The organism is Rodentibacter heidelbergensis (assembly GCF_002000125.1).
Taxonomy (GTDB): Bacteria; Pseudomonadota; Gammaproteobacteria; order Enterobacterales; family Pasteurellaceae; genus Rodentibacter; species Rodentibacter heidelbergensis.
In genome coordinates this window covers 1-57,671 of record NZ_MLHH01000023.1, presented here as the reverse complement: position 1 = coordinate 57,671, position 57,671 = coordinate 1, and the positions used below count along the sequence as shown (strand labels likewise).

Annotated in this window: 56 protein-coding genes (1 of these 56 running past the window's edge); 21 read left to right on the top strand and 35 right to left on the bottom strand. The window is 41.6% G+C overall.

Going from position 1 to position 57,671, the window contains the following annotated elements; translation table 11 throughout:
• The 7 genes from holA to polA form a co-directional block, all read right to left on the bottom strand.
• Positions 1-277 carry the beginning of a DNA polymerase III subunit delta gene (holA, locus tag BKK48_RS08715; RefSeq protein WP_077427901.1) on the bottom strand. It extends 758 nt beyond the left edge of the window, so only the first 277 of its 1,035 coding nucleotides appear in the window; the start codon lies at positions 275-277; its stop codon lies beyond the left edge, outside the window.
• Positions 277-768 carry an LPS-assembly lipoprotein LptE gene (locus BKK48_RS08710; RefSeq protein WP_077427899.1) on the bottom strand — a complete coding sequence of 164 codons (492 nt, stop codon included), beginning with the start codon at positions 766-768 and terminating at the stop codon, positions 277-279. The genes holA and BKK48_RS08710 overlap by 1 nt, the downstream gene beginning before the upstream one ends.
• 80 nt (positions 769-848) lie before the next feature.
• Positions 849-1,160 carry a nucleotidyltransferase domain-containing protein gene (locus BKK48_RS08705; RefSeq protein ID WP_077427897.1) on the bottom strand — a complete coding sequence of 104 codons (312 nt, stop codon included), beginning with the start codon at positions 1,158-1,160 and terminating at the stop codon, positions 849-851.
• A complete protein-coding gene (locus BKK48_RS08700) occupies positions 1,142-1,555 on the bottom strand; it encodes a nucleotidyltransferase substrate binding protein (protein WP_077427895.1) in 414 nt (137 codons plus the stop codon). The genes BKK48_RS08705 and BKK48_RS08700 overlap by 19 nt, the downstream gene beginning before the upstream one ends.
• A gap of 50 nt (positions 1,556-1,605) precedes the next feature.
• Positions 1,606-4,194 carry a leucine--tRNA ligase gene (leuS, locus tag BKK48_RS08695; RefSeq protein WP_077427893.1) on the bottom strand — a complete coding sequence of 863 codons (2,589 nt, stop codon included), beginning with the start codon at positions 4,192-4,194 and terminating at the stop codon, positions 1,606-1,608.
• A 195-nt stretch (positions 4,195-4,389) separates the two neighbouring features.
• On the bottom strand, positions 4,390-5,694 hold the full coding sequence (locus BKK48_RS08690; RefSeq protein WP_077427891.1) for an L-cysteine desulfidase family protein: 1,305 nt from the start codon (positions 5,692-5,694) through the stop codon (positions 4,390-4,392).
• Between the two features lie 36 nt (positions 5,695-5,730).
• Positions 5,731-8,529 carry a DNA polymerase I gene (gene polA / locus BKK48_RS08685; protein WP_077427889.1) on the bottom strand — a complete coding sequence of 933 codons (2,799 nt, stop codon included), beginning with the start codon at positions 8,527-8,529 and terminating at the stop codon, positions 5,731-5,733.
• A 158-nt stretch (positions 8,530-8,687) separates the two neighbouring features.
• Here polA and BKK48_RS08680 point away from each other — a divergent pair, with 158 nt between their 5' ends.
• Positions 8,688-8,984 (top strand): cell division protein ZapA, encoded by a 297-nt coding sequence (locus BKK48_RS08680; RefSeq protein WP_077427887.1) that lies wholly within the window; start codon positions 8,688-8,690, stop codon positions 8,982-8,984.
• A 22-nt stretch (positions 8,985-9,006) separates the two neighbouring features.
• On the opposite strand, the gene folB is transcribed toward BKK48_RS08680, so the two are convergent.
• Positions 9,007-9,360 carry a dihydroneopterin aldolase gene (gene folB / locus BKK48_RS08675; RefSeq protein ID WP_077427885.1) on the bottom strand — a complete coding sequence of 118 codons (354 nt, stop codon included), beginning with the start codon at positions 9,358-9,360 and terminating at the stop codon, positions 9,007-9,009.
• Between the two features lie 84 nt (positions 9,361-9,444).
• Between folB and plsY the strand changes: the two genes are divergently transcribed.
• Positions 9,445-10,044, top strand: a complete 600-nt coding sequence (gene plsY, locus BKK48_RS08670; protein WP_077427883.1) for a glycerol-3-phosphate 1-O-acyltransferase PlsY — start codon at positions 9,445-9,447, stop codon at positions 10,042-10,044.
• A 36-nt stretch (positions 10,045-10,080) separates the two neighbouring features.
• Here plsY and rpoH read toward each other — a convergent pair whose 3' ends face one another.
• From rpoH to rpmE, 7 genes are all read right to left on the bottom strand, one after another.
• Positions 10,081-10,926, bottom strand: coding sequence for an RNA polymerase sigma factor RpoH (gene rpoH / locus BKK48_RS08665; protein WP_077427881.1), 846 nt, complete (start codon positions 10,924-10,926; stop codon positions 10,081-10,083).
• 124 nt (positions 10,927-11,050) lie between these two features.
• Positions 11,051-11,365: a DUF2322 family protein gene (locus tag BKK48_RS08660; RefSeq protein WP_077427879.1), complete on the bottom strand. Its 315-nt coding sequence runs from the start codon at positions 11,363-11,365 to the stop codon at positions 11,051-11,053.
• Between the two features lie 23 nt (positions 11,366-11,388).
• Positions 11,389-12,480, bottom strand: a complete 1,092-nt coding sequence (locus BKK48_RS08655; protein ID WP_244154889.1) for a glycosyltransferase family 4 protein — start codon at positions 12,478-12,480, stop codon at positions 11,389-11,391.
• A gap of 10 nt (positions 12,481-12,490) precedes the next feature.
• Entirely contained in the window at positions 12,491-13,486 is a 996-nt protein-coding gene (locus BKK48_RS08650; protein WP_077427877.1) for a capsular polysaccharide synthesis protein, read from the bottom strand.
• A complete protein-coding gene (locus BKK48_RS08645) occupies positions 13,480-14,367 on the bottom strand; it encodes a WlaTC/HtrL family glycosyltransferase (protein WP_077427875.1) in 888 nt (295 codons plus the stop codon). Before BKK48_RS08645 ends, BKK48_RS08650 begins: the two co-directional genes overlap by 7 nt.
• Positions 14,368-14,377: 10 nt before the next feature.
• Positions 14,378-15,178 carry a glycosyltransferase family 25 protein gene (locus BKK48_RS08640; protein ID WP_077427873.1) on the bottom strand — a complete coding sequence of 267 codons (801 nt, stop codon included), beginning with the start codon at positions 15,176-15,178 and terminating at the stop codon, positions 14,378-14,380.
• 94 nt (positions 15,179-15,272) lie between these two features.
• On the bottom strand, positions 15,273-15,485 hold the full coding sequence (gene rpmE / locus BKK48_RS08635) for a 50S ribosomal protein L31 (protein WP_005625828.1): 213 nt from the start codon (positions 15,483-15,485) through the stop codon (positions 15,273-15,275).
• A gap of 189 nt (positions 15,486-15,674) precedes the next feature.
• Between rpmE and mutY the strand changes: the two genes are divergently transcribed.
• From mutY to mltC, 3 genes are read left to right on the top strand one after another with little or no spacing between them, the layout of a single operon-like run.
• Positions 15,675-16,808 (top strand): A/G-specific adenine glycosylase, encoded by a 1,134-nt coding sequence (gene mutY / locus BKK48_RS08630; RefSeq protein WP_077427871.1) that lies wholly within the window; start codon positions 15,675-15,677, stop codon positions 16,806-16,808.
• Complete coding sequence (locus BKK48_RS08625) at positions 16,786-17,058, top strand: oxidative damage protection protein (RefSeq protein WP_077427869.1); 273 nt, start codon at positions 16,786-16,788, stop codon at positions 17,056-17,058. The genes mutY and BKK48_RS08625 overlap by 23 nt, the downstream gene beginning before the upstream one ends.
• A 13-nt stretch (positions 17,059-17,071) precedes the next feature.
• The gene (mltC, locus tag BKK48_RS08620) at positions 17,072-18,148 is read left to right on the top strand and encodes a membrane-bound lytic murein transglycosylase MltC (protein ID WP_077427867.1); all 1,077 of its coding nucleotides are present in this window, start codon (positions 17,072-17,074) and stop codon (positions 18,146-18,148) included.
• Between the two features lie 195 nt (positions 18,149-18,343).
• Here mltC and ligA read toward each other — a convergent pair whose 3' ends face one another.
• Positions 18,344-20,356 carry an NAD-dependent DNA ligase LigA gene (ligA, locus tag BKK48_RS08615; protein WP_077427865.1) on the bottom strand — a complete coding sequence of 671 codons (2,013 nt, stop codon included), beginning with the start codon at positions 20,354-20,356 and terminating at the stop codon, positions 18,344-18,346.
• Between the two features lie 102 nt (positions 20,357-20,458).
• Positions 20,459-21,409, bottom strand: a complete 951-nt coding sequence (gene zipA, locus BKK48_RS08610; protein WP_077427863.1) for a cell division protein ZipA — start codon at positions 21,407-21,409, stop codon at positions 20,459-20,461.
• A gap of 139 nt (positions 21,410-21,548) precedes the next feature.
• On the opposite strand from zipA, the gene cysZ reads away from it, so the two are divergent.
• On the top strand, positions 21,549-22,397 hold the full coding sequence (cysZ, locus tag BKK48_RS08605) for a sulfate transporter CysZ (RefSeq protein ID WP_077427861.1): 849 nt from the start codon (positions 21,549-21,551) through the stop codon (positions 22,395-22,397).
• A 102-nt stretch (positions 22,398-22,499) separates the two neighbouring features.
• Positions 22,500-23,447 (top strand): cysteine synthase A, encoded by a 948-nt coding sequence (cysK, locus tag BKK48_RS08600; protein ID WP_077427859.1) that lies wholly within the window; start codon positions 22,500-22,502, stop codon positions 23,445-23,447.
• A 269-nt stretch (positions 23,448-23,716) separates the two neighbouring features.
• Here cysK and BKK48_RS08595 read toward each other — a convergent pair whose 3' ends face one another.
• From BKK48_RS08595 to BKK48_RS08580, 4 genes are all read right to left on the bottom strand, one after another.
• Positions 23,717-24,184, bottom strand: coding sequence for a redoxin domain-containing protein (locus BKK48_RS08595; protein WP_077427857.1), 468 nt, complete (start codon positions 24,182-24,184; stop codon positions 23,717-23,719).
• Positions 24,185-24,224: 40 nt separating this feature from the next.
• Positions 24,225-24,866 carry a cytochrome c biogenesis protein CcdA gene (locus BKK48_RS08590; protein ID WP_077427855.1) on the bottom strand — a complete coding sequence of 214 codons (642 nt, stop codon included), beginning with the start codon at positions 24,864-24,866 and terminating at the stop codon, positions 24,225-24,227.
• A 58-nt stretch (positions 24,867-24,924) separates the two neighbouring features.
• Entirely contained in the window at positions 24,925-25,992 is a 1,068-nt protein-coding gene (gene msrAB, locus BKK48_RS08585) for a bifunctional peptide-methionine (S)-S-oxide reductase MsrA/peptide-methionine (R)-S-oxide reductase MsrB (RefSeq protein ID WP_077427853.1), read from the bottom strand.
• A gap of 213 nt (positions 25,993-26,205) precedes the next feature.
• A complete protein-coding gene (locus BKK48_RS08580) occupies positions 26,206-27,087 on the bottom strand; it encodes a pirin family protein (RefSeq protein WP_077427851.1) in 882 nt (293 codons plus the stop codon).
• 261 nt (positions 27,088-27,348) lie between these two features.
• Between BKK48_RS08580 and BKK48_RS08575 the strand changes: the two genes are divergently transcribed.
• From BKK48_RS08575 to murB, 12 genes are all read left to right on the top strand, one after another.
• Complete coding sequence (locus BKK48_RS08575; RefSeq protein WP_077427849.1) at positions 27,349-28,122, top strand: amino acid ABC transporter substrate-binding protein; 774 nt, start codon at positions 27,349-27,351, stop codon at positions 28,120-28,122.
• Positions 28,106-28,822, top strand: coding sequence for an amino acid ABC transporter permease (locus tag BKK48_RS08570; protein WP_077427847.1), 717 nt, complete (start codon positions 28,106-28,108; stop codon positions 28,820-28,822). The genes BKK48_RS08575 and BKK48_RS08570 overlap by 17 nt, the downstream gene beginning before the upstream one ends.
• 9 nt (positions 28,823-28,831) lie before the next feature.
• Positions 28,832-29,599 carry an amino acid ABC transporter ATP-binding protein gene (locus BKK48_RS08565; protein ID WP_077427845.1) on the top strand — a complete coding sequence of 256 codons (768 nt, stop codon included), beginning with the start codon at positions 28,832-28,834 and terminating at the stop codon, positions 29,597-29,599.
• 80 nt (positions 29,600-29,679) lie between these two features.
• Positions 29,680-30,480 (top strand): NAD(+) diphosphatase, encoded by an 801-nt coding sequence (gene nudC, locus BKK48_RS08560; RefSeq protein ID WP_077427843.1) that lies wholly within the window; start codon positions 29,680-29,682, stop codon positions 30,478-30,480.
• Complete coding sequence (gene hemE / locus BKK48_RS08555; RefSeq protein ID WP_077427841.1) at positions 30,481-31,545, top strand: uroporphyrinogen decarboxylase; 1,065 nt, start codon at positions 30,481-30,483, stop codon at positions 31,543-31,545.
• 21 nt (positions 31,546-31,566) lie between these two features.
• Positions 31,567-32,157 (top strand): YjaG family protein, encoded by a 591-nt coding sequence (locus BKK48_RS08550; protein WP_077427948.1) that lies wholly within the window; start codon positions 31,567-31,569, stop codon positions 32,155-32,157.
• Positions 32,158-32,303: 146 nt separating this feature from the next.
• Positions 32,304-32,576, top strand: a complete 273-nt coding sequence (locus BKK48_RS08545) for an HU family DNA-binding protein (protein ID WP_077427839.1) — start codon at positions 32,304-32,306, stop codon at positions 32,574-32,576.
• A 127-nt stretch (positions 32,577-32,703) separates the two neighbouring features.
• Positions 32,704-33,477 carry a DeoR/GlpR family DNA-binding transcription regulator gene (locus BKK48_RS08540; RefSeq protein WP_077427837.1) on the top strand — a complete coding sequence of 258 codons (774 nt, stop codon included), beginning with the start codon at positions 32,704-32,706 and terminating at the stop codon, positions 33,475-33,477.
• A 54-nt stretch (positions 33,478-33,531) separates the two neighbouring features.
• Entirely contained in the window at positions 33,532-35,364 is a 1,833-nt protein-coding gene (glmS, locus tag BKK48_RS08535) for a glutamine--fructose-6-phosphate transaminase (isomerizing) (protein ID WP_077427835.1), read from the top strand.
• A 177-nt stretch (positions 35,365-35,541) separates the two neighbouring features.
• Complete coding sequence (locus tag BKK48_RS08530; protein ID WP_077427833.1) at positions 35,542-36,759, top strand: MFS transporter; 1,218 nt, start codon at positions 35,542-35,544, stop codon at positions 36,757-36,759.
• A 212-nt stretch (positions 36,760-36,971) separates the two neighbouring features.
• A complete protein-coding gene (gene narQ / locus BKK48_RS08525; protein WP_077427831.1) occupies positions 36,972-38,675 on the top strand; it encodes a nitrate/nitrite two-component system sensor histidine kinase NarQ in 1,704 nt (567 codons plus the stop codon).
• A gap of 8 nt (positions 38,676-38,683) precedes the next feature.
• Positions 38,684-39,709, top strand: coding sequence for a UDP-N-acetylmuramate dehydrogenase (gene murB / locus BKK48_RS08520; protein ID WP_077427829.1), 1,026 nt, complete (start codon positions 38,684-38,686; stop codon positions 39,707-39,709).
• Between the two features lie 97 nt (positions 39,710-39,806).
• Here the strand turns inward: murB and mscL are convergent, their stop codons facing one another.
• The 12 genes from mscL to oppB all read right to left on the bottom strand — a co-directional run bounded on the left by mscL (position 39,807) and on the right by oppB (position 54,958).
• Positions 39,807-40,196, bottom strand: coding sequence for a large-conductance mechanosensitive channel protein MscL (gene mscL, locus BKK48_RS08515; protein WP_077427827.1), 390 nt, complete (start codon positions 40,194-40,196; stop codon positions 39,807-39,809).
• Positions 40,197-40,265: 69 nt separating this feature from the next.
• Complete coding sequence (trkA, locus tag BKK48_RS08510) at positions 40,266-41,642, bottom strand: Trk system potassium transporter TrkA (protein WP_077427825.1); 1,377 nt, start codon at positions 41,640-41,642, stop codon at positions 40,266-40,268.
• The gene (locus tag BKK48_RS08505; protein ID WP_077427823.1) at positions 41,639-42,445 is read right to left on the bottom strand and encodes a glycosyltransferase family 2 protein; all 807 of its coding nucleotides are present in this window, start codon (positions 42,443-42,445) and stop codon (positions 41,639-41,641) included. The genes trkA and BKK48_RS08505 overlap by 4 nt, the downstream gene beginning before the upstream one ends.
• Before the next feature lie 15 nt (positions 42,446-42,460).
• Positions 42,461-43,798 carry a 16S rRNA (cytosine(967)-C(5))-methyltransferase RsmB gene (rsmB, locus tag BKK48_RS08500; RefSeq protein ID WP_425271818.1) on the bottom strand — a complete coding sequence of 446 codons (1,338 nt, stop codon included), beginning with the start codon at positions 43,796-43,798 and terminating at the stop codon, positions 42,461-42,463.
• A 44-nt stretch (positions 43,799-43,842) separates the two neighbouring features.
• Positions 43,843-44,817, bottom strand: a complete 975-nt coding sequence (gene fmt / locus BKK48_RS08495; protein ID WP_077427819.1) for a methionyl-tRNA formyltransferase — start codon at positions 44,815-44,817, stop codon at positions 43,843-43,845.
• 229 nt (positions 44,818-45,046) lie between these two features.
• On the bottom strand, positions 45,047-45,556 hold the full coding sequence (gene def / locus BKK48_RS08490) for a peptide deformylase (RefSeq protein ID WP_077427817.1): 510 nt from the start codon (positions 45,554-45,556) through the stop codon (positions 45,047-45,049).
• Positions 45,557-45,634: 78 nt separating this feature from the next.
• On the bottom strand, positions 45,635-49,111 hold the full coding sequence (dnaE, locus tag BKK48_RS08485; RefSeq protein WP_077427815.1) for a DNA polymerase III subunit alpha: 3,477 nt from the start codon (positions 49,109-49,111) through the stop codon (positions 45,635-45,637).
• 164 nt (positions 49,112-49,275) lie between these two features.
• Positions 49,276-50,919: an ABC transporter substrate-binding protein gene (locus tag BKK48_RS08480; RefSeq protein ID WP_077427813.1), complete on the bottom strand. Its 1,644-nt coding sequence runs from the start codon at positions 50,917-50,919 to the stop codon at positions 49,276-49,278.
• A gap of 188 nt (positions 50,920-51,107) precedes the next feature.
• The gene (gene oppF, locus BKK48_RS08475; protein WP_077427811.1) at positions 51,108-52,097 is read right to left on the bottom strand and encodes a murein tripeptide/oligopeptide ABC transporter ATP binding protein OppF; all 990 of its coding nucleotides are present in this window, start codon (positions 52,095-52,097) and stop codon (positions 51,108-51,110) included.
• On the bottom strand, positions 52,094-53,095 hold the full coding sequence (gene oppD, locus BKK48_RS08470; protein ID WP_077427809.1) for an ABC transporter ATP-binding protein: 1,002 nt from the start codon (positions 53,093-53,095) through the stop codon (positions 52,094-52,096). The genes oppF and oppD overlap by 4 nt, the downstream gene beginning before the upstream one ends.
• A gap of 9 nt (positions 53,096-53,104) precedes the next feature.
• Positions 53,105-54,028, bottom strand: a complete 924-nt coding sequence (gene oppC, locus BKK48_RS08465) for an oligopeptide ABC transporter permease OppC (protein WP_077427807.1) — start codon at positions 54,026-54,028, stop codon at positions 53,105-53,107.
• A 9-nt stretch (positions 54,029-54,037) separates the two neighbouring features.
• Complete coding sequence (oppB, locus tag BKK48_RS08460; protein ID WP_077427805.1) at positions 54,038-54,958, bottom strand: oligopeptide ABC transporter permease OppB; 921 nt, start codon at positions 54,956-54,958, stop codon at positions 54,038-54,040.
• Positions 54,959-55,137: 179 nt separating this feature from the next.
• Between oppB and BKK48_RS08455 the strand changes: the two genes are divergently transcribed.
• On the top strand, positions 55,138-55,653 hold the full coding sequence (locus BKK48_RS08455; protein WP_077427803.1) for a hypothetical protein: 516 nt from the start codon (positions 55,138-55,140) through the stop codon (positions 55,651-55,653).
• Positions 55,654-55,674: 21 nt separating this feature from the next.
• On the opposite strand, the gene BKK48_RS08450 is transcribed toward BKK48_RS08455, so the two are convergent.
• On the bottom strand, positions 55,675-56,097 hold the full coding sequence (locus BKK48_RS08450; RefSeq protein ID WP_077427801.1) for a hypothetical protein: 423 nt from the start codon (positions 56,095-56,097) through the stop codon (positions 55,675-55,677).
• 2 nt (positions 56,098-56,099) lie between these two features.
• Positions 56,100-57,137: an IS1595 family transposase gene (locus tag BKK48_RS08445; protein ID WP_077427799.1), complete on the bottom strand. Its 1,038-nt coding sequence runs from the start codon at positions 57,135-57,137 to the stop codon at positions 56,100-56,102.
• A 141-nt stretch (positions 57,138-57,278) separates the two neighbouring features.
• On the opposite strand from BKK48_RS08445, the gene BKK48_RS08440 reads away from it, so the two are divergent.
• Positions 57,279-57,611 (top strand): helix-turn-helix domain-containing protein, encoded by a 333-nt coding sequence (locus BKK48_RS08440; RefSeq protein ID WP_077427797.1) that lies wholly within the window; start codon positions 57,279-57,281, stop codon positions 57,609-57,611.
• Positions 57,612-57,671 lie beyond the last annotated feature (60 nt).

Genomic DNA, 57,671 nt, shown 5'->3' with positions numbered 1-57,671 from the left:
GCAAAAGTGCGGTCAAATTTTCCGGTAAATTGAGCACAAGCACTTGTTTGTTAAAAAACAAGCCCATTGATTGGGTGGATTCAATTAATGCAGCCCAATCGGTCTGGCTGTCAATTTGTACCGTATTTTTTTCATCAAAGTTTTGTTGGAATGCCGCTTGATAAATATGCGCTTCAGTTTCACTGAGCAACAGCGGATCTTGCCCGACCAAGCAATAAACCTTGGCTAGCCCTTGGGCAAGATGATGAGGCAGTTGTTCAGGAAAAATGCGGTTCATTATTTCTCTTTTAATTGATGTTGTAATGCCACCATTTTCGTGATGAGCTGACGAGCCGCTTGTTCACGCATATCATTCCAAATCACGTCACGTTCTGCAGCTTTAGCCAATGCCGCTCGAGAGTTATCAAAGAAAGTACGATTAACTTTTGCATTGATTGGATAACTTTGACCATTGGCCAAACGCACGGTGGCTTCCACTTCTAACATCAGGGTTTTCTCAGCCTCACGTCCACGTTTGAAAATAGAAGACACTTCATCATTCGTGATTTGTTTGTTAATGCGTAATACCGGCACACCCTGTTCGGCATTCACCAGATTGACGTTATTGGCTTGTAATTGACGACGCATTGCCATCGACATTTCACTGTAAGGATCTGAACTTTCGAAGGCAAGGGTATGTAATTCTTGAGGGATTAATGCGCCATTTTGAAGATGCCAACCACAGGCACTTAAAAAGAGGACAAAAAATAGCACGGATTTTTTCAACATATTAAAATTCCTTGTTATAGAAAATGACAAAAATTGTTCGCTACTCTAGCACAAACCCTGTATCACCAAAAGCGATTCTTTTAGGCTATCCGCTGATAAAACATCTTTCCAACCCGATTAATATGCTCAACTAAATCCTGATTGGATAGTTCATGATAGATAGACAAATCAAATAGATAAGGCGAATTTGAATCATCTAAATCTAACCAAATTTTACTGAGTATTGAACGGGTCAAATGGTTACCTTTGAGGGTTAAGTCAATATCGGAGCCTTCACGGTAATTCCCTTTTGCTCTTGAACCATAAATAATGGCTTGTTCAACTTCTGGGTACTTTTTTAGAATATTCTGAATTGTTTCTGTTGCTCTGATACTTAAGCCAAATTCGTCCATAATTGTTCAATACGCTCTTTTAGTTGAATAAATAAAGGTAAATAATCTTTCACTACTTTATTAAATTCTTTGTTTAAAATATTTTCATCATAAGTATGGACGGTAATATTACGGCTTTCAATCATATCTAACCATATTTCACCGTTTTGAATAAGTCCGCGATTAAAGGCCAACCGTGTTGCGGATTTTGAACCCCAGAGCTCCACTTCACCTTGATATTTTAAGATATCTTGCAGCAGTTTCCATGCCAATTCATGCGTTATTTCAAAACTTTGAATAATTCCCTTTTTAATAATATCTAAATCTGTATTTGCATATTTTTCTACTTCATTAGCCAAATAATGTACTGCTTTTTTGTAATTATCAAAGCGTTGTTGCCAGCGAATATCTTGCATTGTCGCTATCCTAAAATTAAGGCTCGTCAAACGAGCCTTTTAGATTAATTTTATACAGGTTTTACTGCAAAACTGACCATTTTAAGCGGCACATAGATTTCTTTGACAATTTCCATGCCGTCAAGGAATTTCGCCACGTTTTCATCCGCTTTCGCTATTGCTTTGATTTCCTGTTCGGTAGCATTGGCTGAAACGGTCACTTTTCCACGCACTTTGCCATTGACTTGCACAACAATGAGTTTTTCATCTTCCACCATCGCCGTTTCATCGGCTTTCACCCATTCTGCTGTGTCAATGCTATTTTCATTGCCGAGGGCATGCCATAGCTCAAAACAAATATGCGGGGTAATCGGATAAAGCATACGCACGACAGCACTTAAGGCTTCTGCCATAACGGCACGATCTTGCTCATTATCCAATGGTGCTTTGGTGAGTTTGTTCATCAATTCCATAATTGCCGCAATAGCCGTATTGAAGGTTTGACGGCGGCCAATATCATCGCTGACCTTCGCAATGGTTTTATGGACTTCACGGCGAAGAGCTTTTTGATCAGCAGAAAGTGCGGTCACTTCTAAGGTTGTTTTTGCCGGGTTTTGTTGGTATTGATACACCAGATTCCACACCCGACCTAAGAAGCGTTTTGCTCCCTCTACACCGGATTCTTGCCATTCAAGGGTCATTTCCGCAGGGGAGGCAAACATCATAAACAAGCGAACGGTATCTGCACCGTATTTTTCTACCATTTCCTGTGGGTCGATACCGTTGTTTTTCGATTTCGACATTTTAGTCATACCGGAATGAACCAGTTCGCGTCCCTCTGGATCGGTTGCTTTGACAATACGACCTTTCTCATCACGCTCAAGGGTAACTTGGGTTGGGCTCACCCAAATCCGCTCGTTCGTTGGGCTGGTATAATAGAAGGCATCGGCCAGCACCATCCCTTGACATAATAATTTCACCGTTGGTTCATCACTTGTCACAAAACCGGCATCACGCAAGAGTTTGTGGAAGAAGCGGAAATAGAGCAAGTGCATTGTGGCATGCTCAATACCACCGATATATTGATCTACAGGTAACCAATAATTGGCTTCCTCTTTATCTAACATGGCTTCTGCAAAGGTTGGGGAAGTGTAGCGGGCGTAATACCAAGACGATTCCATAAAGGTATCAAAGGTATCCGTTTCTTTTAACGCAGGTGCACCCTTAAAGGTGGTTTTCGCCCAATTTGGATCCGCTTTAATCGGGCTTTTCACCCCATCCATTACCACATCTTCAGGGAGAATAATCGGTAAATCTTCCAGTGGCGCCGGCACGACCTCACCGTTTTCAAGGGTGAGCATAGGAATTGGCGCACCCCAATAACGTTGACGGGATACGCCCCAATCACGCAAGCGGTAGTTTACTTGGCGTTTACCCACACCTAATTTCTCAAGTTTATCGGCGATACCGTTAAAAGCACCATCGAAATCTAAGCCATCAAATTCAGCAGAATTGATTAACACACCATGTTCAGTGAAAGCCTCTTTGGTTAAATCAATTTTTTGCCCCTCAACCGGCGCGATCACTTGTTTTAATGGCAAGGCATATTTTTGGGCGAACTCATAGTCCCGCTGGTCGTGGGCAGGTACTGCCATTACTGCGCCTGTGCCATAGTGCATAAGCACAAAGTTTGCCACCCAAATCGGTAATTTTTCTCCGGTTAGGGGATGAAGAGCGAACAAGCCTGTCGCCATACCTTTTTTCTCCATGGTGGCAAGATCGGCTTCGGCTACTTTGGCATTTTTCGCTTCTTGAATGAAAGCAGCTAACTCAGGGTTGTTTTGTGCCGCTAGGCTTGCCAAAGGATGAGCGGCGGCAATGCCTAAATAGCTAACTCCATAGAAGGTATCCGGACGGGTGGTGTAAACGGCGACTTTCTCATTGGTATCGGCAACATCAAAGGTGATTTCTACCCCTTCAGAGCGTCCAATCCAGTTGCGTTGCATGGTTTTCACCATATCCGGCCATTGTGGAAGATGATCCAAACCGCCTAATAATTGCTCGGCATAATCGGTAATTTTAATAAACCATTGAGGAATTTCTTTTTGTTCCACCGGCGTATCACAACGCCAGCAACAACCGTCATGCACCTGTTCGTTTGCCAGTACGGTTTCATCATTCGGACACCAGTTTACTGTTGAGGTTTTTTTATACACTAAACCTTTTTTATAAAGCTCGGTAAAAAACCATTGCTCCCATTTGTAGTATTCCGGTTTACAGGTCGCAATTTCACGATCCCAATCGTAACCAAAGCCCAACATTTTGAGCTGATTTTTCATGTATTCAATGTTTTCGTATGTCCATTTTGCCGGTGCGGTTTTGTGTTTAATGGCTGCCCCTTCTGCTGGCAAACCAAAAGCATCCCAACCGATAGGTTGCAACACATTTTTACCGTTCATACGTTGATAGCGTGAAACCACATCACCGATGGTATAGTTACGCACATGCCCCATATGCAGACGACCTGACGGGTAAGGGAACATGGAAAGACAATAATATTTCTCTTTATTGACATCTTTAACGGCTTTGAAAACCTTATTTTCAGCCCAATACTGCTGAACTTTCGGTTCAATCATATCGGGACGATATTGTTCTTGCATAAAATCACCTTCAATTTTGACCGCACTTTGCGGAATTTTTTATCTGATAAAATGGCAGATAGCATACCGCAAAACCGTACAAATTGGTAGGGAGAGGGGGGCGAAAGTGCGGGGATTATTAACGATTTCTCATAGAATAAAAAAGACCTGTATCCGATGGCTTTGCAGCGATACAGGTCGTTAAATGATAGCCAATTAAGGACAGGGTTTGTTCACCATTATTTCAATCACTTGGCGATCAATGTGTGGCATACTCTTCGAGGCGATGGCACAGAGGTTATCGATAGTACGGTCGAGATCGTGTTCAACGATGCCTTCGTTGCCGGTTACATGGGTTTCATCCATGGCCATAAGTACTGCTTTATAACCTGATGCTACGCTGGTAGACACTTTCATTGCACAACTGTTTGCCGCCCCATCACAAATGATACCGCTGATATCGCCGATCATACTGCAAATGCCCATACTGGCGGTTTCAAATTTCCCTGTTAATAAATAGGCAATGCCGGCACAGCTTCCCATTGAAGCGGTGGTAACAGCACAAAGTGCAGATAATTTAGGCAGTTTACTGTGAATATAAATCGCCATTAGGTGGGATAAAAATAAGGCACGCAGGCGTTTTTCTTTATCAATGTTCAAATAATCGGCAACAACGACAACCGGCATGGTGGCGGTAATCCCTTGATTTCCCGAGCCGGAATTGCTCATGGCGGGTAAGGCCGCACCACCCATTCGGGCATCGGAAGCGGCCGTGGTTTCGATCATAATTCTGCTGAGTAAATCGTCTGAAATTAAACCGCTCCCTACCTGTTTGCGCAGGGTTCGCCCGATATGTAGACCGTAATCTTCCCTTAACCCCTCGTTGGAAAGAGCCCGATTGAGTTCAGCCGCTTGCCCGATAAAGCGAATTTTATCTAAGGCCACTTCGCAGGAAAATTCAAAAATCTCACGGGCAGAAACTTGTTTGAAGATTTTATAGGGATCGGCATCCGCACATTCATTTTCTGTTTTTTCAAAGAGGACCTCGGTATTTTTTTCAATCAAAATAACATTGGTGTGTTGATCTTGAATGACGACTTTTACCCAATCATTTTCTGCAAAAAGCACGGCTTCAGAATAGAGAATATGCTCTGTTGGGTGAATATCGACACTCACCCGCTTTTGCTCAAGCATGGCTTTCGCCGCCAAAACTTGTTCTCTCGTGATTGATTTTAAGACTTCCAGCCCCCCCTCAGGATCACCGCCTAATGCACCAATTGCGGCCGCAATAGGCAACCCCACCATACCCGTGCCGGGTACGGCGACACCTAAACCATTTTTCATCAAATTAGGGGAAACTTTAGTTTTGATGTGGCTGGGTGTTTTGCCTAAGTATTTTGCCGCCGTTGCTGCCGCAAGGGCGAGGGAAATCGGCTCGGTGCAACCTAATGCGGGCACGACATCACGTTCGACAATATGTAGTAAGGGCGTTTCAATTTGCTGTAATCTTTCTTGGTTCATCATCTTTTCAAAAATGGCGTTATGAATGATTTAATATTAATGGGCCTCATCCCAATTTTTCCCCACGCCCACATCGACAATGAGTGGGACGACCAATTCAGCGGCACTTTCCATATTTTGCTTAATAAGTTGGCTAAAAAATTCCACTTTTTCCGACCGCACTTCAAACACTAATTCATCATGTACTTGCATGATCATATCAATATCAGGATCGTGGCGAACCAGCTCATCAAGTTTAATCATGGCTCGTTTAATAATATCGGCTGCCGTACCTTGCATTGGGGCATTAATGGCGACCCGTTCAGCCCCTTTGCGGCGCATGGCGTTGCTAGAGTTAATATCCGGCAAATATAAACGGCGACCGAATAGGGTTTCCACATAACCCTGTGCTTTGGCTTTTTCTCGGATATCCTGCATAAAGGTTTGTACACCCGGATAACGTTGGAAATATAAATCCATATATTTTTGTGCATCGCCCCTTGGAATACCGAGCTGACGAGAAAGCCCAAAGGCGGACATACCATAAATCAGCCCAAAGTTAATGGCTTTGGCATTGCGGCGTTGTTCGTTTGTGACCTCATCTAACGGCACACCAAAGATTTCCGCTGCGGTAGAGCGGTGAATGTCTTTCCCTTGTGCAAAGGCGTTAATCAACCCTTGATCCTGAGATAAATGCGCCATAATGCGTAATTCGATTTGGGAATAGTCAGCCGCCACCACAGAATACCCCTCACGGGCAATAAATGCTTGGCGAATACGGCGACCTTCTTCATTGCGGATCGGAATATTTTGTAAGTTAGGATCACTGGAGGATAATCGCCCGGTGGCCGTAACCGCTTGGTGGTAAGAGGTGTGGACACGTCCTGTGTTCGAATCCACCATTTGTGGCAATTTATCCGTATAGGTGGATTTTAATTTGCTCAGGCCTCGATGTTCCACTAAAACTTTGGGTAATTCATGGCTGTAAGCCAATTCTTCCAGCACTTCCTCGTTGGTGGAGGGCGCACCTTTCGGTGTTTTTTGTAAAACCGGTAATCCTAATTTATCAAACAAAATTTCTTGCAATTGTTTGGTGGAGGCGAGATTGAAAGTTTGACCGGCGAGTTCATAAGCTCGGGTTTCCAGCTCGGTCAATCTGGTGGTGATTTCATTGGATTGGATAAAAAGCGCATCGCTATCAATTAATACCCCGGTTCGTTCCATGTGTGAAAGCACGCTAAGTAATGGCAATTCAATATTCTCAAAAAGGGCTGCGAGGCTAGGCTCTGCTTGTAATTTTTTCCATAAAACTTGTTGCAGTTTCATGGTGATATCCGCATCTTCCGCTGCATATTCGGCGGCTTGTTCCAAGGGAATTTGGTTAAATGTCAGCTGATTTTTGCCTTTGCCGGCAATTTCTTCAAAACTGATGGTTTGATGCCCGAGGTAGCGTTTAGCGAGATCGTCCATATTGTGACGACCGGTGCTATCCAATACATAGGATTCCAACATGGTATCAAAGGCGATACCCTGCACTTCAATACCATTGCGAGCCAAAATAGTAAGATCATATTTGAGATTTTGCCCCACTTTTTTTATCTCAGCATTTTCCAGAATAGGTTTGAGGGCGGAAAGTGCGGTGGTTTTTTTCAGTGTTTTTGGTGCACCGAGATAATCTAATTGCAACGGTAGGTAAGCCGCTTCGCCATTTTCAAGTGCGAAAGAAAGCCCGACAAGGTTCGCCGCCATATAATTCAGGCTATCAGTTTCTGTATCGAGAGCGAATAAATTAGCCTTTGATAATTTATCAATCCAACGGGTTAAATCGGCTTCTGTGAGCAGGGTTTCATATTGGCTGCGATCAATGTGAAATTCAGGCTGATTTTCCACCGCACTTTCGCCGGAAACTGTCGGTGTCGCCTGATAAGGATTGATTTTCACCGCTTGTTCGTTAGCCTGAGTGATAGAATCGGCGCCATTTATCACTTCACCTAACCAGCGCTTGAATTCATAACGTCCGAAATATTCGATCAGGCGGTCATTATCACTTTCACCGAGTAATAATTCATCAGGCGTGATATCTAACGCCACATCGGTTTTAATGGTAGCGAGGGTGTAAGACAAATCCGCATTTTGCTTTTCTGCCAGTAATTTCTCGCCGAGTTTTTTCGCACCACGAATAGGGAGTTCAGCCACTTTGTCGAGATTGGCATAAATTTCAGCCATACTGCCTAGCCCTTGTAGCAGCCCAAGTGCAGTTTTCTCTCCTACACCGGCAACACCGGGAATGTTATCCGAACTATCACCCATCAGTGCGAGGTAATCAATAATGCGTTCCGGTGGGATGCCGTATTTTTCAACGACCCCTTCACGGTCTAATAAGGTGTTGTTCATGGTATTGATGAGCATAATATTCTCATCAACTAACTGTGCCATATCTTTATCCCCTGTGCTAATTAGCACTTTTTTGCCGGCATGGGAGGCTTGCACGGCAAGCGTACCGATGACATCATCAGCTTCCACCCCTTCGATCACTAAAAGCGGAATACCAAGGGCACGGATCATATCGTGCAGCGGTTGGATTTGTTTTCTGAGATCATCCGGCATTGGAGGGCGGTGAGATTTATATTGTTCAAACAATTCATCACGAAAAGTTTTCCCTTTGGCATCAAATACGACCGCAATGTGGCTTGGTTGTACCTGAGAAATCAGGCTTTTTAGCATATTTAATACGCCATACATTGCCCCCGTTGGCTCACCGGCTGAATTGGTGAAGGGAGGAAAGGCGTGAAATGCACGATATAAATAAGAAGACCCGTCTACTAAGACAAGGGGATTTGCTGCGATCTGTGCCATAAAAATCTCGTTTATATAGAATAAAGTGGGGGCATTATAGCGTAAATTCCGAAAGGGGGTGAACAGATAGCAGAGAAGGGCAGAGTAAAATATATGACGAAAAAACTTGCCTATGGCATAATATTGCACATTCAAAAAATGCGAATAAGGGAAATACAATGTCATTAAAACTGGTTGAAATTGTCGTATTAGGGCAAGTATTACGTTTAAATGTGCCACAAGAGCAGGAGGACGCATTACGTCAGGCAGCACGCCATTTAGATGGTTTGGTTTCCGAAATGAAAGAAAAAACCGGTTTAATTCAGCTTGATCGTGTGCTTTCCATTGTGGCGTTAAATCTAAGTTTTGAGCTCACTCAAGAAAAAAATAAAAATTCGCAAATTGAAGAGGTGCTGAAAACCCGAATTCAGCAACTGGATCATTCTTTAGGCAGTATCCTTACCGCAAGAGAGTAAGATTTATCTGCCTCTTGCTTATTTATTGCGTTCCCCGTTCAATCATAATCCCAACACTGCGAGCTTGTGCAACTGCCTGAGGTTTGCTGAGTTTTAATCGTAGCCATGGAATGTTAAAACGTTGTTGTAACTCATCGGCAACTTCATAAGCCACACTTTCAATCAATAAAAAAGCCTTTGATTGGACGTAATCAAGAATACATTGACTCACTTCTGCATAATTTAGGCAATATTGCACATCATCGGTTTCCGCCGCTTTTCGGGCATCCCATGCCATTTCCAAATCAAAAACCAGTTTTTGCTTAATTTTTTGTTCCCAATCATAAACGCCGATTTGAGCAAATACGGTCAATTCTTCAATAAAAATTTTATCCATATTTCTTTCCTCTAAAATTATTGTAGGCGTATGCTATCAAGTTTAGGTAGAATAACGAACCACTTTCATCATTTTGAGGTAAAAATGAGCCTATTTGCCACGCTTTATATGATTTTTGCCTATCTTTTAGGCTCAGTTTCCGGTGCTATTTTAATTTGTCGGATAGCCGGTCTGCCTGATCCTCGTCAGCATGGTTCTCATAATCCCGGTGCGACAAATGTGCTTCGAATTGGGGGAAGATGGGCTGCTTTAGGCGTACTGATTTTTGATATTTTAAAAGGAATGATACCCGTTTGGGTGGGCTACTACCTTGGTTTAACACAATTTGAACTCGGTATGGTGGCTCTGGCAGCTTGTTTAGGGCATATTTTCCCTATTTTCTTTCAATTTCGGGGAGGGAAAGGGGTGGCGACCGCATTTGGCGCTATCGCTCCCATTGCTTGGGCAGTGGCCGGAACCACATTTGGCACTTGGATGATTTTGTTCTTAATCAGCGGTTACTCTTCTTTAAGCGCTGTGGTGACCGCATTGTTAGCGCCTTTTTATGTTTGGTGGTTTAAACCTGAATTTACGTTCCCGGTTGCTTTAGTTTGTTGCTTATTGGTTTATCGTCATCACGATAATATTCAGCGTTTATGGCGTGGGCAAGAAGACAAAATTTGGTCAAAATTAAAGAAAAAATAAAACCTGCCGATTGGCAGGTTTTTCCTTAAATATTTTCTAAAAATTGACCGCACTTTTCAGTTTTTTCAAGGCGTTCGCTTCTAATTGTCGGATACGCTCTGCTGAAACATTATATTTTGCTGCCAAATCATGTAGTGTTGCTTTATCATCATCCAACCAACGGGTTTGAATAATATCCTGACTACGCGCATCAAGATTTTTTAAGGCAACGCTTAATTGCTCTACGGCTTGGCTTTCAAAATTTTCATTTTCAAGCTCGGCGGCAAAATTAGAACTTTTATCTTCCAAGTAAAGTGAAGGAGAATAGGTTTCTGCCTCACTATCATCTGTTGGTAAATCAAAGCCGACATCCGCCCCGGTCATGCGTGATTCCATTTCGATCACATCTTCTTTTGACACCCCAAGCTCATTTGCGACCATATCCACTTCGTTTTCGTTAAACCAACCCAAACGTTGTTTTGTTTTGCGTAGATTAAAGAATAATTTACGCTGTGCTTTGGTGGTGGCCACTTTCACGATACGCCAATTGCGCAGAACATATTCGTGAATCTCTGCTTTAATCCAATGGACAGCAAAGGAAACTAAGCGTACGCCCACTTCAGGATTAAAACGCTTCACCGCTTTCATTAAGCCGATGTTACCTTCTTGAATTAAATCTGCCTGCGGTAAACCATAACCGGAATAACCGCGTGCAACGTGAATGACAAAACGAAGGTGGGACAATACCAATTTTTTAGCTGCTTCAATATCACCGTTATAATATAGACGCTCTGCTAAGGCTTTTTCTTCCTCAGCGGTTAACATCGGGTATTCATTTGCTGCACGAATATAGCCTTCAATACTACCTTGAGGAACTAACATCATTTGTGTTTCTTTATCCATCTTTTCCCTTCTTTTTCTTTGGTATCAACCAATTAAGACACAGTTATAGCACAATAAAAGATTTTATTGAACTCATTTTGCTTTATAAGACAGGTTTTACCTATTAAAAGTTCAATTCAATTGATTAATTTTTTAATAATTCAAGGTGTAAAAGACGATGATTTTCTATCACATCAAAAAGCAAATCAATGTTTGGATGTTTACCCGGATTGTTTTTGGCATCTTCCACATGTTCGGCAAACCATACGATACCTTGTTGTGCGGAAGTGCGGTCTAATTTTCCGTTAAATTTTTCTGCCAAAGCATGGTAAAGACGCAAAGAACCCAGCTTCCCAGGCACTGCCGGAATATGGTGAATTACTTCATCCCCTTGTTTTACATTTAACCCGGAGAGATGATCAATGGTTGGAAGTGTGTCTAAAATTTCTGCAAAAGTCATGTTTTTTCCCCAATTTATACAGGTTATAACAGGCTGATATTTTCTAATAATTTTTCTATATGCGAAAGTAGGCTTGGGTCATAATTTATACAATCAAAAGGATTGTCTATTCGGTGCTCAGCAGCCTGTGCTTTTTTAAAAGATTCGTTGATAGCATGATCCAAGGTGTTGATATTTTCTCTAGAGAATGTGTAGCCAAAGTCATTCTTTAACACTTCTAAACAACCCATATTCTCCGAAAATATGATGGGTGTGCCGGATAAAATTGATTCAATACCCACTAATCCAAAAGGCTCATAGATTGATGCCATAACAGTATAATCAGCAGCCTGGTATAATTCTTGCATATTCTTGCAATAGCCTAATGATTTAATATTCTTGCTTTCTTTTACGGGGGTACCTGCAACGACGAGTTTGATAGGTAAATCTGATTTTTCAAAATATTGTTTTAGGATATCAAATCCTTTTCTTCTATGCCCGGTAGAAGGAAATAAATAGATGATCTCCTCATCGCTAAATCCAAAGTTTCTTCTTAGTGTTTGTCTTTTATTATTGCTTTCTGGTAATGTGAATTTATGAATATCGACCGGAGGATAAATAACAGAAACTTTATTATTATCAACGTTGTAATATTTTACTAACTCATTCGCCATCATTTTAGAATGCGCAATGACAAGTTTCGAATTTGTAAGAGATTTTTGCTCATTTGCAATTTTTAATTTATCAGTTAGGCTTGCTTGCTTGCTTGCTTGCTTGCTTGTGTCTTTTCTCATTGCCTCAAGATAGCCTAAATGATTTCCCCCACAAATAACGATATCCGATAGCGTGTAAACAGTTGTCATAGAAAGGTTATTTTGTTGTTTTTTTCGATTAAAAAGATAAGAAAGAAACAGATTTCTTAGCGGTTTAGGAACAAAGGATAAATTAACTTTTATAGGATTGATAAATTGATATTCAGCAAGCTCTTCGTTAAATTTTGTTGCAAAAATAGTTGGTTTAATTGCTCGTTGATGAAATCCATTGACGAGCTCAACAACATATCTTTCCATTCCCCCACCGTATTGGAATTTCATGCAGTCTAAAGAAATATTTTTCTTATAAGTAATGTTCTCCATTTTTACTCCTTTATGATGATTTATTTATTAAATATTCATAAAACGAACCTTTTTTTATATCTTTATCTTTGATAGATCTTAATTTGTGTATATTCATTTTTTCTTTTATTGAATTAAACTCATCTTCATTAAATGGTGTATTTAATTTGTAATGTAGAAGATGGGGTAAGGTGTCATCAATAATTTCACAAGATTTATCCTGCAAATTTTTATTGAGTAATTCATTATACATGATCTGAAAAAAGAAATAGTGAGGAGGTGTTTCTTGTGTAAGCCAGAAATTCATTAGTAAGTCAAATAATGTATGTATAACAAAATTATTATTTTTAGCAACAATAAAACTATTAAGAATGTTTACTTTATGAGCGTCATTCCAATCAAAATATGCGGAGTCATATTCTATCCATTTTTTCTTATTTGGTGTATTAAAATCCCTTTGAAACATAAAATAGTCCATATTTAAGAGTTTTTTAGGGAGATTTCCTGTAAGAAATATTGTCGCATCAAGCCATACACCACCATATACATCAAGCAGAGCAAGCCTAATAAGGTCTGCAAAGAAAGCATGTTTAAATTTATAGTTAAGATTTTTTTTCTCAAGAATAAAACCGGGTAATTTTAAGTATTCAGATAAATTATTATCATCTAGTCTAATAACTTCATATTCACCTTTGAAATGATCGACAGAAATAAAACATACCTTAACAATAGGAGGAACATCTTCTATCCCTTGCGCCCAATATTGCCAAATGATCTTTTTGCCAACCAAATCTTTTTTTAATGGATCTAGTTTAAAATTTTTTAACTTTTTATCAAAATAAAGATCAATAAAATGCTGAAAATGTTTTCCGGTGTGAAGTTGTTGTTTTTTATCCGAGAAGTATTCGAAATTTTTTCTCGCTTGTTTTGGGATAAGACCTCGATAGATATTCTTTATAATAGGTCTTCTAAGAAAGGTCGCTATTTTTATCCATCTACAATATGAAAAATAGTTACTTTTTACCATTTTAGTTTATCCATTATTCTTTTTATTAAAGAAGGCTTTTTATTGCTAAATTTTTTGAATAGACCAAACCAGTTATTTTTACCTAATTCATTTATTTTGAAAAAGGTCTTATCATTGAAATAAGACATAAGGAAGATCCCTTGGTCATCATCAATGATATTATTTTTTATAAAATTTTTTTGACAGTTAAAAACTAATCTGTTGAATTTTTTCCATGCATTAATATTACCAATGATACAGCCACCTATGATGTAAGGTTCATTATAGAAGATAGCATGATAAACATCTTCTATCGTTCTTATTTTATAAATATCTTGTATAGAGAAAAAATTGATTTTATCCTTTTCAAACTCATAAGACCAACTAGAAATATTATCTAGTGTTTTCATATTTCTAACATAACCAAAATCTACCCAAGCAAATTGAGGTTGAGTTATTTCGACACTATCTAAAGTATTTTTTATTGCAAGATTGACAAAAAATGTTTTTAAATTAGTGACAAGTGTATAGTAATTAGACCAGTATTCTATATTCTTAATTTGTTTAGGTGATACCTTATTTTTAAATTCATCCAATTCTTGAATGGCTTTTATTTTATTTAATATGTGTTTGAATTTTTTATCTATATCTAGTGTAATTACTTTTGTTGGTTTATCTTTTCTGATTTTATTAATTCTTTCTTTGAGATCAGGAGAAGTGAATATCACCATCTCATTTTCTAGAGTAGCTAGATTAGAAAAATATTCGAAATAAGTATCTGTTGTTCTGCTTAAATATTCAGGATAACCTTTATCTTTTGGAATGTTTCCACGACCTATATCGAAAAAAGCAGTGACAATTATAATCTGATTATTTTCTATACTTTGGGCGTTACTTTTCATGAAATACCACCTATTTAAACGGCACAATATGGCGAGAAATATACAACTTCTTATAGAGTTTATTATATATTTTCTTAGGTTTATTAATTAAAGATATAAGCAAGCTAGATATTGTTCTTTTTTCTTTTTTATTGTGAATGTCTTCTCTTTCTTTTTGTAATTGACTATTGAGATTTGAATTATTGGGATAATATTGATTTTCTTGAATACATAACGCAGGTACTAATTGGTAGGTGTCTTGATTAAATCGGTTAAACATAATTAGATCAATTGAGCATAATGCTTGTGCTGAAAGTGTCTTAATAAATTTCACTAATTCAATAATCTCTTTATTTGAGATCACATAACCAGCTGTACCACAATTTTCTACGACTAATTTTAATATTTGGCGCTGGCAATAAGGTTTTATATTAGCTTCAGCACATTTTGAATAATTAAGAAAGGTTTCAAAACGCAAAATAAAAGCATCATTTTTGGTAAATCGTTCATTCAGCCAATCATCTTCTTCTAAAAACTGATAAGCATCTTCACCAAGTAATACATCGTCTTCAAAAATATAAATGTAAGGTAAATTTTCATCAATACACTTTTGCCAAAGCATGTAATGGCTCATAAAACAAGCTTTTTCACCTTCTGAAAGTTTAGCATGAGCAAGATTAGGTAAATGTGTTTGAATAAGCTGATTAAGATGTTCTGAAGGGCTGAGTGCGTCATAAAATTCAAAGGAAATATTATGGCGACCAAACTCTTGTTTGATGTGTGCACGTCGATGAGTTGCCGTAGCAAGGCTGATAACGTAATTAGTATGCATAATGAGTAATATTGGATTTGTTTTTTGGCTATTCTAGCTTGAATAGGTATAAAACAAAACCCCACCAATCGGTGGGGTTATAAACACATTTAAATTATTTTGTGCTTGGAATTTTGAAACGGCTGTTGAAGCGTTCAACACGACCACCGGTATCTACAACACGTTGTTTACCTGTGTAGAATGGGTGGCAGTTACCGCACACATCAAGGTTGATGTCTTTGCCTAATGTTGAACGGGTTTTGATGACATTACCACAAGAGCAAGTTGCTGTGATCTCTTTATATTCTGGATGAATACCTTGTTTCATAGAAAACCTCAAAATGAAGCCACGCCGCTATAAGAACTTTCTCCTTACACCGCGTGAGTGAATAATACGCCATAATTGGCACCAAATAGGGTGCAGATTATACTGAAAAAATAGAGATAAACAAGCCCTGTTTTGGTGTAAAATTATCGCTATTTTTAACCGCACTTTAGAATGAATTTGAACGAAGTTATGTTAGCGAAATCTTCCCCCTATGCGCCTTTTGCCCAATCTGTATTGCAATGGTACGACAAATTGGGGCGTAAGCATTTACCTTGGCAGCAAAATAAAACCCTTTATAAGGTTTGGCTTTCAGAGGTGATGCTTCAACAAACCCAAGTGGCAACGGTGATCCCTTATTTTGAGCGGTTTGTTGAAACTTTTCCAAATTTGACCGCACTTGCTAATGCCTCGCAAGATGAGGTGTTGCATTTGTGGACAGGGTTGGGCTATTACGCAAGGGCACGCAATTTACATAAGGCCGCACAAAAAATTCGGGATGAATTTAACGGTGATTTTCCTACGGATTTTGAACAGGTTTGGGCATTACCGGGCGTGGGGCGTTCTACCGCCGGGGCGATTTTATCTTCCGTGTTAAACCAACCTTATCCCATTTTAGATGGTAATGTGAAACGTGTGTTGGCACGTTATTTTGCCGTAGAAGGGTGGCCAGGTGAAAATAAGGTGGAAAGCCGTTTATGGCATTTAACAGAAGAAGTCACACCAGTGGAGCGGGTGGCGGATTTTAATCAAGGAATGATGGATATTGGTGCGATGATTTGCACAGGTTCTAAACCAAAGTGTGAGTTTTGTCCTTTGATGAAAGATTGTTCGGCTTATAAAAACGACAGTTGGGCGCAATTCCCCGGTAAAAAAACGAAAAAACCGCTACCGGAAAAAGAAACCTATTTTTTGATTTTGACTAAAAATGGCAAAGTATGGTTGGAACAACGGGAAAATTCCGGTTTATGGGGCGGTTTATTTTGTTTTCCACAATTTGAATCAAAAGAGGCGTTATTGGCTTATTTAGCCAATGAGGGCATTTCCCATTATCAGGCATGGCCGAGTTTTCGTCATACTTTCAGCCATTTTCATTTGGATATTTATCCGATTTATGCGGAACTGGGAAATAATCAGGTCGAGCGGGTAAATCGAGATTGGCGAAAAGTGATGGAAAAACCAAAAGAATATCAACCAAGTCTATCAAGTGCGGTCAAATATTGGTATGATCCGCAAAATTCTGAACAGATCGGGCTGGCACAGCCTGTAAAAAATTTATTAACACAATTTGCAAGGAATTATTATGGCGAGAACAGTGTTTTGTGAGTATCTCAAAAAAGATGCCGAAGGCCTTGATTTCCAGCTTTATCCGGGAGAATTAGGGAAGCGCATTTTTGATTCAATCAGCAAGCAGGCTTGGGCTGAATGGATAAAAAAACAAACGATGTTAGTGAATGAGAAAAAACTGAATATGATGAATTTGGAACATCGTCAATTACTTGAACAAGAAATGGTCAGTTTCCTCTTTGAAGGAAAAGATGTTCATATTGAAGGCTATGTTCCCCCATCCCAATAATCGGCATTAAATAATGAAAAAGTATTTGTTATTGGCATTGTTGCCACTTCTCTATGCGTGTAGTGATTCGCCTAACCGTCGTAGTATCAATTATGATGAGGTTTTTGCAAAAGATACACAGGGTTTAGATATTCTCACCGGGCAATTTTCCCATAATATTGATCGTATTTGGGGGGTGAATGAATTGCTTGTGGCGAGCCGTAAAGATTATGTGAAATATACGGATTCTTTTTATACCCGTAGTCATGTGAGTTTTGATGAAGGGAATATTATCATTGAAACACAACAAGATCTTAACCGTTTACATAATGCGATTGTGCATACATTGTTAATGGGGTCTGATGCAAAAGGGATTGATTTATTTGCCTCGGGCGATGTGCCTATTAGTACACGTCCTTTTCTTTTAGGACAGGTGGTCGATAATAATGGTCAGCAAATTTCAAATCAGTTTATTGCAGGCAATTTTGCGACTTATTTAATTCAAAATAAATTGCAGACCCGCCGTTTGCAAAATGGCAATATGGTGCAGTTTGTCACCATTCCGATGATTGCAAACCACGTTGAAGTGCGTGCACAAAAATATTTGCCTTTGGTTAGAAAAGCGGCACAGCGTTATGGCATTGATGAAAGTTTAATTCTAGGCATTATGCAAACGGAATCTAGCTTTAACCCTTATGCCATCAGTTATGCCAATGCGATTGGATTAATGCAGGTAGTGCCTCATACCGCAGGGCGTGATATTTTTGCGATGAAAGGAAAAAGCGGTCAACCATCAACACGTTATTTGTATGATCCGGCAAATAATATTGATGCAGGGGTGGCCTATCTATGGATTCTGCAAAATCAGTATTTAGACGGCATTACGAACCCAACCTCTAAACGTTTTGCGATGATTTCTGCTTATAACAGTGGAGCGGGTGCTGTGCTACGGGTGTTTGATAACGATAAAGATGAAGCGATTTACAAAATCAACCAAATGTATCCGGAACAGGTTTATCGTATTTTAACTACGGCACATCCTTCCTCCCAAGCGAGAAATTATTTGTTAAAAGTTGATCAAGCGCAGAAAAAATTTAGAGTAAGGAAATAGTGTTTAAATGACATTAAAATGCCCGAAGAAGATAACTTCGGGCATTTTTTATGACAGGTAAAATACGATATTCGCAATGATATGGGGTTAAATTATAGTAAGAGAGGTTATCTCTTCATCGTAATAACCACTAATATCTTTATCGGTTTATGGTGATATTTGAAACATTTAGCTTAGTGTGTTTTCCTTTGTGATTTAATGATGAACTTGCACTAAAAATTCCTCTTCAGAAAGTACCTTCACCCCCAATTCTTGTGCTTTCGTCAGTTTTGAACCGGCGGCTTCACCGGCAATTACAAAATCGGTTTTAGCAGAAACGGAACCACTGACTTTTGCCCCCATTTCTTGCAATAAGGCTTTCGCTTCATTACGCCCCATTTGGCTGAGGGTGCCGGTGAGGACGACAGTTTTTCCTTTGAACGGGTTGTCTTGCACTTCTTTAACTTCCACCTCTTCCCAATATACTCCTTGGGCAAGTAAATCTTTCACTACTTCAACATTATGAGGCTCACGCCAGAATGCCAAAATGCGGTTCGCCACCACTTCACCCACATCAGGTACTTGTTGGAGTTGTTCAAAATCGGCACTTTGTAAGGCATCGAGCGTTTTAAAATAATTGGCTAAATTTAATGCCGTGGCTTCACCCACTTCACGGATCCCCAAGGCAAAAATAAAACGGGCAAGGGTAGTATGCTTGGCTTTTTCAAGGCTTTCTAAGGCGTTTTCTGCTGATTTTTTCCCCATGCGTTCTAAACGGGTTAGCGTGGTCAGATCAAGTTTAAATAAATCTGCCGGTGTGTGGATTAATTCACGATCAACAAGCTGTTCAATTAATTTTCCGCCTACGCCGTCAATATCCATGGCTTTGCGTGAAACAAAGTGTTTTAAGGCTTCTTTTCTTTGTGCTTCACAGAATAATCCACCACTGCAACGTGCTACTGCTTCACCTTCAATGCGAATAATTTGCGAATTACACACTGGGCAATTTGTCGGGAAAACAATGGGTTTCGCATTTTCAGGACGGCGTTCCCGTAAAACCCCAATAATTTGCGGAATGACATCGCCGGCACGGCGAACAATCACCGTATCGCCAATGGCAATATCCAAACGGGCGATTTCATCGCCGTTGTGTAGGGTGGCATTGCTCACTGTCACCCCGGCGACAAATATCGGTTCAAGTTTTGCCACCGGTGTAATCGCACCGGTGCGTCCTACTTGGAATTCCACATCATTTAATACGGTGAGTTCCTCTTGGGCAGGGAATTTATAGGCAATGGCCCAACGGGGTGCTTTAGAAATAAAACCTAATTCATTTTGCAGAGCGATATCGTTAATTTTTAACACTGTACCGTCAATGTCGTAACCCAGCGTACTGCGTTTATTTTGCATCGCTCGATAAAATTCCAGCACTTCGTCATTACCGTGACAAAGACGGATTTCAGGATTGACCGGAATACCGATCGATTTGAGCCATTGTAAACGCTCATAATGGGTGGAGGGTAAGTCCACACCTTCTGCAACCCCGATGCCGTAAGCATTGAGTACGAGCGGGCGTTTACTGGTAATTTTCGGGTCGAGCTGGCGTAGCGACCCGGCTGCCGCATTGCGTGGGTTGGCAAAGGTTTTTTCACCATGTTCAAGGGCATATTTATTCAAATTTTCAAACCCTTGATGTGGCATAAACACCTCACCCCGCACTTCTAATCGCGCCGGTGGGTTTTCTGTCAATAACTGTAATGGAATATTACGAATAGTACGAATATTCGCCGTAATATCTTCGCCTGTTGTACCATCGCCTCGGGTTGCGGCTTGTGTTAATACACCATTGACATACAAAATACTCACGGCTAGCCCATCAAGTTTAGGCTCACAGCAAAAGGTCAGTGGGGAGGCAGAAAGCGTTAAACGATCTTCAATGCGTTTCACAAAGGCATCAAATTCCTCATCAGAAAAGGCATTATCGAGGGACAGCATCGGAATTTCATGACGGATTTGGTTAAATCCTGAAAGGGGTTTTGCACCCACCCGTTGAGTTGGGGAGTCTGCGGTAATCAGTTCAGGATGTGCTACTTCCAAGGCTTTGAGCTGGTGGAAAAGACGATCATATTCACTGTCCGGCACGGTGGGATTGTCTAACACATGGTATTCGTATTCGTATTGGCGAAGGGTTTGACGTAAGGTTTCAAGTTGGGTTTGGATCGTGTTCATAAAATTCTCAATAAAAACCGACCGCACTTTTAACTGCTTGGAATAAGAAAGGCGAACTCAATGTTCGCCAAAAGCTAAAGTGTGGTTGAAAATAAATAGGGATTATACCCGTGAAAGGTAATGTTGTTCTTGGTAATCATCGAAGAGTTGTTCATCTTCTGTCAGTACAGCGCCGCCTAAATCTTCCGCAAGGGTTTTGGCAGCACGAATCATCAATTTAAGATTAGCCAAGTCATTACCCGGTGAAGGTAATTTCATAAATAGGGTGACACCGATAGTACGGAAATCCGCATTATAGGGATCAAAGTTGCCTTCCCCTTGTAAGTTAGCAACACTAAATAAGACAGGGCTTGCCACGCTTAAATCAAAATGGCGGTGATACATATTATGCTTACCAAAAATAAAGCCTAAGTTTTCAAGGGATTGAACTAAGCGAGAGCCATGAAACTCACGATGTTGCGGTGAAATCACATAGAGTTGAATATAGCCCGATGTTTGCTTTTGGATTTCAGGCTCAGCTTGACGTACTTCATTAAAATGAACGGTGGCTTTGACTTCCTCTAACTCACCTCGAGCCATTTGTGAAAGCTGTTCACGCAATTCAGGCGAGGAAGAATTAATCCCTTCTAACTCATCACTTTGTGCTTCCAATTGCTCAAGGGTCATTGCCGCAGGATTTGGCACAGCCTGTGGTTGTGTCGGTTTCATATTGTATTCCATACGAACCGGCTCACGCACAGGCGCACTGTTTGGAATGGAAATTTTAATATCATCGACGGTACGCTCAGTTTCACGATAATCCACCTGCGACACCGGTGGGGTGTAATCAAAAGATTGCGGTGTATTCGTAAAAGAGGGAGGGGATACCGACACCGGAGTCGCTTCCGGAGTGTATTCTGACGGTGTTTGTTGCGTTTGGTTAAACGCACGGTTAAATGTGGTTTCATTTTTAAAATATTTTGATTTCTCACGGCGATTTGACCATAATCCGTGGGCAACCAAGGCGACAAGTGCCACAACACCCAAAATAATCAAGATAGTATTCAGATCCATTTTTGCTTCCTATCGGCAATAAAACTGCGTCAATGCTACCATATTTTAAAAGGTGAAAAAACAGGGCTAATGGGGAATTTTGTGGCAAAAATACGGTCAAAACTGACCGCACTTATGTGAGCGTTAAAAAGGAAAAAGCATGATTAATCAACAAGAAATTAAATCCGGTTTTCATTATTTTGTGATGGGATGGCATTTTATTACACAAAAAGGGCTACGCCGTTTTGTGATTATGCCTATTGTTTTGAATGTGGTCTTACTTTCCGGATTATTTTGGCTATTTATTTCGCAAATTAGTACAATGATCGACTGGGTGATGAGCTTCGTTCCTGATTGGTTAGGTTTTTTGAGTGTCGTTTTGCTTGTGTTGTCCACAGGGATGATTTTGTTGCTATTTTACTTCACTTTCACCACATTATCCGGTTTTATCGCTGCGCCCTTTAACGGATTATTATCGGAAAAATTGGAAAAAATGCTCACCGGCGAGCCGATTAATGATGACAGTTGGCTGGATATCATGAAAGATGTGCCTCGAATGTTACATCGAGAATGGCAAAAATTGTGGTATAGCTTGCCTAAAATTGTCGGTTTATTCTTATTAGGCTTTATCCCCGTGGTTGGGCAGACCATCGTGCCGGTTTTAACCTTTTTATTCACCGCTTGGATGATGGCAATTCAATATTGTGACTATCCTTTTGATAATCACAAAATTTCCTTTAATGTGATGAAAAACGCCTTGGGTGAGCAGCGTTCACAAAGTCTTACTTTTGGTGGATTAGTCACTTGTTGCACATTTTTACCTATCGTGAATTTAGTGATTATTCCCGTTGCTGTATGTGGTGCAACGGTGATGTGGGTAGAAAATTACCGTGATCGTTTACGCTTTGATATGAATTTCAAGTATCAACACGGTCATTCTTCTAGAGAAGTGGCAACACGCAGTAACAGCACGGATATTCGCACAAACAATCATCAAATTGTGAAATAGCGTTTAGTTATAAAATAGATCAAATAACTATTTTTTTTATTTTATCGTCAATGCTATAACTGCCTCATCAATCATCGTAAATCATCTTCATAAGGAGAGCATATGACAATCTATGCAGATAATTCTTACAGTATTGGCAACACACCGCTGGTACGTTTAAAACATTTTGGCCAGGGTAATATTGTGGCAAAAATTGAAGGCCGAAATCCAAGTTTTAGTGTGAAATGCCGCATTGGTGCCAATATGGTATGGCAAGCAGAAAAAGACGGGATCCTCACCAAAGACAAAGAAATTGTTGATGCCACCAGTGGTAATACCGGTATTGCACTTGCCTATGTGGCGGCTGCGCGTGGGTATAAAATCACACTTACCATGCCGGAAACCATGAGTTTAGAACGTAAGCGTTTATTGCGTGGCTTAGGGGTGAACCTTGTGCTTACCGAAGGGGCAAAAGGCATGAAAGGTGCTATTGCCAAAGCGGAAGAAATTGTGGCTTCTAATCCAAATCGTTATGTCATGTTAAAACAATTTGAAAACCCGGCGAATCCACAAATTCACCGTGAAACCACTGGTGTTGAAATCTGGAAAGATACGGAAGGGAAAGTAGATGTGGTGGTTGCTGGGGCCGGCACAGGTGGGACGATTACAGGGGTTTCCCGTGCCATTAAATTAGACTTTGGCAAGGCGATTACCTCTGTGGTGGTGGAACCTAGCGAATCCCCGGTGATTACCCAAACCTTAGCCGGTGAAGAAATCAAACCGGGCCCGCATAAAATTCAAGGCATCGGTGCCGGATTTGTGCCGAAAAATTTAGATTTATCGTTAATCGATCGTGTAGAAACAGTGGACAGCGACACCGCCATTGCGACTGCCCGCCGTTTAATGGCTGAAGAGGGGATCTTAGCGGGAATTTCTTCCGGTGCGGCGGTTGCTGCAGCCGATCGCATCGCAAGATTGCCGGAGTTTAAAGATAAACTTATCGTTGTCGTGCTTCCATCCGCTTCAGAACGCTATCTCAGTACAGCGTTATTTGAAGGCATTGAGGCCTAATAGAAGTTTTATCTATCAACTAAAGTGCGGCTAAAAATAGCCGCATTTTTTATGGGAGAAAAGACCGGTATTATGTAGCAAATGCACAAAACAGAAATTTTAACCAAAACGTAGGGACACACTGCGTGTGTCCGTTATAAAATCAAATTATTTCAATAGGTTAAAATTCGGACACACGCAGTGTGTCCCTACAAGATAACAAAAAACAACGTTGTGCAACTGCTGCATAATGTCGAAAAATCATCGAGTTTTTTAGCCACACTTTCATCTTATTGTTCGGCAAATTGGCGAATTTTCTCTGGATTTAAATGCCCCGGTACGGTTTTTTTCACCTTCAGCTCAGGGTCTAAAAAAACATTAAAAGGATAACCACGCACACGGGCACGCTCAATGATTTCCCCTTTTTCATCCAGTAATAGGGTGATATTTTTGTAATCTAAACCTTTGTACCATTCAATAAATTCTGCGGTCGCTTTTTCCCCTTTATGAGAAGGTGAAACCACCGTGATAATGGTAAAGTTTTGCGGTGGATTAGCACTTAACTCATCAATTTCTGCCAAGCCGGCTAAACAGATAGGGCACCATGATGCCCACATTTTGATGTACACCGGTTTGCCTTTGTATTGCTCAAGGGATACCGGTTGATTGTTGACATCCTTAAGAGGAATATCTGCCAAATTGGTGGCGAAAGCTTGAAGGCTGAATGTCATGAATAAGATTGAGAGTAATTTTTTCATTTGTTTTTTCCTTTTTATTGGTGAAAGGGTATTTTGTACATTACACAAGATTATTGGTGATTAATAAAAAGCCCATCACAATAATCAATATTCCCCCGGCAATTTTGAATTTCTCTAAATGGCGGTTCAGGCTTTTTGCTCGTTTTAGCAAACTGTCGGAAAACAACGAGAAAAGCATAAAAGGGGTGGCTAAGCCAAAAACATAAACTAACATCATTGCTGCACCGTAAAGTGCCGAGCCTTCTTCGCCAGAAAGAGCCAGAACGGAGGCAAGAATAGGGCCAATGCAAGGTGTCCAGCCAAGACTGAAGGTTAGCCCGAGCACGAAGGCTTCAAGTGCGGTGGATTTTCCCGAGGTTTTGATTTCCACTAATTTCGTGCGTTCAAGTAAGCCGATTTTAACGATCCCAAGTTGATGAATTCCAAGAATAATGACGATGATCCCGGCAACGACACGGGTTGTTTCGCTAAATAAAATATTCCCGAGAAAACCAAAGCTAAAGCCCAGGCTTACAAAGGTAAGGGAAAGCCCTAATATAAATAAAAAGGTATTGAGGACTTTTTTCCCGCCTTTACTGAGAATACCAAAATAAATCGGGATGATCGGAAAAATACAGGGGGAAAGAAAAGAGGCAATTCCCGCTAAAAATACTGTTCCGATAAGCAGTTGTTGGTCTAACATGATTTGATTTTCCTACTATTTTGTCAGGTGTGTAAGGCATTTACACCCCTGACTTGCGTTATTTTTTAATGGTTTTCACTAAATAGCCATATCCGGCTTTTTCCATTTCTTCCAAAGGAATAAATTTGATAGAGGCACTGTTGATACAATAACGTAAACCGCCTTTGTCTTTTGGGCCGTCATCAAAAACATGTCCTAAATGAGCCTGACCACTGCGACTTAGCACCTCAGTGCGTTGCATATTAAAGCTATTATCGGTTTGATAATGCACCACCTCTTTGGCAATAGGGTGAGTGAAACTTGGCCAACCACAGCCCGACTCAAATTTATCATTAGAGGAAAACAAGGGTTCACCGGTGGTGACATCCACATAAATTCCCGGCCGGAAGTTATCCCAATATTCATTGCTGAAAGAACGTTCGGTGTGTTTTTTCTGCGTGACGGAATATTGCAACGGTGTTAATGTGGCTTTGAGGGTTTCATCGCTCGGTTTAGGGTAGTCTTTTTCATTAATCATGGGTTCGTCTGCCTGTGTGATGTCGATATGGCAATAGCCATTGGGATTTTTTTTCAAATAATCTTGGTGATATTCTTCCGCTTCCGTGTAATTTTTAAGGGGTTCTACTTCAATTTGAATTTTATTTTTGTACTTTGTTTGTAGTGTAGCAATCGCTTGGTCGATGACAGGTTTATCTGCACTATCTTGATAGTAAATCCCAGTGCGATATTGACGGCCTCTATCATTTCCTTGCTTGTTTACACTGGTTGGGTCGATTACTTTAAAATAATATTGCAGCAGTTTATCCAGTGAAATTTGGTTGGCATCATAAGTGACTTTAACTGCCTCGGCGTGATCTGTGATAGCAAGCAGTGCATAACTGGTTTTATCCCGATTGCCATTGGCATAGCCTGAACTGGCATCTTTCACGCCATAAATACGTTCCATATAGGCTTCCACACCCCAAAAACAGCCACCGGCTAAATAAATTTCACGCAGATTTTGTTGAGATTTCATCATGGTTTTTTGCTCCATATTGTGTGTTGGTTTGTTTTTTTCCACAGCCCAAATCCATTGGCTTGTGGCACAAAATGCCCCGATTAATAGAAAAAGTTTTGAAAATTTCATTGTGAGGTTCTCCTTTAAATCATCAAATGATATGGTTTAGACGAGCGCTCTTTCCATTTCTTACAGATTTTTTATTTAGGGGGGAGAGGATAGCCGAACATTAAAAATAATCGATGTTTTTTCATCCATTTTTGAGAGGGGGAAATGGATTGATTGAAAATAAATGTCGGTTGGAATATAAAAAACCACCCTTTCGGGTGGTTTTTAGAGGGCTTAGTCTAAGCGACCAAATCTGCCGGCATGCACATCATTGAATGCTTCAATAATTTGCTCACGGGTATTCATCACAAACGGACCATAACCCACAATTGGCTCATTGAGTGGCTCTCCGGTCAAAATTAACAATTTGGCTTCATTGTTTGCTTCGATCAGGACATCACGACCGCCACGCTCGAAAGTGACTAATTCACCACGGCGTGCAATGGCATCGCCACCCACTTGGATTGTCCCTTCTAATACCAGGATCACCACATTATGACTTTCCGGCACACTAAAAGTATGTGTTCCATTCGCATTCATGGTGGTATCCCACATATTAATCGGGCTAAAGGTTTCAGCTGAACCTTTTGTATCCAATAATTCACCGGCAATGACCCGTACGGAACCCGCATTATTTGGGAGTGTCACCACCGGAATATCCGCTGATTTAATGGCTTGATATTTCGGTGTGGTCATTTTATCTTTTGCCGGTAAATTGACCCAAAGTTGAACCATTTCAAATAATCCGCCTTCTTTGGCAAATTTTTCTGAGTGCATTTCTTCGTGCATCACACCGGAACCTGCGGTCATCCATTGCACATCTCCGGTACCGATAGTACCGCCGCCACCGTGCGAGTCACGGTGAGAGACTTCGCCTTGATAAGCGATAGTAACGGTTTCAAAACCACGATGTGGATGCTCTTCCACGCCTCGTAAATCAAATTCTGAATTATCACGACGGCCACCTTGGAAAAATTTAGGTGGGTTGTAATCCATTAAAAGAAATGGATCGAGGTTTTTATCTTTGTCGTTATAACTAAACATGGATGCCACATGGAAACCATTACCGACCCAGTGTTTTTCTGGTGCATTGAAAACATTTGCGACTTTTTTCATTGTTATCTCCTTAATTTGTGTTAGAACCTATCGTTCTGTTGATGGCGTGCATTATACGCTTAGCAGAAAGTGAATAAATAGGTGTTTTGTTAAAAGATATTTTACTATTATGAAATAATAGGGGGGGTTGTTTGGTTATTTGGGGATGAGCATTTTCTTATAACTAAATCATCTAACTCATAAATAAATCGTCTTGTTTTTTGTTAAATGGGGCTTTTATAATCCTAGCCTTGCAAACACAATAGTTAAGAGGAACTGATTATGAAAACATCCTTTTTTTCCACCGCACTTTTCTCCGTAGGATTGGCGTTTTCCACGTTGGTAAATGCCGGTGAAATTGCCGATCGTGTAGAAAAAACGAAAACATTATTAGTAGGAACAGAAGGTACTTATGCCCCTTTCACTTTCCATGATAAAGACGGCAAACTCACCGGGTTTGATGTGGAAATTATTGAGAAAATTGCTCAAAAATTAGGCTGGAAAATTGAATTTAAAGAAACCGCATGGGATGGAATGTATGCCGGTTTAAATGCAAAACGCTTTGATGTGATTGCCAATCAAACCAACCCAAGTCCGGAACGTTTAAAAAAATACGATTATTCTGCGCCTTATAATTACTCCGCCGGGGTGATTGTGACCCGGGCCGATAATGACAGTATTAAAACCTTTGCGGATCTAAAAGGGAAAAAATCCGCACAATCTGCTACCAGCAATTGGAGTAAAGATGCCCGCGAACAAGGGGCAATAATTGTGACCGTTGATAGCCTTGCACAAAACCTTGAGGCGGTAAAACAAGGGCGTGTTGATGCGACGGTGAACGATAAATTAGCAGTATTGGACTATCTCAAAAAACAACCGAATTCCGGTTTAAAAATTGCCGTAGAAAGTGATAAAAAAATCCCAACAGGATTTGCTTTTCTGAAAGGCGAAGAAGCATTAATTGCCAAGGTCAATCAAGCCCTTGAGGAACTTCGCCAAGAAGGCACATTAAAACAACTTTCAATAAAATGGTTTGGTGATGACATTACTCAATAATTTATTGGCAAACCTTCCATTTATGACGACAGAACGGGCTGATTATGTGATCAGCTCGTTTTGGCCTATGTTGGAAGCTGCCATTTTATATACAATTCCTCTGGCTGTGATCGCTTTTTCCTTGGGATTAGTGATTGCGGTGATGGTGGCGGTGATTTGCACCTTACCCCAGCCCAATGTTCTCACCAAAATTTTGCAAAGCCTTTGTCGGGTGTATATTTCGATTATTCGTGGTACGCCCATGTTGGTGCAAATTTTTATTATTTTCTATGGTTTGCCTGAGGTGGGCATCACGCTTGATCCTTTCCCAACGGCCATTATTGCTTTTTCTATCAATATCGGGGCCTATGCGGCAGAAACGGTGAGAGCGGCGATTTCAGCCATTCCTAAAGGGCAATGGGAGGCCTCTTATGCCATTGGAATGAATTATTGGCAAGCCTTTATCCGCACCATCATGCCACAAGCCTTACGCATTTCTGTTCCATCTTTATCCAATACTTTTATCAGTACGGTAAAAGACACCTCCCTTGCCTCATTGGTTTGGATCGCCGAGTTATTTCGGGTGGCGCAAAATATCACCGCTGAAAACTATGAATTTATTCTGATTTATAGTGAAGCGGCCTTGATCTATTGGATCTTCTGTTTCCTTCTTGCTATGGGGCAAATGCGTTTAGAAAAGCGTCTATCACGCCATTTATAGGGAATTGTTATGTTAAAAGTGAGCAATATTCAGAAAAATTTTAATGGCAATCAAGTATTAAAAGGCATTGATTTCGAAATCAACAAAGGGGAAGTGGTGGCTATTTTAGGGCCTTCCGGTTCAGGAAAAACCACGTTTTTACGTTGTTTAAATTTATTAGAACGACCGGAACAAGGAAACTTAACCTTTAGCGATGACCCTTTAAACATTGATTTCAGCCGAAAAATCAGCAAATCCGATGAATTAAAATTACGTTGTCGTTCTTCCATGGTGTTTCAGCAATATAACCTTTTCCCTCATCGTACCGCCCTTGAAAATGTGATGGAAGGAATGGTGGTGGTTCAAAAACAACCCAAAGCGCAGGCGCATGAAAAAGCCTTGGCTTTGTTAGAAAAGGTGGGATTGAAAGACAAAGCGATGCTTTTTCCTTCACAACTTTCCGGCGGTCAACAACAGCGGGTGGGTATTGCTCGTGCGCTTGCGGTCCAACCTGATCTTATTTTATTGGATGAACCGACTTCTGCCCTTGATCCCGAATTAGTGGGGGAAGTGTTACAAACCTTAAAATTATTGGCAAAAGAAGGCTGGACGATGATTATTGTTACCCATGAATTACATTTTGCGAAAGAAGTGGCGGATCGAGTGGTGTTGATGGCAGAGGGGCAAATTATCGAGCAAAATTGTGCCGCACGGTTTTTTTCCAATCCGCAAAAAGAGCGCACCAAACAGTTTTTATTACAAGCGAAAATGAACATCGATTTAGATTATTATATTTAGAGAGGACAACATTTCATTTTTTCTCTATGATAAGATGAATCTTCAATACGCAAAGTGCGGTTATTTTAGGAAAAGATTTTATGCACGCTATTCAGCCGAAAGATGACGGTTATTGGCTCCTCACACAGGGGAGCCAATTGTATTTAATTCAGGGAAAATTGCCTTATGGCAAGGCTTCATCACTGGGTTTCGATCACTTGAAGGGAATGAGAATAGGCGAGTGGGATAACGAACCTTTATGGCTTCTTGAAGAACAGCATGATGAAACGAAAGATTATGTGAATTTACGGACGTTACTTTTTCTGCCCGAAGAAAAATTTTATTTGTTAAGCCGTGGTGTAGAAATTAATCATTTTCTGAAAACCCACCAATTTTGTGGTCGGTGCGGCCATAGAAATAGCCAAACGGAAGATGAACTGGCGATGCAATGTTGCCATTGTGGTTATCGCACTTACCCGGTTATTCACCCCTCTATTATTGTCGCGGTACGCCGTGGCACGCAGATTTTACTGGCCAATCACAAACGTCATTATCAACCAAATGGTGGAATGTACACCACCCTTGCCGGTTTTGTGGAAGCAGGGGAAACCTTTGAACAGGCGGTTATGCGTGAAGTATGGGAAGAAACGGGGATTAAAATCAAAAATATTCGTTATTTCGGTAGCCAACCTTGGGCCTTTCCCAATTCACAAATGGTGGGATTTTTAGCCGATTACGAGGGGGGCGAGATTGTTTTACAGGAAACGGAAATTCATGATGCACAATGGTTTTCTTATCATCAGCCCTTGCCAGAATTACCACCAACAGGTACTATCGCACGAAAATTAATTCATGCTACCCTTGAACTTTGTCAAGCAGCAGATCAAAAAAAGGAAAGTTAAATGTCAGCACTCAAAAATGATCGTTACTTAAAAGCCCTACTACGCCAACCGGTGGATTGCACACCGGTATGGATGATGCGCCAAGCCGGGCGTTATTTACCTGAATATAAAGCCACCCGTGCGCAAGCCGGGGATTTTATGTCTCTTTGTCGCAATGCAGAGTTGGCTTGTGAAGTGACTTTGCAGCCACTTCGCCGTTATGAGTTAGATGCGGCCATTTTATTCTCTGATATTTTAACCATTCCCGATGCGATGGGCTTAGGGTTAAGCTTTGGTGCAGGGGAAGGGCCGAAATTTGCCAGACCGATTGAAAGTAAAAGTGCGGTTGAAAATCTTCCTATTCCTGATCCTGAACAAGAATTGCAATATGTGATGAATGCGGTGCGTACCATTCGCCGTGAGCTAAAAGGGGAAGTGCCGCTTATCGGTTTTTCAGGCAGCCCATGGACATTGGCTACTTATATGGTAGAAGGTGGCAGCAGCAAAACCTTCAGTAAAATCAAAAAAATGATGTATGCCGAACCGCAAACATTACATTTGCTGTTAGATAAATTAGCCAAGGCTGTCACCCTTTACCTGAATGCCCAAATCAAAGCGGGTGCACAATCTGTGATGGTATTTGACACTTGGGGCGGCGTATTGGGGCATCGTGAATATGTGGATTTTTCACTGCAATATATGCACAAAATTGTGGAAGGGTTAGTGCGTGAAAATGAAGGTCGGGTTGTCCCGGTTACCCTTTTCACCAAAGGGGGAGGACTATGGCTTGAAGCTATTGCGAACACCGGTTGCGATGCCATTGGTTTGGATTGGACGGTGAACCTTGCCGAAGCCAAAGCCCGGGTTGGGCATCAAGTGGCGTTACAAGGCAATATGGACCCAAGTGTGCTTTATGCACCGGCTGCCCGTATTGAACAAGAAGTGCGGTCAATTTTAGCGGATTTTGGTGAGGGAAGCGGTCATGTCTTTAATTTAGGACATGGTATTCATCAAGATGTACCGGAAAGTGCTCCAAAAGTGTTTGTGGATGCGGTTCATGATTATTCCAAAGCCTACCATAAATAGGAAAGAGCGATGCAAAGAGCGCTGAGAAATCCTATTCATAAACGTTTGGAAAACCTTGAAAGCTGGCAGCATTTGACCTTTATGGCGGCATTGTGTGAACGTATGGCGCCTAATTTCAAATTGTTTTGTCAAATGCATCATCACGAGCGGGAAGGCAAAATCTATCAAAATATTCTCAATCTGGTTTGGGAATATTTAACCATCAAAGACATCAAAATTAATTTTGAAAATCAGCTTGAAAAGCTAGAAGGCATTATTCCCGATGTGAATGATTATGATAATTTTGGCGTGGTGGCCGCTTTAGATGCTGCAGAAGCGTTAGCGGAGGTTTTACATGCCATTATTGCAGGGGAAACCTTAGAAAAAGCCATTGAACTTAGCCAAATTTCTTTGGGGACGATCAGCTCATTATTGGAAACTGAACAGGGGCGTGATTTCTCAGCACAAGAATTAAAAGAAAATGAAGATATTCAACGGGAATTGGATATTCAATGGCAAATTTATCGCCTGTTAAAAGATTGTGAAAAACGTGATGTTGAGTTGATATTGGCGTTAAAACAAGAGATCAGAACGGAGGGGATTTCCAATATCGGTATAGAATTTAACCAATAACGTGAGATTTATCACAATTTTTGAAAATCTCGCTTTTATTTCTTTAAAAGTTAGATTATCCTTTCGCACAGCTGTTGTTGCTTCGCTTTATGCTTAGTAGCGCGCTTTATTAAATAAACAAAGTAAATTAACAAAAGGTAAAAATTATGAACAAAACAGATTTAATTGATGCAATTGCAAGTGCAGCAGAGTTAAATAAAAAACAAGCCAAAGCTGCATTAGAAGCAACTTTAGATGCGATCACTGCAAGCCTCAAAAAAGGTGAGCCGGTACAATTAATCGGTTTCGGTACATTTAAAGTAAACCAACGTGCTGCTCGTACTGGTCGTAACCCACAAACCGGTGCAGAAATTAAAATTGCAGCATCTAAAGTACCAGCATTCGTATCTGGTAAAGCATTAAAAGATGCAATCAAATAATTAAAGTAAGAACGATATTAGCCCTGCTTTTATGCAGGGTTTTTTATTGGCTAAAATTTACTTTACAAAGCGATACCCCTTCTATAAACTTCCGAACCGAAATTTAAGTCCTGATAAGAGCACCAAAATGAAACGAAATAGCCAGCCACGCAATACACAGCAACGCCGACATGCCATTATGCAACTTTTACAACAGCAAGGTGAAGTGAGTGTAGAAAAGCTGGTTCAATTGTTCGATACCTCAGAGGTGACGATTCGTAAAGATTTAACCGCATTGGAAAGTAGCGGTTTTTTATTGCGTAAATATGGTGGTGCAATTTTAATGCCGAAGGAAATGATTGATGAAAACGAAAATGAAGAACTTTCGAAACGAAAGCTTGTCATAGCCAAGGCGGCGGCAGAGCGAATTCGTGATCATAATCGGATTATTGTCGATACTGGTAGCACAACGGCGGCGTTAATTAAGCAGCTTAATCGAAAACAAGGATTGATTGTGATGACCAATTCCCTTTCGGTGGCAACAGAACTACGGGCTTTAGAAAATGAACCAACATTACTGATGACCGGGGGAACATGGGATACCCGCTCAGAATCTTTCCAAGGTAAAGTGGCGGAGCAGGTGTTGCGTTCTTATGATTTCGATCAGCTTTTTATTGGTGCCGATGGCATCGATTTAGAACGGGGAACTACGACCTTTAATGAATTAGTGGGGTTAAGCCAAGTGATGGCCGAGGTGTCACGAGAAGTGATTGTGATGGTGGAATCTCAGAAAATTGGCAGAAAAATGCCCAATGTAGAATTAACTTGGCAGCAAATTAATGTATTGATTACGGATGGTGGACTGTCAGAACAAGATAAACAGGCGATTTTGGCCCAAGGCGTAGAGGTCATCTGCGTATAAAGTGCGGTCAAAATTATCATTATTTTTAACGTGTTAATCAAATAAGGAAAACTTATGTGTGGTATTGTCGGTGCGGTTGCGCAACGTGATGTAGCAGAAATTTTAATCAATGGATTACATCGTTTAGAGTATCGTGGTTATGACTCAGCCGGTGTGGCAGTGGTCAACGAACAACATGAATTACAACGGGTACGTTGTTTAGGCAAAGTGAAAGCTTTGGATGAAGCGGTTGCGGTGAAACCGTTAATTGGCGGAACCGGTATTGCACATACACGTTGGGCAACCCATGGTGAACCTTCAGAAGCCAATGCACACCCACATGTTTCCGGCAATTTTGCAGTGGTTCATAATGGCATTATCGAAAACCACGAAGAATTGCGTGAATTATTAAAATCTCGTGGTTATGTGTTCCTTTCCCAAACAGATACCGAAGTGATTGCTCATCTCGTGGAATGGGAAATGCGCAGTACGGATTCTTTACTCGAAGCGGTCAGAAATGTGGTGAAACAGCTGACCGGTGCTTACGGTATGGTGGTAATGGATCGCCGCAAGCCGGCACATTTAGTCGCCGCCCGTTCCGGTAGCCCTCTTGTTATTGGTTTGGGGATTGGCGAGAATTTCTTGGCATCAGACCAGTTAGCTTTATTGAGTGTTACCCGCCGTTTTATTTTCTTGGAAGAGGGGGATATTGCCGAGATCACACGTCGTACTGTGGATATTTATGATGTTCAAGGGAATAAAGTGGCGCGTGAAATCCATGAATCTAACCTTGAAAATGATGCGGCAGAGAAAGGCAAATTCCGTCACTTTATGCAAAAGGAAATTTTTGAACAACCGACAGCTTTGATTAATACGATGGAAGGGCGTATCAATCACAACAATGTGATTGTGGAAGCTATTGGCAATGGGGCAAAAGCGATTTTAGAGAACGTCCAACATGTACAAATTGTGGCTTGTGGTACTTCTTACAATGCAGGTATGGTGGCACGCTATTGGTTTGAAGCCCTTGCCGGCGTCAGTTGTGATGTGGAAATTGCTTCTGAATTCCGTTATCGCAAATTTGTTACTCGTCCAAATAGCCTATTGCTCACTCTTTCTCAATCCGGCGAAACTGCCGATACCCTCGCTGCCCTTCGTTTAGCGAAAGAAAAAGGCTATATGGCTGCAATGACCATTTGTAATGTCGCAGGCTCTTCTCTTGTGCGTGAATCGGATCTTGCCTTTATGACAAGGGCAGGGGTAGAAATTGGTGTGGCCTCAACAAAAGCTTTCACAACCCAACTTGCGGCAATGCTGATGTTGGTTACCGCAATGGGCAAACTGAACGGTCAGATTTCTGATGAAAAAGAGAAAGAAATTGTGAAGGCATTGAATTCTCTTCCGGCAGATATTGAAAAAGCTTTAGCCTTTGATAAAGACATTGAACTGCTTGCAGAAGATTTTGCTGAAAAACATCATGCATTATTCTTAGGTCGTGGCGAATATTACCCGATTGCAATGGAAGCCTCGTTGAAATTAAAAGAAATTTCCTATATCCACGCAGAAGCCTATGCTGCAGGGGAATTAAAACACGGCCCATTGGCGCTGATTGATGCAGATATGCCGGTGATCGTAGTCGCACCGACCAATGATTTATTAGAAAAAGTGAAATCCAATATTGAAGAAGTGCGTGCCCGTGGCGGTCAATTATATGTCTTTGCGGATAAAGAGGCAGGGTTTAGTGAAACGGAAGGCATGAAAATTATCACCATGCCAAAAGTGAATGAAATCATTGCACCGATTTTCTATACCGTGCCGATGCAATTGTTGTCTTACCATGTGGCGTTAATTAAAGGAACCGATGTGGATCAACCTCGTAATCTGGCAAAAGCGGTGACTGTTGAATAAGTGCGGTTAATTTGAGCTACGTTTTTAAAAGCACGGAATAAGTAAATTCCGTGCTTTTTTATTGCCTAAAAGAAAAAGATTATTTACACTACGCCCGATTTTTAACCTCGTTATTTGAGGTTTATCAATCCTCTCTTCACTTTAAACACTACCTGTGAGTAGTAAAAGGACATCAATATGACTCATAACGTCAATCAATATGGCTGGAAAGCCTTGCTTGGCTCTGCCGTCGGCTACGCAATGGACGGTTTTGATTTACTCATTCTTGGTTTTATGCTCAGTGCGATTTCCGCCGATCTTAATCTTACCCCCGCTCAGTCAGGTTCGTTGGTGACTTGGACATTAGTCGGTGCGGTATTCGGCGGTATTGTGTTCGGTGCATTAAGTGATAAATATGGTCGTGTACGGGTGCTAACTTGGACGATCGTATTATTTGCCGTGTTCACCGGGTTATGCGCACTTGCCCAAGGCTATTGGGATTTACTCATTTATCGTACTATTGCCGGTATCGGTTTAGGCGGTGAATTTGGTATCGGTATGGCACTTGCGATTGAAGCTTGGCCGGCCCGTCATCGTGCCAGAGCGGCCTCTTATGTGGCATTAGGTTGGCAAGTGGGCGTGTTAGGGGCCGCATTATTAACACCGCTGTTGCTGCCTCATATCGGTTGGCGTGGTATGTTTATTCTTGGGATCTTTCCGGCGTTTGTCGCTTGGTATTTACGTTCCCGCTTACATGAACCTGAAATTTTTACCCAAAAACAGACCGCACTTTCTAGCCAAAAAACATCAAAATTGGAATCCTTCAAACTGTTAGTAAAAGATAAAGCCACTGCTAAGGTGAGCCTTGGCGTGGTGGTGCTCACCTCTGTGCAAAATTTTGGTTACTACGGCATTATGATTTGGATGCCTAATTTCCTTTCCAAACAACTAGGCTTTAGCTTAACGAAATCCGGTATTTGGACAGCGGTTACCGTATGCGGAATGATGGTGGGGATTTGGATTTTTGGTTGGCTGGCAGATAAAATCGGGCGCAAACCAAGTTTCCTATTATTCCAATTGGGCGCAGTCGTGAGTATTGTGGCTTACTCACAACTTACTGACCCAACGATCATGCTCATTGCCGGCGCTTTTTTAGGTATGTTTGTGAATGGGATGATGGGCGGTTACGGCGCATTAATGGCAGAAGCCTATCCGACACAAGCCCGTGCGACCGCACAAAATGTGTTGTTCAATTTAGGACGTGCCGTGGGTGGTTTCGGCCCCGTTGTGGTGGGGGCGATTGTTTCTGCCTATTCATTTAGCCTTGCCATTGCATTCTTGGCCATTATTTATGTGATTGATATGGTTGCCACCCTTTTCTTGATACCTGAACTAAAAGGCAAAGCGTTACAGTAAAGTGCGGTCAGAAAAAACAACGTTTTGGGACATTGGCTTTGCTAACCGTATCAAGGGGAATAAATCACTTGAGTGATTTATGGATAATTTCCCCCCTGTTTTGTGAAATCCACCTTCATCTTATGAGGTGGATTTGTATTTAAAATCTCCAACACTTTCGTGGTAAACTAACGCCAATTTTTTTCTGAACTTTTTCTGAACAAGGCATTGCTGTGCAAACGACCCATTCTGTTTCTTTGCGTATTGCGAAATATCTTTTCCTGATTATTGTTGTTACAGGGATCATCAGTGCCTTGAGTTTGGCTATTATTACCAGCAATAAATCCGATGCGGAAGCCATTAATGTTTCCGGATCTTTGCGGATGCAAAGTTATCGCCTGCTCTATTTAATGGAAAAGCAACCGGAAGTGGTTGAACAAAATTTACGTTTTTATGAAGAAAGTCTTCATGCGCCGAGTTTGGTGGAGATTCAGCATCAGCTTTTTACTCCGGATGTGGTGAAACAATCTTACCAGACAATTCTTGAACACTGGGCGGTGATGGAAAATTACGCCCGTCAAAATAATCCTTTGCAATATAGCCAAAATCTCACGGATTACGTGAGTGAAGTGGATTATTTTGTCTTTGAATTGCAACGTTTTAGTGAACAAAAATGGCTTTTTGCCTTATCCGTGCTGTGTTTTTCGATGCTGTTGATTGTGGGAATGGTGTCTTATGTCATTTGGTTTACGCAGCGTGAAGTGGTGAAACCCTTAAAATTACTCACGAGAGCCAGTATGCAGGTGCAAATGCGGCAGTTTAACCATATTCCTCTTGATACCGGAAATAACAATGAACTTGGCACATTAGCAAGGGTGTTTACACAAATGTCTGCCGAGCTTGGCAAACTTTATTCCCGCCTTGAAGATGCGGTGAACGAACAAACTCAGAAACTTCGCCAAACCAATCGTTCTCTAACAACCCTTTATCACAGCTCCCAATTACTCACTGTTAATGCGATTAATGATGCCATTCTGAGCCAATTGCTCAATCATATCCGTGTCAGTGAACATTTACGTTATATCGAATTAGAAGTATTGGGGGCAGAGCATTGGGATATTGCATTTGGAGAAAAACAAGCTCATCAAAGTTTACAAGTAGAAGAATTGAAAATTGAAAATGACACGCTCGGCGTGCTTTCTTGGCAGGCAGGCTTGCCTTGCCCTGATCCCCGTATGATGCAAAATTTAGCGCAAATGTTGGCCCGTACGCTTTTCTTCCACAAAAGCCAAAGACAACAAGAGCATTTGTTATTAATGGAAGAGCGATCCATCATTGCTCGGGAATTGCATGACTCTTTGGCTCAAGTGTTGTCATTTTTACAAATTCAACTGACACTGTTGAAACATAATTTGAAAAAAGAAGATGAATCGGCAAAACAAAAAAGCCTAGCGATTATTACGGATTTTGAACAAGCGCTTTCCAGTGGCTATGCCCAATTACGGGAATTATTGGCAACTTTCCGATTAACGGTGCAGGAAGCGAATTTACAATTGGCTTTAGAACAAGTTATTGATTCCCTACGTCCGCAAACCAGCATGAAGATGAGCGTGAATAGCCAATTGCCCTCACAAAGTTTAAATCCACAGCAACTTATCCATGTATTACAAATTGTAAGAGAGGCTGCATTGAATGCGATTAAACATTCAAAAGGGCAATTGATTGAGATTAATGCCCAAACGAATGCAGAAGGGGAATATGAAATATTAATTGAAGATGATGGGGTAGGGATTCCTAGTTTGGATGAACCCGATGGCCATTACGGTTTAAATATTATGGCAGAACGTAGTCGTCAATTGAATGCTGAATTAACCATTAATCGCCGTCCACAGGGCGGTACGCAGGTGAAAATTACCCTGCCACAGACATTATTTTAAGGAAAACCATGCAAAGCTTACAACCTTTTCATACCTTCCATATTCCGGTGAATGCCCATGAAATTATTGAAATCAATACACTCGATCAGTTAAAACAAGCTTGGGCAGAGGCGAAGGCTCAAAATCGGCCGGTGCTTTTTCTTGGGCAAGGTAGCAATATGCTGTTTTTAGAGGATTTCAATGGCGTGGTGCTGATTAATCGTTTGCTTGGCATCACTCATGAGGAAGATGATCTTTTTCATTATCTCCATGTTAATGGAGGGGAAAATTGGCATCAATTGGTGGCATGGAGCCTTGAACAAGGAATGAACGGACTAGAAAACCTTGCGCTGATCCCGGGCTGTGCCGGTTCTGCACCGATTCAAAACATTGGTGCTTATGGGGTGGAATTTAAAGATTTCTGTCATTATGTGGATGTATTGAATTTGGAAAGCGGTGAATTATTTCGTTTAAATTCGGCAGAATGTGAGTTTGGTTACCGTGAAAGTATTTTTAAGCATCGCTATCAAAAGGGTTATGTGATTACGGCGATTGGATTAAAACTCGCTAAAAATTGGCAACCTGTATTGAAATATGGCTCGCTGGTAAATTTTGATCCACAAAGGATTACAGCAAAACAAATTTTTGATGAAGTTTGTCAAATTCGCCAAAGTAAGTTACCTAACCCGGATGAATGGGGGAATGCGGGGAGTTTCTTCAAAAACCCTGTCGTGAGTGCAGCACAATTCGCAACAATTCAAAAACAGGCGGAAAATATACCGCACTTTCCCCAGGCGGATGGTTCGGTGAAATTGGCGGCGGGCTGGTTGATTGATCAATGTCATCTCAAAGGTTACCAAATCGGCGGGGCGGCGGTTCATGAAAAGCAAGCTTTGGTGTTGATCAATAAAACGAATGCCAGTGGAGGCGATGTTGTGCAATTAGCCCGACATGTGCGTAAAACCGTGGCGGAAAAATTTGGCGTATTCTTACAACCTGAAGTGCGCTTTATCGGTGCCAATGGCGAAGTAGACAGTGAGAAAGCCATTGCTTGATTTTTACATAAAAAATGAGTGTTTCCTTTTTATTTAGGCATAGCGATATGCCGATAAAGGGAAACACTCATTGCAATGTCGATTGATTTAGCGGAAATTATTTTTTCAATAAATCACGAATTTCAGTAAGTAATTTTTCTTCGTTAGAAGGCTCATCAGCCGGTTTTTCTTCCGGTTTTTTCAATTTATTAATGCTTCTCACCATCAAGAAAATGGCAAATGCAATAATCACGAAGTCAAAGATGTTTTGAATAAACATCCCGTAGTTTAATGTGACGGCCGGAATGTCACCGTTTGCCGGTTCTAAAATATATTTTAAATCTTTGAAGTCCACACCACCGGTTAAGAGACCTAATACCGGCATGACCACATCACCGACCAGTGAACTGACAATTTTACCGAATGCACCACCGATAATGACACCCACTGCCATATCGACAACATTACCACGCATCGCAAATTCGCGAAATTCTTTTATAAAGCTCATAAATTTTCCTTTTGATAAATGAATAAATGGGGCTGTATTCTATATGAGCTTTAGCTAAAAAGTAAACAATTAAATAAAGAATGCACTCGGTTGGAACAATTTTTCAATTTCAGACACGGCTTTTTTATCGCTGAGATAGACGACCACCTGATCGCCATCTTGAATCTCCGTGTTCTTATGGCCAATGATCACCTCATTATGGCGTAAAATTGCCCCGATGATACAACCTGTGGGTAAGCGAATATCCCGTATTCTGCGCCCAATAATATTGGAAGAATTAACATCACCGTGAGCCACAATTTCAATGGCTTCTGCCGTGCCGTGATGTAAACTTGCCACATTTTTGACATCACCTTTCCTCACATAGCCTAACAAAGCCGATATGGTGGCCTGCTGAGGGGAAACGGCAATATCAATCGTACCGCCTTGGATAAGATTGATATAGGCCATGCGTTGAATTAACACCATGGCTTTTTTCGCTCCCAAGCGTTTTGCCAATAGGGCAGACATAATATTGGTTTCATCATCACCGCTTAAGGAAAGAAACACATCCACATTTTCGATATGTTCTTCAAACAATAAATTTTGATCTGATGCATCGCCATGAAAAACCAAGGTTTTTGAGAGTTTTTCTGCCAAAATTTGAGCGCGTTCGGTATCTCGTTCAATGAGTTTAACAATGCAATGATCTTCCAACTGTTTGGCAACTCCCACTGCAATGTTGCCGCCTCCGGTAATCATCACCCGTTTATAGGGTTTTTCAAGACGTTGTAATTCACTGATAACGGCTTTGATATGTTCTGTTGCACAAACAAAGGTGATTTCATCACCGGCTTCAATAATGGTCGAACCTTGCGGACGAATACTTTTATCATGACGTAAAATAGACACAATACGGCAGGCAATATGGGGCATATGCTCTTTAAAAGCGGATAAAGCATGGCCGACTAATGCCCCACCATAATAGGCTTTTACCACCACGACACTGATACGATTTTTAGCAAAATGTGCCACCTGTAATGCACCCGGGTAGGCGATAAGGCGAGTGATCTCATCGGTGACTAAATTTTCCGGTGAAATAAGGTGATCGATGGGGATATTTTCATCATTAAACAGTTTGTCTTTTTCACGCAAATATTCCGAATTGCGAATACGCGCGATGCGGGTTGGCGTATTAAATAAAGTGTAACCCATTTGGCAGGCCACCATATTGATTTCATCTGATGAGGTGACCGCCACCATTAAATCGGCATCTGCCGCACCGGCATCACGCAATACTTTAGGGGAGGAGGGAGAGCCTTGCACTACTCTTAAATCATGTTTTTCTTGTAAGGCCTGAAGTCGTGGTGATTCATTATCTACGAGCGTAATATCGTTATCTTCACTCAGCAGATTTTCCGCTAATGTTGTGCCGACTTGCCCAGCACCAAGGATCATTATTTTCATGTGTCACTCCTTGTTAAGATCAGAGGGAAAATCCCCATTTGCGGCGAATTTAGACCGCACTTTAAGGCGTCCATTTGGCGACAGATTTCATCCGTTACAGCATTGGCCTGAGCCATTTTTTCTTCTGTGACCCCTTCAGGTTTTTTTTGAAACAAAATTGCCTCTAATAATCGTTCGGCGTGCATGCCTTCTCGACAATAATGTAACACCCCTACCTCATCAAATAAGGTCGTTACTTTCCCAATTCTTGTTGTCGCAATGCCTAAAGCGCCGTCCTCACCGCCCAGCTCTCGGAATAAGGCATCTTGAGGAAAACCGCCACAGGCTAGGAAAAAAGCACGGCGAAATACTACATTGCCACCGCAGGTCATTCTCATGTGCTGCCAAGCAAAATCAAAATTAGGATGATCCGCATAGCACTTTGCTAACCCTATGGGTTTTAAGGCTAAACGTACCACCGAGGTGTCCGGTTGAAAATGAAAGGTGGCGGCAGCCACTTCCAATGCACCCGCCTCATAGGCATCGTCAGCATCTAAAAAAGCGATAAATTCGTTGCTGGATTGTAATGCGCCCCAATTTCTCGTTTTTGCCACACCGCTATTGGTTGGCATTTTTTCTACCCGAATTCTATCGGGATAATCTTTTGCCCATTTTTGTGCTAAGGAGAAGGTATTATCTTTAGAGGCATCATCAATCAGCCAAATTTTGCCCAAACAAGGTTGATGTAACGCTGATTCTACTGCTCGGTTCAAGGTTTTTTCGGCATTATAGCAGGGAATAATCACGTCAATAGGGGGGAACATCTTTGTCTCCTTTGGCTAGACACGCTTACGCAATTTGGCATAGTAGAACCCATCTCCGCCTTTTTCTTGCGGAATAAACTGAAAACCGACCGCACTTTTATCACCACTTACGGCTTCTTTAAAGGGGAGAGGTAATAATTCCGCATCAGGTTGTTCAGATAAAAAAGTGCGAATTTGTTCATGATTTTCTTCCGGTAATACGGAGCAGGTGGCATACAATAAAATACCGTTGGGCTTCAATTTTGCCCAAAGTGCCTTCAAAATATTGTTTTGTAATGCGGTAAGTTGGGCTATATCCGTTTCTTGGCGTAGCCATTTTATATCGGGATGACGGCGAATAACACCGGTGGCAGAGCAAGGGGCATCTAATAAAATACGGTCAAATTGCACCGCACTTTGCCCGATTTCAGCCAGCCATTCGTCGGGTTGTGTGGCATCACCACAAACCACTGTTGCCTGCTGATTTAAACGTGTCAGATTTTCTTCCACCCGTTTCAAACGCTGGGCTTCAATATCCAAGGCGATCACTTTGGCTTGTGGGGCGAGTTCTAAAATATGGGTGGTTTTCCCCCCGGGGGCGGCACAAGCATCTAAAATCCATTCGTCATTTTGTGGCGCTAACAAGACTGCCGCCCATTGGGCGCTCAAATCCTGTACCGTCACTTCCCCTTCCGCAAAATGGGGTAATTTTTCTACCGCTGTGGCGAAGCGCAACCGCAATGCCTGAGGGTGGGGGCCACTTTCTGCCAAAATGTCCGCTTTTTCTAATAAAGTGCGGTAAGTTTCTGGGCTATTTTTTTGTGCATTAACCCGTAGCCACATCGGCGGTTTTTGGTTATTCGCATGAATGATATCACGCCAATTGGGATAAGCTTTTTTCAATTTGTTTACAAACCATTCGGGATGCAAGGTTTGCCAATGTTTATCCACTTGCGCCAAAATGCTTTCCTGTTCACGCAGAAAACGGCGTAATACGCCATTGACTAACCCACGGAAACTGTCAGATTTCAAGGCTTTTGTGGCATTCACCACTTCATCCACCGCTGCGTGGGGCGGAATTCGCATATAAAGCAATTGATACAGCCCGACCAACAATAAACAATGCACAATGCGGGTTTTGCCTTTAAGCGGTTTATCCACAAGGTGTTGGATAATCTGTTCTAAACGAGGCAGCACTCGACAGATGCCAAAACAAATTTCTTGGAGTAACGGTAAATCCTGTGTTTTTAGGGAGGCTTGAACAGAAGGAATTAAGCTTGAAAGGGATTTTCCCTCATCAAGCACCTGCAAAACGATCTGTGCCGCCAAGGCTCTGGTGGAAAGTGCGGTAGATTTTTTCGCTGTTTTTTTCATTGGTTTAGCTTTGCCCGCTTGGGGTTGTGAGGGGGTATGTTTCATTAAGCTAACACCTTACCTAGAGGAAACCAGTCTGCCCGTCCATTGAGCAAATCTTGAACCGACATGGGCTTTTTCCCTGCCGGTTGCAGTTGTAGAATATTTAATACCCCCTCAGCCGTGGCAATTTGAAGACCGGTTTTATCCGCACGCAAAATTGTCCCTGCCGGTTTATCTTGATGAGGCAATACTTCTGCTTGATAGACTTTTAAGGTCTGTAGATTACCTTCTTTATCTTCCGTGCTGAAATAAGCCATCGGCCAAGGGTTGAATGCCCGAATATTCCGTTCAAGTTGTGTGCTTGAAAGCGACCAATCTAATTTGGCTTCCTCTTTAGAAAGTTTATCTGCATAAGAAAGTTTATCGGTATAGTTGCTTTGACTATCCTCTTGTTTCTCGGCGATAAATTTTCCGCTTTCCAGTTGGTCAAGCACTTCAATGAGTGCAGGAGGGGCCAGTTGAGCCAATTTATCATAAAGGCTGGCTGCGGTTTCTGTGGACAAAATATCACAATAGACTTTGTGTAACATATCCCCGGTATCTAAGCCCTCATCCATTTGCATAATCGTGACGCCTGTTTGCTCATCCCCTGCCCAAATCGCACGTTGAATAGGTGCTGCACCACGCCAACGAGGCAAAATAGAACCATGCACATTCAAACAGCCCAAACGAGGGGTATCTAAAACCGCTTTAGGGAGAATGAGGCCATAAGCCACCACCACCATCACATCGGCATTCAGCGCTTGTAACTCTGCTTGTGCCTCAGCGTTGCGTAAGGATTTAGGTTGGTAAACCGGAATGTGATGCTGTAATGCTAATTGTTTCACCGGGCTGGCTTGTAATTTTTTACCACGCCCCGCCGGTTTATCCGGTTGGGTATAAACCGCAATGACCTTATGTTGGGAGTGGAGTAGGGCTTGCAAATGCTGTGCCGCAAAATCCGGCGTGCCGGCAAAAATAATATTGAGTGGTTTCATCATGTTCTACGTTATGTTGAATAATGTTACAGATCGTTATAAAGAGAAAACAAAATGCGGTCAAAATTAACCGCACTTTTCGTGATGATGTCTTTGTTGCACAGGGGTAGGGACACACTGCGTGTGTCCGTTATAAAATCAAATTTCAATATATTACAAGTGGACACACGCAGTGTGTCCCTACGTTTCTTTGAAATCCCTGTGTTGTACATGGACTACATAATGTCGGTTATTGTTTTGCTATCTGTTTTTTATATTTAATCAATTTTTCTTTAATACGTTGGCGTTTGAGTGGTGAAAGATAGTCCACAAATAAAACACCGTTGAGGTGATCAATTTCATGCTGAATACAAATGGCGAGTAAGCCGTCGGCATTGAGCGTGAATTCTTTGCCATGACGATCAAGCGCTTTTACGGTCACTTTTTCTTTGCGTGGCACTAAAGCACGAAAACCCGGTATGGATAAGCAGCCTTCTTCGATACCGGTTTCACCTTCTGAGGCTAAAATCTCAGGATTAATCAAAACCAATTGATTTTGTTTGTCGCCCTCAATATCAATGGTGATAATGCGTTGTAAAATATCCACCTGTGGGGCGGCTAAACCAATGCCTTCTTGTTGGTACATGGTATCAAACATATCATCAACAATTTTACGAATATCATCATTGACTTCAGAAACAGGATCACAGACGATTTTTAAATGTTCTTCGGGGTAAATTAATACATCAAGTACAGCCATAATTTCTCTTATTTTTCTCAGGGTAATTGGTGCGTGATTGTAGCACAGGAAGCTTACGCTGTCCTAAATTTAGGTACATTATCCAAATTCCAATTCAACGGCATTTTCACCCAACATATTGACTAATTCCGTCAAAATTTCATCGGTAGGGGTAATCGACCATTGAATACCCAGCCGTAGTAACGCTCTGCCTTGCGGGCTTTGGTAATAAACGTTAATTGGCAATGCGCCACCGCTGGCCGGTTCAAGTATTTGTTTGAGTTGCTTAATCAACATCGGCGTTATCTGTTCATCGGAAAGACTAATAGCAAGGGATTTAGCATAGCGTGAACGGGCTTCATCTAAGGTCATCATTTCCCGTACGGTCATTTTTAACCCGCCGGAAAAATCATCCATGCTCACCTGACCGGATACCACGACGACGGTGTCTTTTTGCAATTTTTCGCCAAATTGTTCCAGACTTTCGCCAAATAAGGTGATATCTAAACGCCCGGAGCGATCATCTAATGTGGCAATGCCCAGTCGATTTCCCTTTTTGGTGATAGCAATGCGTGATGACACAATTAATCCGGCAGCGGTACTCATTTGCCCTCGACGGTTGGGTGTGAGCTCTTTTAATCGTGTTGAGCTATAATGAGAAAGTTCTTTCAAATAACGGCTAACAGGATGACTGCTTAAATAAAGCCCTAGGGTTTCACGCTCGCCGTCTAAAATTTGTTTTTCTGTATAAGGTGGGGTATTGGCATAGGCGTTTTCCACTTCTTCATGGGTTTCGGTTAATACACCGAACATATCCGATTGCCCCATAGCTTCGTCTTTTGCATGTTGATCGGAGGCTTTTAAGGCATCTTCTAAATTTTTAGACAGTGCAGCACGATGTGGCCCGAGTTTGTCAAATGCCCCAGACATAATCAGGCTTTCAAAGGTACGGCGGTTGATTTTTTTCAAATCCACACGAGCACAGAGATCAAATAAATCCTTGAAAAATCCCCCCTCGTTACGCGCTTTTACTAAGGCTTCAATAGGGCCTTCGCCCACCCCTTTGATAGCCCCGATTCCATAGACAATTTCACCGTTTTCATTCACACTAAAATGATGTTTGCCCACATTAATATCCGGTGGGGTGACTTTTAATCCCATCCGCAAGCACTCATCGTACAAACCGACAATTTTATCCGTATTGTCCATTTCCGATGTCATCACTGCTGCCATAAATTCTGCCGGGAAATGGGTTTTCAACCAAAGGGTTTGGTAAGAAACCAAAGCATAGGCCGCCGAGTGGGATTTATTAAAGCCATAACCGGCAAATTTTTCTACCAAGTCAAAAATCTTCATAGAAAGTTCACCGTCAACGCCATTTTTAATCGCCCCTGCCTCAAAGACGGAACGCTGTTTTGCCATTTCTTCCGGTTTTTTCTTACCCATTGCACGGCGTAATAAATCCGCACCACCTAAAGTATAACCGGCTAAAACCTGAGCAATTTGCATCACTTGCTCTTGATATAAAATAATGCCGTAGGTGGGTTCTAAAATGGGTTTGAGGCTTTCGTGCTGGTAATTGGCATCAGGGTAGGAAACTTCTTCACGCCCATGTTTACGGTCGATAAAGTTATCTACCATGCCGGATTGCAACGGGCCGGGACGGAAGAGCGCCACCAAAGCGATGATATCCTCAAAGCAGTCCGGTTGTAAGCGTTTAATTAAATCTTTCATACCCCGCGATTCCAATTGGAACACGGCGGTCGTTTCAGCCCGTTTGAGTAATTCAAAAGATTGTGGATCATCCAAAGGAATGGAGGCAATATCCACTAAGGGTTTCCCTTCCCGTGCCATACGGCTGTTTACCATATCCAATGCCCATTTGATGATAGTGAGTGTGCGTAACCCTAAGAAGTCAAATTTAACCAAACCGGCATATTCCACATCATTTTTATCGAAATGGGTAACGGGATGAAGCCCTTCACTGTCGCAATAAAGGGGGGAGAAATCGGTAATGAGTGTAGGGGAAATTACCACACCACCGGCGTGTTTTCCTGCGTTTCGGGTCACCCCCTCCAGTTTGCGTGCCATATCAATCAGCGCTTGCACTTCCTCATCACTGTCATAGGCAGCCTGTAATTGCGGTTCGGCTTCAAAGGCTTTGGCAAGGGTCATCCCCGGATCGGGTGGAATTAATTTAGAAATGCGATCCACAAAACCATAGGGATGCCCCAGCACCCGCCCCACATCACGGATAACCGCTTTTGCTGCCATTGTACCGAAGGTAATAATTTGCGACACCGCACCGCGTCCGTAGGTTTCCGCCACATGTTCGATCACCCGATCTCGTCCGTCCATACAGAAATCCACGTCAAAATCGGGCATAGACACACGTTCAGGGTTGAGGAAACGCTCGAAAAGCAAATCGAATTCCAGTGGGTCGAGATCGGTAATTTTTAACGCATAGGCCACCAGTGATCCCGCACCTGAACCCCGTCCCGGCCCCACGGGAATGTCATTATCTTTCGACCATTGAATAAATTCCATCACGATCAAGAAATAACCGGGGAAGCCCATTTGGTTGATCACATCAAGTTCAACTTGCAAACGTTCATCATATTCTGCCCGTTTTTCCGACCGCACTTTTTCATCGGGAAACAAAAATGCCAAGCGTTCTTCTAAGCCCTCTTTCGATTTCATCACCAAATAATCTTCTGTACTCAGATCCCCTGTTGGGAATTGCGGTAAGAAATATTGCCCAAGACGCAATGTCACACTACAACGCTGAGCAATTAATAGGGTATTTTCCAAGGCAGAGGGAATATCGGCAAAGAGGGCACACATTTCCTCTTCTGTGCGGAAATATTGTTGTGCGGTGTAAAGTTTAGGACGTTTGGGATCGTCTAAGGTGTAGCCATCATGAATAGCAACCCGAATTTCATGGGCTTCCGCATCATCGGATTTTAAAAAGACCACATCATTGGTCGCCACTAGGGGGAGATGTTGCGCTTCAGCCAAGGCACAGGCGGCTTTAATATAGCGTTCTTCATCAGGCTTACCGGTTCGGGTTAATGCCAAATAAAAATGATCAGGAAAAAATTCTTGGTAAAATTTGACCGCACTTTGTATTTCGGCGGCATTTTCTTTTAGCAATTTTTTCCCGACATCACCTTTTGTACCGCCGGATAAAATAATTATCCCCTCACGGTGTTCGATCAACCAATCTTGATCGATATAAGGTAGGTCGTCATAGCCTCGCTGGTAAGCTTTTGACAATAGTAGGGTGATATTTTTATAGCCGGTATTATTTTTTGCCAATAAAGTGAGTTCAAATAATTCATCACCGCATAGATTGCTGCGTACCCGCACGTCTGCCCCAATGATCGGTTTGATGCCGGAAGACAAGGCTTCCCCATAAAAACGCACGACACCACAAAAATTGGTGAAATCCGTCAGTGCCATCGCCACCATATTATTTGCCACACAGGTTTTGACTAAAGGTTTCACTTTAGCGATACCGTCAATCATCGAAAAATCACTGTGTATGCGAAGGTGAACAAAGCGGGGTTGTGTCATTTGAAATCCTTGAAGATGCAGTTGATTTGAATATTTTTATGGGGCTGTATTATACGGAAATTTAAGATGAAGGGAAAATGAAAGGGGAGTCACAATATCCGCTTTTCAACTCATAAAAAAAGCCCTTATATGAAATAAGGGCTAGAGTATATTGAAGGGATTGATTATTTACCGTCCACGCTCACGCCGTAGAACGCATCATAACCAAATGGGCTTTGAACATAGCCTTTTACACGAGGACTAAGTGGTGCAAAACCAACAGAGTGGGCCACTGGGATCCAAGGGGCTTGCTCATGCGCAATCACTTGTGCTTGTTTATAGAGGGCAGCACGATCTTCTTTATTGGTTAATCCGATAGCTTTATCCAATAAGGCATCAAATTCAGCGTTTTTAAAACGGGCAAAGTTTGAATTGCCTGCATTAGCACTGGATAATAATGGAGAGAGGAAGTTATCCGGATCGCCATTATCGCCAGACCAGCCAAAAATACCTGCCGTTAATTCGCCGGCTTTTGCCCGTTTTTGATAATCCGCCCATTCATAGGTTACCGGGTTGGCTTTCACGCCGATTTTCGCCCAATCGGCCATTACAAGTTCTGCCATCCGTTTTGGATTTGGGTTGGAGGCACGCACCACCGGTTGAATCCAGAAATCTGTTTCAAAACCGTTCGGATAACCCGCTTCAGCTAAAAGCTGTTTCGCTTTTTCCGGATCGTAAGGATAGTCTTGAACCTCATCGTTATAGCTCCAAATTGTTGGCGGTAATGGATTTTTCGCCGCTGTACCGGCACCTTGATAAACCGCATCGATAATGGCTTTTTTATCCACCGCATAATTTAACGCTTGGCGAACTTTCACATTATCAAAAGGCGCTTTTTCCGTGTTAAAGGCAATATAAGCCACGTTTAACCCTTTTTGTTCTAACAGTTGAACTTTAGGATCGGTTTTCATTTTGGCTAAGTCCGCCACATTTGGGAATAAGATTAAATCACAGGTTCCGGCTTGTAATTTGGCATAACGGGTAGTGGCATCCGGCACAATGCTAATCACTAAGCGATCAAGTGGCGTGCGGCCTTTCCAGTAATTTTCATTGGCGACATATTGTGCGGCTTGATCGATTTTATAATCAACAAAAATAAACGGGCCGGTTCCCACAGGGCGATTATCAATGGTTTCCGGTTTGCCTGCTTTTAGCATCGCATCGGCATATTCCGCAGAATAAATAGAAATAAAGTCCATACCTAAGCTCGCCAAGAAGGTGGCATCTTTTTTATTTAAAGTGATACGAACCGTATTATCATCAACTTTTTCCACAGATTTTAATAAATCAGGAAATTTCATTGCTTTGAAATAAGGGTAAGTCCCTTTTGATACATTGTGATAAGGATGATTTGGATCTAACTGACGTTGGAATGAGAAAAGCACATCATCAGCGTTGAAATCACGAGTTGGGGTAAATTCTTTCGTGGTATGGAATTTCACGCCTTTGCGGAGATGGAAAGTATAGGTTAAACCGTCTTCGCTAATCTCCCAACTTTCCGCTAACGCCGGCTCAATATCGGTTGAACCTTTTTTAAACTCGACTAATCGGTTATAGACTTGTTGTGAACTGGCATTGTAAGAGGTTCCCTCCATCACCAGTGCCGGGCTAAAACCTAAAGGGGCTTTCGCTGTACAATACACAAACGTATTATTTGATGAGCCGGAATGATTTGCCGCTTGTGCATTTTTATCCGAAGTACCTGATTGATCACAGGCTGCCAAAAATAAAGAGGTGGCCACAAGTGTTAAGGTTGTTTTTAGTTTCATAATATATCCTCTAAATTGAAATAAAAACCGATAGAGATGATCCGTTTTCAATGAAAAATTGAAAGGAGGAGATTTGAGTTTACCGATAGAAAAAAATTTATCAACTATTACACTCGCATTTCATCCTTGAAGTGTTTTCATCACCTGTTAATCCTATTAAATTTTATCGTTACTTCACATTGCCGTTTCTACGCTTTCAAACAGGCTACAAAATGCGTGCCATTGTCGGTATGGAATGTGGGTTTTTGAGTGCCACAGTCCCCATCGGCAAGAGGGCATCTTGTGCGGAAAACGCAGCCGGACGGCGGGTTTATCGGGGAAGGGAGATCCCCCTCTAAGAGCTGGATGTTTTTATTTCGTTCCAATTTAGGATCAGGAATGGGCACAGCAGACATCAGCGCTTTGGTGTAAGGGTGCTTGGTGTGATGATACACCTCATCATCGCTGCCTAATTCCATGGCGTTGCCTAAATACATCACCAACACCCGGTCGGAAATATGTTTTACCACGGCAAGATCATGGGCAATAAAAATGAGTGATAGGCCCATTTCTGCTTGTAAAGATTTCAATAAATTTACCACTTGGGCTTGAATAGACACATCCAGTGCGGAAACCGGTTCATCACAAATAATCATTTTAGGCTCAATAATTAATGCACGGGCAATACCGATACGTTGGCATTGTCCACCGGAGAACTCATGGGGATAGCGATTGATCAAATTGGGCAATAAGCCGACTTTTAACATCATCGCCTGCACTTTTTCTTTCACCTGTTCTGCGTTCAAGTGAGGTTGATAAATTTTAAGCGGTTCTGCAATAATTTCCCCGATATTCATCCGAGGGTTGAGCGAGGCGAGGGGATCTTGGAAAATCATTTGAATGTCTTTACGCGTATCACGCCATTGTTTTGGTGATTGGTTTCGTAAATCTTTACCTAACCAAATAATTTCTCCTTCATTGGCTTCCACTAAACCAATAATGGCACGGGCAAGGGTGGATTTCCCACAGCCTGATTCGCCCACCACGCCTAGGGTTTCACCGGCATAAAGTTGAAAAGACACATTGTTCACCGCTTTTAAGGTTTGCGGTTTGGCAAAAAATAGGGCTTTATCATTTTTGATTTTGAAGGATACACCCAGATTTTTTACCTCTAATAATAAATTTTTCGCTTTCATCATAGGGTTCGTCCCTCAAACTGTGTGGCAGGAAGCCAGCAATTTCGCAAATGCCCTTCGGAAAGTGCGGTCAATTTTGGCGCTGTTTTACATTGTTCAGCGGCATAACGGCAACGGGGTGAAAACGGACAGCCTGCCGGTAAATGGAGCAGGTTAGGCGGATTTCCCGGTATGGTGATGAGGCTGTCATGTTTGCCGTCAAGACGAGGGATCGCCTCCATTAATCCGAGGGAATAAGGATGGGTGGGGTGATAGAAAATTTGTTCTGCCGTGCCATATTCCATAGTGCGACCGGCATACATCACCAGAACCTGATCGCAAATGCCTGCAACCACCCCAAGATCATGGGTGATCATAATAATTGCAGTATTAAATTCCTGTTTGAGTTCGTTCAATAAGGTCATAATTTGTGCTTGAACGGTGACATCAAGGGCGGTGGTGGGTTCATCGGCAATGAGTAATTTCGGGCGACAAAGCAATGCCATAGCAATCATTACACGTTGCCGCATCCCACCTGAAAATTCGTGAGGGTACATTCCCATGCGTTTTTTGGCTTCGGGCATTTTTACCGCATCTAACATTTTCACCGATTCATCAAATGCCGTTTTTTTGTCATAACCTTTGTGCAACATCAATACTTCCATTAATTGCTCACCAATTTTCATATAGGGATTTAATGAGGTCATCGGGTCTTGGAAAATCATCGCGATTTGTTCTGCACGGATGTTGTTCAGTTGTGCGGTGGGTAAATTGACTAATTGCGTACCGTTAAATATGGCAGAGCCGGAAACCTTGCCATTCGGTGCAAGTAAGCCCATTAAAGCAAAAGCAGTTTGGGATTTACCGGAACCGGATTCACCCACAATGCCGAGGGTTTGCCCTGCATCTAAGGTAAAATTCAGATCATTGACGGCAGTCACAATACCATCGGGCGTGTGGAAATTGACATAGAGGTTTTGCACGTCTAATAAGTGCGGTTGATTTTTGGGGTGTTTTTCCATAAACCGCTCCTAGCGATCTTTCGGATCGAGGGCATCACGCAAGCCATCGCCGATAAAGTTAAAACAAAATAGGGTTAAACAAAGGAAGAAAGCCGGAAAAATTAAAAGCCAAGGTGCGACTTCCATTTGGGCAGCACCATCGCTGAGTAATGCGCCCCAACTGCTCATGGGTTCTTGTGTGCCCAGTCCTAAAAAACTTAAAAAGGATTCAAATAAAATCAATCCCGGCACTTCTAGAGAGGCATAAACGGCCACTAAGCCCAATACATTGGGAATGATGTGTTTGAGGATGATTTGACGGCGTGGCACACCGCAAACAATCGCGGCTTCCACAAATTCTTTGTTTTTGAGGCTGAGGGTTTGACCCCGCACAATCCGTGCTAAGCCTAACCAGGCAATGGCACCGATTGCCACAAAAATAAGGAAAATGTTTTGTCCGAAAAGGGTAACCAGCAAAATGACAAAAAACATAAAAGGAAAGGAGCTGAGAATTTCTAAGAAACGCATCATCACCATATCCACTTTACCGCCGAAATAACCGGAAATTGCGCCATAAATGGTGCCAATCATCACTGAAATTAAGGCACCGGCAATGCCGACCATAAGCGAAATTCGCCCGCCAATCGCCACCCGAACAAGCAAATCCCGTCCTGAGGAATCTGTGCCAAAGAAATGCAATCCCTCGGAAGTTGGGGCAACGCCCATCATATTCCAATCCGTATCTTCATAAGTAAAGGGAAAGAAGAAGGGAGCAAAGGTAATAAATAGCACAATCATCAGTAATAAAATTAAACTGACGACAGCGGCTTTGTTGCGGAAGAAACGCCGTTTTGCATCTTGCCAGAGGCTGCGTCCCTCAAGTTGCATTTCCTCCATTCGTTCGGCGAGTTGTTCCACAAATTCAGTATTTTTTTGATTAATCGGTTGGGTCATTGCGCACTCCTAATAACGAATTTTCGGGTCAATGACCGCATATAAAATATCTACAATCATATTAAATAAAATGGTGAGCGTGCCCACAAGAATGGTTAAACTTAATACTAAAGAATAATCACGGTTTAGCGCGCCATTGACAAATAATTTCCCCATACCGGGTAAGCCGAATACACTTTCAATGACCATGGAGCCGGTGATAATGCCCACGAAAGCCGGGCCAAGGTAGGTGATGACAGGCAAAAGCGCCGGGCGAAGGGCGTGCTTTAAAATAATTCGGTGGGTAGAAAGCCCTTTGGCTTTCGCCGTGCGAATAAAATTGGAATGAAGTACTTCAATCATTGAACCCCGCATAATCCGTGCAATGCCTGCTACATAGCCAATAGTGAGTGAAGCGACCGGTAAAATTAAATAAGGTAATGCCCCCTCATTCCAACCCCCGGCAGGTAACCACCCTAACCAAATGGCAAAAAATAAAACAAGAAGTGGCGCAAAGACAAAGCTTGGCATGATTACCCCTGTCATCGACATACTCATTAAAATATAATCCCATCGACTATTTTGTTTTAATGCGGCAAGAGTACCGGCAGAAATGCCCAGGGTGAGGGCAAACAAAAAAGCAATGCAGCCTAATTTGAGCGAAACAGGAAAAGCCGCACCGATTAAATCATTCACCGATTGATCTTTATATTTAAAGGAAGGGCCAAAATCCCCTTTGGAAAGATTTTCTAAATACAATAGATACTGTTTGTGTAAGGGTTCATTGAGGTGGTATTTCGCTTCGATATTCGCCATCACTTCAGGTGGATAAGCCCGTTCTGAGGTGAAAGGGCTGCCCGGTGCTAAGCGCATCAGAAAAAACGAAAAGGTAATTAAAATAAACAACGTGGGAATGGCTTCCAACACCCGTTTAAGGATAAATTTGAACATGGTTACTCCAACCCTAAAATATCACGGCGATATTTTCTTTTCTGCTTTGTGAGGCAAGGATTTGATAAAAATAAAAGTGCGGTCAAAAAAACCGGTATTATGTAGCAGTTGCACAAAGATTTAACCGATTAAAAGCCTTAAAATCCCCATTGAAATTTAAACTCAATGGGGATTTTATTATGTCAGAAACCTACCTTGTTTCGCAAATGGTAAAGTTACTAGAGAAATGTTATAAAGAAAAAGCGATTATTTCTTATAAATTAAAAGAGCTTGCCGAGCAAGAAAAATGTTTAAAGGCACAGATTAGTAGCTTTACGGAATCTTTGGGTTATATCGATCCGAATTTTGACGTTAGGACGATTAAAAAAGACTATGATGCGGCGAAGTTACTTCGTCAGAAGCCGTTTAATAAGAATTTATCCTATCTGATTTCTCAAGTCTTTAAGCAGTATAATTGTTGGTTGGATTTACACTTAATTACATCTTACGCGATTAAAATAGATAAGGACCTATTACCTACATCTTATCCAGAAGTCACAATACAGCATCAATGTGCTATCGGAAACGCATTGCGTAAACTATATAAACAAGGCATTATTGAACGGAAAGAAAAATACTTGCATTACAAAATCAAGAAAAGAGGAATGTTTGATACATCCGAATGGCGGTTAAAGCCGATAGAGAGTGAAGAATAGTTGATAGCGGTAGAAATACCGCTATTTTAGTTTCCATTGCCAAAGCACTTCTTTGCGGCTGATTTGCGTTCGGGTAATCCAATCTCTTTGATAAAATTCATTGAGTTGTTTACGGACGGAATCTAGATGTTTTTCGGTGGGCGTATCTTGATTTTGTTCAATCTCAAAAATTCGTTGGGTGAGGTCGGCGATGGTAAAGCCTTTGTTGGGTTCATTGCGTAGGATTTGAACAAGGTATTTGCGGATTTTGCCTTTGAATAACTTAAATTTACGGCGATAAACAAAGTTTTGGGTGTTGTAAAGCGTAATATCGCTTTCCTGCTGCATTAAATCAATGGCGCGTTTGAGTGTTGCAATATTGGCATCAAGCAAGGCTAAATGGTGTAAAACCTGTTTACGCTCAAACTCAAATTCTTTAATCTTCTTTTCTAAATTGTATGCCATACTTATTGCCAGATGACCTCTTGATGAACAATTTTGCGTTGCCAGTACCCGCACCATTCGTTGTTATCGTTGGTGGTTTTTAAACATCGACTGAGTACATCAATAAATTGGGTTTTATTGGATTGACGGCGATTATCCTCACGATAAGCAATTTCATTGGCATAGTTGAGCAAGTATTCATTACTGATGCGGTGAACTTGCCCGTAGTACATTCGTTTGAACCGGCTGAATAGGCTTTCCGCCTGATTATTCGTTACGCCTAAATCACTGCGATATTCCTCTTTATGGTTGACGGTGCGTAAATCATAATACGGCAGTAAAATATCATAGGCATTGCTTTCATCGGTATTGATTCGCGCATTAGGTTTAATGAATTTATCAGCAAAATTTTTTACTACGGATTGGGATTCCGTATGAGCGACAAAGACGTGCGAACGTTTTGCACCACAATGTAAAACATTGTTGGCTTTCTCATCCGCCGAATAATGCTCACGAGCGACCATCACACAACGCTTATTTGGATTTTGATTTTCTTTTAAACGGTAGTCGATACGGTCGGATTTTTTATTTGCTTTGCGGGGTGAAGGATGAACGTAAGTCCCGTCCATATCAATTTCACCGGAAAGCGGCTGCATATCACGGCTTTCAAGTAGCGCTTTACGGAATTTATGGGATAACACAAAGGCAGTGCGAGGGTTTAATTTGGCGTTACGCGCCAATTGGAGCGAAGATAAACCTTTCACGGCATTGACCCACTCCATCAAGGCAAAAAGATAGACTTTAATCGGTTTCTTACGATTGGCAAAAATTGTGCCGGACGTTACGCTAAAAGTATGATTACAGTGACGGCAACGCCATTGGTTACGGGTGGAGATTCGATACGCCACGTGTTGAACACCGCACTTCGGACAAACCACATTCTCTTTACTTCCCCATCGAAGTTCGCAAAGCAAATCAAACGCCTGTTCGTCCGAGAGTTGAGCAATCTCATAGGACGAAAGCGTGCGGGCTTTGCTTGAGAGGAGGAAATGTTGGGCCATATAGTTGTTCTTTAAATAGTCTAAAATCTGTTTACAGGATATTCAATATACGCTCAAACGTGATAAAATACGTTCTAATTAATATCAAATATACGCTCATTTGCGGTATTTGTCAATTTTAAATTGAAAAGGAACGCTCAAATGTGCATATCAGAAAGATTAAAACAGGTTTGTGAAGCTAAGAATTGGAAAATAAAAGATTTTGCCGAGCAAACAGGAATCGCTTACCGCACCTTGCAAGGCTATATCGGTGGCGAACGTGAACCAAATGCAGAGGGAATGACTGGTATCGCTAAAGCTGGAGTGAATTTAAATTGGCTTGTGAGCGGTGAAGGGGAAATGTTTCAGAACGTAGAGCAAGAAACAGCCATATCAGAGCAAGAAGAAAAATTACTTTCAGATTACCGCTCAATGCCCGAAAACCTAAAAGAGGCTTTCTCAATTTCTTTCAAAGAAATTTCTGAAAAACAATGATTATTTACTTGACACACTAATATAAGGATCGCAAAAATGTTCAACGCAACGCAACGCAAC

Excerpts from the sequence above, each read along its gene's own strand:
- BKK48_RS08565 (WP_077427845.1), top strand. The coding sequence starts at position 28,832 with ATGTTAAAAGTGAGCAATATTCAGAAAAATTTTAATGGCAATCAAGTA.
- BKK48_RS08645 (WP_077427875.1), bottom strand. The coding sequence starts at position 14,367 with ATGAAAAGTAACGCCCAAAGTATAGAAAATAATCAGATTATAATTGTC.
- BKK48_RS08650 (WP_077427877.1), bottom strand. The coding sequence starts at position 13,486 with ATGGTAAAAAGTAACTATTTTTCATATTGTAGATGGATAAAAATAGCG.
- BKK48_RS08680 (WP_077427887.1), top strand. The coding sequence starts at position 8,688 with ATGTCATTAAAACTGGTTGAAATTGTCGTATTAGGGCAAGTATTACGT.
- mltC (WP_077427867.1), top strand. The coding sequence starts at position 17,072 with ATGAAAAAGTATTTGTTATTGGCATTGTTGCCACTTCTCTATGCGTGT.
- cysZ (WP_077427861.1), top strand. The coding sequence starts at position 21,549 with ATGATTAATCAACAAGAAATTAAATCCGGTTTTCATTATTTTGTGATG.
- mscL (WP_077427827.1), bottom strand. The coding sequence starts at position 40,196 with ATGAGCTTTATAAAAGAATTTCGCGAATTTGCGATGCGTGGTAATGTT.
- glmS (WP_077427835.1), top strand. The coding sequence starts at position 33,532 with ATGTGTGGTATTGTCGGTGCGGTTGCGCAACGTGATGTAGCAGAAATT.
- trkA (WP_077427825.1), bottom strand. The coding sequence starts at position 41,642 with ATGAAAATAATGATCCTTGGTGCTGGGCAAGTCGGCACAACATTAGCG.
- BKK48_RS08440 (WP_077427797.1), top strand. The coding sequence starts at position 57,279 with ATGTGCATATCAGAAAGATTAAAACAGGTTTGTGAAGCTAAGAATTGG.
- folB (WP_077427885.1), bottom strand. The coding sequence starts at position 9,360 with ATGGATAAAATTTTTATTGAAGAATTGACCGTATTTGCTCAAATCGGC.
- BKK48_RS08540 (WP_077427837.1), top strand. The coding sequence starts at position 32,704 with ATGAAACGAAATAGCCAGCCACGCAATACACAGCAACGCCGACATGCC.
- ligA (WP_077427865.1), bottom strand. The coding sequence starts at position 20,356 with ATGAACACGATCCAAACCCAACTTGAAACCTTACGTCAAACCCTTCGC.
- murB (WP_077427829.1), top strand. The coding sequence starts at position 38,684 with ATGCAAAGCTTACAACCTTTTCATACCTTCCATATTCCGGTGAATGCC.
- BKK48_RS08450 (WP_077427801.1), bottom strand. The coding sequence starts at position 56,097 with ATGGCATACAATTTAGAAAAGAAGATTAAAGAATTTGAGTTTGAGCGT.
- BKK48_RS08625 (WP_077427869.1), top strand. The coding sequence starts at position 16,786 with ATGGCGAGAACAGTGTTTTGTGAGTATCTCAAAAAAGATGCCGAAGGC.
- BKK48_RS08575 (WP_077427849.1), top strand. The coding sequence starts at position 27,349 with ATGAAAACATCCTTTTTTTCCACCGCACTTTTCTCCGTAGGATTGGCG.
- BKK48_RS08700 (WP_077427895.1), bottom strand. The coding sequence starts at position 1,555 with ATGCAAGATATTCGCTGGCAACAACGCTTTGATAATTACAAAAAAGCA.
- fmt (WP_077427819.1), bottom strand. The coding sequence starts at position 44,817 with ATGAAACCACTCAATATTATTTTTGCCGGCACGCCGGATTTTGCGGCA.
- BKK48_RS08655 (WP_244154889.1), bottom strand. The coding sequence starts at position 12,480 with ATGGAGAACATTACTTATAAGAAAAATATTTCTTTAGACTGCATGAAA.
- oppF (WP_077427811.1), bottom strand. The coding sequence starts at position 52,097 with ATGATGAAAGCGAAAAATTTATTATTAGAGGTAAAAAATCTGGGTGTA.
- BKK48_RS08660 (WP_077427879.1), bottom strand. The coding sequence starts at position 11,365 with ATGACTTTTGCAGAAATTTTAGACACACTTCCAACCATTGATCATCTC.
- oppD (WP_077427809.1), bottom strand. The coding sequence starts at position 53,095 with ATGGAAAAACACCCCAAAAATCAACCGCACTTATTAGACGTGCAAAAC.
- BKK48_RS08505 (WP_077427823.1), bottom strand. The coding sequence starts at position 42,445 with ATGTTCCCCCCTATTGACGTGATTATTCCCTGCTATAATGCCGAAAAA.
- zipA (WP_077427863.1), bottom strand. The coding sequence starts at position 21,409 with ATGGATCTGAATACTATCTTGATTATTTTGGGTGTTGTGGCACTTGTC.
- rpmE (WP_005625828.1), bottom strand. The coding sequence starts at position 15,485 with ATGAAACAAGGTATTCATCCAGAATATAAAGAGATCACAGCAACTTGC.
- BKK48_RS08580 (WP_077427851.1), bottom strand. The coding sequence starts at position 27,087 with ATGAAAAAAGTCGCAAATGTTTTCAATGCACCAGAAAAACACTGGGTC.
- BKK48_RS08570 (WP_077427847.1), top strand. The coding sequence starts at position 28,106 with ATGACATTACTCAATAATTTATTGGCAAACCTTCCATTTATGACGACA.
- BKK48_RS08705 (WP_077427897.1), bottom strand. The coding sequence starts at position 1,160 with ATGGACGAATTTGGCTTAAGTATCAGAGCAACAGAAACAATTCAGAAT.
- hemE (WP_077427841.1), top strand. The coding sequence starts at position 30,481 with ATGTCAGCACTCAAAAATGATCGTTACTTAAAAGCCCTACTACGCCAA.
- BKK48_RS08595 (WP_077427857.1), bottom strand. The coding sequence starts at position 24,184 with ATGAAAAAATTACTCTCAATCTTATTCATGACATTCAGCCTTCAAGCT.
- BKK48_RS08455 (WP_077427803.1), top strand. The coding sequence starts at position 55,138 with ATGTCAGAAACCTACCTTGTTTCGCAAATGGTAAAGTTACTAGAGAAA.
- BKK48_RS08530 (WP_077427833.1), top strand. The coding sequence starts at position 35,542 with ATGACTCATAACGTCAATCAATATGGCTGGAAAGCCTTGCTTGGCTCT.
- BKK48_RS08690 (WP_077427891.1), bottom strand. The coding sequence starts at position 5,694 with ATGAACCAAGAAAGATTACAGCAAATTGAAACGCCCTTACTACATATT.
- BKK48_RS08590 (WP_077427855.1), bottom strand. The coding sequence starts at position 24,866 with ATGTTAGACCAACAACTGCTTATCGGAACAGTATTTTTAGCGGGAATT.
- BKK48_RS08545 (WP_077427839.1), top strand. The coding sequence starts at position 32,304 with ATGAACAAAACAGATTTAATTGATGCAATTGCAAGTGCAGCAGAGTTA.
- BKK48_RS08640 (WP_077427873.1), bottom strand. The coding sequence starts at position 15,178 with ATGCATACTAATTACGTTATCAGCCTTGCTACGGCAACTCATCGACGT.
- dnaE (WP_077427815.1), bottom strand. The coding sequence starts at position 49,111 with ATGACACAACCCCGCTTTGTTCACCTTCGCATACACAGTGATTTTTCG.
- polA (WP_077427889.1), bottom strand. The coding sequence starts at position 8,529 with ATGGCACAGATCGCAGCAAATCCCCTTGTCTTAGTAGACGGGTCTTCT.
- rpoH (WP_077427881.1), bottom strand. The coding sequence starts at position 10,926 with ATGGATAAAGAAACACAAATGATGTTAGTTCCTCAAGGTAGTATTGAA.
- mutY (WP_077427871.1), top strand. The coding sequence starts at position 15,675 with ATGTTAGCGAAATCTTCCCCCTATGCGCCTTTTGCCCAATCTGTATTG.
- msrAB (WP_077427853.1), bottom strand. The coding sequence starts at position 25,992 with ATGAAATTTTCAAAACTTTTTCTATTAATCGGGGCATTTTGTGCCACA.
- BKK48_RS08710 (WP_077427899.1), bottom strand. The coding sequence starts at position 768 with ATGTTGAAAAAATCCGTGCTATTTTTTGTCCTCTTTTTAAGTGCCTGT.
- cysK (WP_077427859.1), top strand. The coding sequence starts at position 22,500 with ATGACAATCTATGCAGATAATTCTTACAGTATTGGCAACACACCGCTG.
- oppB (WP_077427805.1), bottom strand. The coding sequence starts at position 54,958 with ATGTTCAAATTTATCCTTAAACGGGTGTTGGAAGCCATTCCCACGTTG.
- BKK48_RS08445 (WP_077427799.1), bottom strand. The coding sequence starts at position 57,137 with ATGGCCCAACATTTCCTCCTCTCAAGCAAAGCCCGCACGCTTTCGTCC.
- leuS (WP_077427893.1), bottom strand. The coding sequence starts at position 4,194 with ATGCAAGAACAATATCGTCCCGATATGATTGAACCGAAAGTTCAGCAG.
- plsY (WP_077427883.1), top strand. The coding sequence starts at position 9,445 with ATGAGCCTATTTGCCACGCTTTATATGATTTTTGCCTATCTTTTAGGC.
- def (WP_077427817.1), bottom strand. The coding sequence starts at position 45,556 with ATGGCTGTACTTGATGTATTAATTTACCCCGAAGAACATTTAAAAATC.
- nudC (WP_077427843.1), top strand. The coding sequence starts at position 29,680 with ATGCACGCTATTCAGCCGAAAGATGACGGTTATTGGCTCCTCACACAG.
- BKK48_RS08480 (WP_077427813.1), bottom strand. The coding sequence starts at position 50,919 with ATGAAACTAAAAACAACCTTAACACTTGTGGCCACCTCTTTATTTTTG.
- oppC (WP_077427807.1), bottom strand. The coding sequence starts at position 54,028 with ATGACCCAACCGATTAATCAAAAAAATACTGAATTTGTGGAACAACTC.
- rsmB (WP_425271818.1), bottom strand. The coding sequence starts at position 43,798 with ATGAAAAAAACAGCGAAAAAATCTACCGCACTTTCCACCAGAGCCTTG.